At 73.4% G+C, this 57,671-nt stretch carries 44 protein-coding genes (2 of these 44 only partly in view); 16 read left to right on the top strand and 28 right to left on the bottom strand.

The genetic code is table 11. The annotated features are described in order from the left end of the window. From ACZ60J_RS02815 to ACZ60J_RS02840, 6 genes are all read left to right on the top strand, one after another. Positions 1-883, top strand: partial view of a DUF1996 domain-containing protein gene (locus ACZ60J_RS02815; RefSeq protein WP_469678432.1) — the 3' portion only. Its footprint begins 482 nt before the window's first position; only the last 883 of its 1,365 coding nucleotides appear in the window; its start codon lies beyond the left edge, outside the window; it ends in the stop codon at positions 881-883. Further along, positions 859-1,428, top strand: coding sequence for a DUF305 domain-containing protein (locus ACZ60J_RS02820; protein ID WP_469678434.1), 570 nt, complete (start codon positions 859-861; stop codon positions 1,426-1,428). Before ACZ60J_RS02815 ends, ACZ60J_RS02820 begins: the two co-directional genes overlap by 25 nt. 81 nt (positions 1,429-1,509) lie before the next feature. Then, entirely contained in the window at positions 1,510-2,895 is a 1,386-nt protein-coding gene (locus ACZ60J_RS02825) for a GH1 family beta-glucosidase (RefSeq protein WP_469678436.1), read from the top strand. After that, positions 2,892-4,139: an MFS transporter gene (locus ACZ60J_RS02830; protein ID WP_469678438.1), complete on the top strand. Its 1,248-nt coding sequence runs from the start codon at positions 2,892-2,894 to the stop codon at positions 4,137-4,139. Before ACZ60J_RS02825 ends, ACZ60J_RS02830 begins: the two co-directional genes overlap by 4 nt. A 100-nt stretch (positions 4,140-4,239) precedes the next feature. Continuing rightward, a complete protein-coding gene (locus ACZ60J_RS02835; protein ID WP_469678440.1) occupies positions 4,240-5,244 on the top strand; it encodes a VanW family protein in 1,005 nt (334 codons plus the stop codon). Between the two features lie 135 nt (positions 5,245-5,379). Next, a complete protein-coding gene (locus tag ACZ60J_RS02840) occupies positions 5,380-7,017 on the top strand; it encodes a hypothetical protein (protein ID WP_469678442.1) in 1,638 nt (545 codons plus the stop codon). A 57-nt stretch (positions 7,018-7,074) separates the two neighbouring features. Here ACZ60J_RS02840 and ACZ60J_RS02845 read toward each other — a convergent pair whose 3' ends face one another. From ACZ60J_RS02845 to ACZ60J_RS02855, 3 genes are read right to left on the bottom strand one after another with little or no spacing between them, the layout of a single operon-like run. After that, positions 7,075-8,046 (bottom strand): NAD(P)-dependent alcohol dehydrogenase, encoded by a 972-nt coding sequence (locus tag ACZ60J_RS02845; RefSeq protein ID WP_469678444.1) that lies wholly within the window; start codon positions 8,044-8,046, stop codon positions 7,075-7,077. Further along, complete coding sequence (locus ACZ60J_RS02850) at positions 8,043-8,312, bottom strand: helix-turn-helix transcriptional regulator (protein ID WP_469678446.1); 270 nt, start codon at positions 8,310-8,312, stop codon at positions 8,043-8,045. Before ACZ60J_RS02850 ends, ACZ60J_RS02845 begins: the two co-directional genes overlap by 4 nt. Further along, on the bottom strand, positions 8,306-8,773 hold the full coding sequence (locus ACZ60J_RS02855; protein ID WP_469678448.1) for a hypothetical protein: 468 nt from the start codon (positions 8,771-8,773) through the stop codon (positions 8,306-8,308). Before ACZ60J_RS02855 ends, ACZ60J_RS02850 begins: the two co-directional genes overlap by 7 nt. A gap of 143 nt (positions 8,774-8,916) precedes the next feature. Between ACZ60J_RS02855 and ACZ60J_RS02860 the strand changes: the two genes are divergently transcribed. From ACZ60J_RS02860 to ACZ60J_RS02875, 4 genes are all read left to right on the top strand, one after another. Beyond that, complete coding sequence (locus ACZ60J_RS02860; RefSeq protein ID WP_469678450.1) at positions 8,917-9,561, top strand: hypothetical protein; 645 nt, start codon at positions 8,917-8,919, stop codon at positions 9,559-9,561. Between the two features lie 109 nt (positions 9,562-9,670). After that, positions 9,671-9,907 carry a ferredoxin gene (locus ACZ60J_RS02865; RefSeq protein WP_469679098.1) on the top strand — a complete coding sequence of 79 codons (237 nt, stop codon included), beginning with the start codon at positions 9,671-9,673 and terminating at the stop codon, positions 9,905-9,907. Beyond that, positions 9,900-11,294 (top strand): NAD(P)/FAD-dependent oxidoreductase, encoded by a 1,395-nt coding sequence (locus tag ACZ60J_RS02870; RefSeq protein WP_469678452.1) that lies wholly within the window; start codon positions 9,900-9,902, stop codon positions 11,292-11,294. Before ACZ60J_RS02865 ends, ACZ60J_RS02870 begins: the two co-directional genes overlap by 8 nt. Before the next feature lie 23 nt (positions 11,295-11,317). Further along, a complete protein-coding gene (locus ACZ60J_RS02875; RefSeq protein ID WP_469678453.1) occupies positions 11,318-12,556 on the top strand; it encodes a cytochrome P450 in 1,239 nt (412 codons plus the stop codon). A gap of 56 nt (positions 12,557-12,612) precedes the next feature. Here ACZ60J_RS02875 and ACZ60J_RS02880 read toward each other — a convergent pair whose 3' ends face one another. From ACZ60J_RS02880 to ACZ60J_RS02930, 11 genes are all read right to left on the bottom strand, one after another. Further along, complete coding sequence (locus tag ACZ60J_RS02880; protein WP_266875230.1) at positions 12,613-12,864, bottom strand: EF-hand domain-containing protein; 252 nt, start codon at positions 12,862-12,864, stop codon at positions 12,613-12,615. A gap of 106 nt (positions 12,865-12,970) precedes the next feature. After that, on the bottom strand, positions 12,971-14,095 hold the full coding sequence (locus tag ACZ60J_RS02885; RefSeq protein ID WP_469678455.1) for a mechanosensitive ion channel family protein: 1,125 nt from the start codon (positions 14,093-14,095) through the stop codon (positions 12,971-12,973). Positions 14,096-14,318: 223 nt separating this feature from the next. Next, positions 14,319-15,152, bottom strand: a complete 834-nt coding sequence (locus ACZ60J_RS02890) for an amino acid ABC transporter ATP-binding protein (RefSeq protein ID WP_469678457.1) — start codon at positions 15,150-15,152, stop codon at positions 14,319-14,321. A gap of 7 nt (positions 15,153-15,159) precedes the next feature. Next, complete coding sequence (locus ACZ60J_RS02895; RefSeq protein ID WP_469678459.1) at positions 15,160-15,990, bottom strand: amino acid ABC transporter permease; 831 nt, start codon at positions 15,988-15,990, stop codon at positions 15,160-15,162. Continuing rightward, positions 15,957-16,763: an ABC transporter substrate-binding protein gene (locus tag ACZ60J_RS02900; RefSeq protein WP_469679099.1), complete on the bottom strand. Its 807-nt coding sequence runs from the start codon at positions 16,761-16,763 to the stop codon at positions 15,957-15,959. Before ACZ60J_RS02900 ends, ACZ60J_RS02895 begins: the two co-directional genes overlap by 34 nt. A 207-nt stretch (positions 16,764-16,970) precedes the next feature. After that, the gene (locus ACZ60J_RS02905; RefSeq protein ID WP_469678461.1) at positions 16,971-17,837 is read right to left on the bottom strand and encodes an ATP-binding cassette domain-containing protein; all 867 of its coding nucleotides are present in this window, start codon (positions 17,835-17,837) and stop codon (positions 16,971-16,973) included. Continuing rightward, entirely contained in the window at positions 17,834-18,868 is a 1,035-nt protein-coding gene (locus ACZ60J_RS02910) for an ABC transporter ATP-binding protein (RefSeq protein ID WP_469678463.1), read from the bottom strand. The genes ACZ60J_RS02905 and ACZ60J_RS02910 overlap by 4 nt, the downstream gene beginning before the upstream one ends. Beyond that, complete coding sequence (locus tag ACZ60J_RS02915) at positions 18,865-19,755, bottom strand: ABC transporter permease (RefSeq protein ID WP_469678465.1); 891 nt, start codon at positions 19,753-19,755, stop codon at positions 18,865-18,867. Before ACZ60J_RS02915 ends, ACZ60J_RS02910 begins: the two co-directional genes overlap by 4 nt. Then, positions 19,752-20,741 (bottom strand): ABC transporter permease, encoded by a 990-nt coding sequence (locus ACZ60J_RS02920; RefSeq protein ID WP_469678467.1) that lies wholly within the window; start codon positions 20,739-20,741, stop codon positions 19,752-19,754. Before ACZ60J_RS02920 ends, ACZ60J_RS02915 begins: the two co-directional genes overlap by 4 nt. Beyond that, a complete protein-coding gene (locus ACZ60J_RS02925) occupies positions 20,738-22,429 on the bottom strand; it encodes an ABC transporter substrate-binding protein (protein ID WP_469678469.1) in 1,692 nt (563 codons plus the stop codon). The genes ACZ60J_RS02920 and ACZ60J_RS02925 overlap by 4 nt, the downstream gene beginning before the upstream one ends. A gap of 204 nt (positions 22,430-22,633) precedes the next feature. Further along, positions 22,634-24,316 (bottom strand): amidohydrolase, encoded by a 1,683-nt coding sequence (locus tag ACZ60J_RS02930; protein WP_469678471.1) that lies wholly within the window; start codon positions 24,314-24,316, stop codon positions 22,634-22,636. Between the two features lie 129 nt (positions 24,317-24,445). Here ACZ60J_RS02930 and ACZ60J_RS02935 point away from each other — a divergent pair, with 129 nt between their 5' ends. Next, on the top strand, positions 24,446-25,150 hold the full coding sequence (locus ACZ60J_RS02935; RefSeq protein WP_469678473.1) for a TetR/AcrR family transcriptional regulator: 705 nt from the start codon (positions 24,446-24,448) through the stop codon (positions 25,148-25,150). Positions 25,151-25,177: 27 nt separating this feature from the next. On the opposite strand, the gene ACZ60J_RS02940 is transcribed toward ACZ60J_RS02935, so the two are convergent. Beyond that, the gene (locus ACZ60J_RS02940) at positions 25,178-26,020 is read right to left on the bottom strand and encodes a helix-turn-helix domain-containing protein (protein ID WP_469678475.1); all 843 of its coding nucleotides are present in this window, start codon (positions 26,018-26,020) and stop codon (positions 25,178-25,180) included. After that, positions 26,017-26,823 carry a helix-turn-helix domain-containing protein gene (locus ACZ60J_RS02945; protein ID WP_469678477.1) on the bottom strand — a complete coding sequence of 269 codons (807 nt, stop codon included), beginning with the start codon at positions 26,821-26,823 and terminating at the stop codon, positions 26,017-26,019. The genes ACZ60J_RS02940 and ACZ60J_RS02945 overlap by 4 nt, the downstream gene beginning before the upstream one ends. Positions 26,824-27,085: 262 nt before the next feature. On the opposite strand from ACZ60J_RS02945, the gene ACZ60J_RS02950 reads away from it, so the two are divergent. After that, positions 27,086-27,472, top strand: a complete 387-nt coding sequence (locus tag ACZ60J_RS02950; protein WP_469678479.1) for a peptidoglycan-binding domain-containing protein — start codon at positions 27,086-27,088, stop codon at positions 27,470-27,472. Between the two features lie 102 nt (positions 27,473-27,574). Here the strand turns inward: ACZ60J_RS02950 and ACZ60J_RS02955 are convergent, their stop codons facing one another. Beyond that, complete coding sequence (locus ACZ60J_RS02955; protein WP_469678481.1) at positions 27,575-29,608, bottom strand: prolyl oligopeptidase family serine peptidase; 2,034 nt, start codon at positions 29,606-29,608, stop codon at positions 27,575-27,577. A gap of 101 nt (positions 29,609-29,709) precedes the next feature. On the opposite strand from ACZ60J_RS02955, the gene ACZ60J_RS02960 reads away from it, so the two are divergent. Then, a complete protein-coding gene (locus ACZ60J_RS02960) occupies positions 29,710-31,005 on the top strand; it encodes an MFS transporter (protein ID WP_469678483.1) in 1,296 nt (431 codons plus the stop codon). 10 nt (positions 31,006-31,015) lie between these two features. On the opposite strand, the gene ACZ60J_RS02965 is transcribed toward ACZ60J_RS02960, so the two are convergent. The 9 genes from ACZ60J_RS02965 to ACZ60J_RS03005 form a co-directional block, all read right to left on the bottom strand. Then, positions 31,016-32,293: an MFS transporter gene (locus ACZ60J_RS02965; protein ID WP_469678485.1), complete on the bottom strand. Its 1,278-nt coding sequence runs from the start codon at positions 32,291-32,293 to the stop codon at positions 31,016-31,018. A gap of 9 nt (positions 32,294-32,302) precedes the next feature. Next, positions 32,303-33,628 carry an alkaline phosphatase family protein gene (locus ACZ60J_RS02970; RefSeq protein WP_469678487.1) on the bottom strand — a complete coding sequence of 442 codons (1,326 nt, stop codon included), beginning with the start codon at positions 33,626-33,628 and terminating at the stop codon, positions 32,303-32,305. A gap of 91 nt (positions 33,629-33,719) precedes the next feature. After that, the gene (locus ACZ60J_RS02975) at positions 33,720-34,700 is read right to left on the bottom strand and encodes a galactokinase (protein ID WP_469678489.1); all 981 of its coding nucleotides are present in this window, start codon (positions 34,698-34,700) and stop codon (positions 33,720-33,722) included. Then, positions 34,697-36,757 carry a methyltransferase domain-containing protein gene (locus tag ACZ60J_RS02980; protein WP_469678491.1) on the bottom strand — a complete coding sequence of 687 codons (2,061 nt, stop codon included), beginning with the start codon at positions 36,755-36,757 and terminating at the stop codon, positions 34,697-34,699. The genes ACZ60J_RS02975 and ACZ60J_RS02980 overlap by 4 nt, the downstream gene beginning before the upstream one ends. Next, positions 36,754-37,929: a glycosyltransferase gene (locus ACZ60J_RS02985; RefSeq protein ID WP_469678493.1), complete on the bottom strand. Its 1,176-nt coding sequence runs from the start codon at positions 37,927-37,929 to the stop codon at positions 36,754-36,756. The genes ACZ60J_RS02980 and ACZ60J_RS02985 overlap by 4 nt, the downstream gene beginning before the upstream one ends. Next, positions 37,926-38,774: an alpha/beta fold hydrolase gene (locus tag ACZ60J_RS02990; RefSeq protein ID WP_469678495.1), complete on the bottom strand. Its 849-nt coding sequence runs from the start codon at positions 38,772-38,774 to the stop codon at positions 37,926-37,928. Before ACZ60J_RS02990 ends, ACZ60J_RS02985 begins: the two co-directional genes overlap by 4 nt. Positions 38,775-38,781: 7 nt before the next feature. Next, on the bottom strand, positions 38,782-39,225 hold the full coding sequence (locus tag ACZ60J_RS02995) for a hypothetical protein (protein ID WP_469678497.1): 444 nt from the start codon (positions 39,223-39,225) through the stop codon (positions 38,782-38,784). Next, positions 39,215-44,065, bottom strand: a complete 4,851-nt coding sequence (locus ACZ60J_RS03000) for a beta-ketoacyl synthase N-terminal-like domain-containing protein (protein WP_469678499.1) — start codon at positions 44,063-44,065, stop codon at positions 39,215-39,217. The genes ACZ60J_RS02995 and ACZ60J_RS03000 overlap by 11 nt, the downstream gene beginning before the upstream one ends. Then, entirely contained in the window at positions 44,058-51,944 is a 7,887-nt protein-coding gene (locus tag ACZ60J_RS03005) for an SDR family NAD(P)-dependent oxidoreductase (protein WP_469678501.1), read from the bottom strand. The genes ACZ60J_RS03000 and ACZ60J_RS03005 overlap by 8 nt, the downstream gene beginning before the upstream one ends. A 508-nt stretch (positions 51,945-52,452) precedes the next feature. Here ACZ60J_RS03005 and ACZ60J_RS03010 point away from each other — a divergent pair. Further along, positions 52,453-53,346, top strand: a complete 894-nt coding sequence (locus tag ACZ60J_RS03010) for a LysR family transcriptional regulator (RefSeq protein WP_469678503.1) — start codon at positions 52,453-52,455, stop codon at positions 53,344-53,346. 150 nt (positions 53,347-53,496) lie between these two features. After that, the gene (locus ACZ60J_RS03015; protein ID WP_469678505.1) at positions 53,497-54,762 is read left to right on the top strand and encodes a putative Ig domain-containing protein; all 1,266 of its coding nucleotides are present in this window, start codon (positions 53,497-53,499) and stop codon (positions 54,760-54,762) included. A 61-nt stretch (positions 54,763-54,823) separates the two neighbouring features. Here ACZ60J_RS03015 and ACZ60J_RS03020 read toward each other — a convergent pair whose 3' ends face one another. Together ACZ60J_RS03020 and surE are read right to left on the bottom strand one after the other, a co-directional pair. Then, entirely contained in the window at positions 54,824-55,540 is a 717-nt protein-coding gene (locus ACZ60J_RS03020; protein ID WP_469678507.1) for a 6-phosphogluconolactonase, read from the bottom strand. A gap of 67 nt (positions 55,541-55,607) precedes the next feature. Further along, positions 55,608-56,696, bottom strand: a complete 1,089-nt coding sequence (surE, locus tag ACZ60J_RS03025) for a 5'/3'-nucleotidase SurE (RefSeq protein WP_469678509.1) — start codon at positions 56,694-56,696, stop codon at positions 55,608-55,610. A gap of 356 nt (positions 56,697-57,052) precedes the next feature. On the opposite strand from surE, the gene ACZ60J_RS03030 reads away from it, so the two are divergent. Continuing rightward, positions 57,053-57,671 carry the 5' portion of a beta-glucoside-specific PTS transporter subunit IIABC gene (locus tag ACZ60J_RS03030; RefSeq protein ID WP_469678511.1) on the top strand. The gene runs 1,316 nt beyond the window's last position, so only the first 619 of its 1,935 coding nucleotides appear in the window; it begins with the start codon at positions 57,053-57,055; the stop codon falls past the right edge of the window.

Genomic DNA, 57,671 nt, shown 5'->3' on the forward strand with positions numbered 1-57,671 from the left:
CTGGTTCTCCTTCGGAACCGGTTCAGCCCCGGGATGGATCCCCGTCGACCAGGCGAAGTGGGGTGCGCAGCTGGCTCAGTTCCGGGCGATGACCCCGGCTCCGGTGCCGGCGGACTCGGTGCGCGTTCCCGAGTTCAACGCCACCTGCGTCTACAGCCACTCCAAGCCCGACGACCCGATCGTGGCCCCCGGCCTGCCCGGCGCGTCCCACATGCACAGCTTCTTCGGGAACCGCAGCACGGACGCGTTCACGACGACCGAGTCCCTGCTGTCCCACACCGCCACCAGCTGTTCGCCGGCCAAGGACCTCTCCAGCTACTGGATCCCGACGCTGTACGAGCGCGGCAAGGCGGTCGAACCGGAGGGGATGATCGTCTACTACGGCTCCCGGCTGCCCGACCCCACGGCGACGGTCCCCTTCCCCCAGGGTTTCCGGGTGATCGCGGGCAACTCCAAGTCCCAGGTGCCCACTCCGGCAGGATCGCCCAACCAGTTCTGGTGCGCGGGCGAGGGCGGTGAGATCGGCCGCAGTGCCGACGGGAACTGGCCGGTGTGCGCTCCGACCGCCAAGCTGGTGTACCAGCTGGTCTTCCCGGACTGCTGGGACGGCAAGCACCTCGACAGCCCCGACCACAAGTCGCACGTCTCCTACAACACCGTGGGCGGCAAGTGCTCCGGCGCCTACCCCGTCGCCATTCCCTCCGTCTCCTTCGTGATCGGCTACCCGACCAGCGGCAGCCCCGACGGCCTCTCGCTGTCCTCGGGCATGGCCTCCTCCATCCACGGCGACTTCTTCAACGCCTGGGACAACACCGCGCTCGGCCAGCGCGTGAAGGACTGCGTCGTGCAGAGCGCCAAGTGCAATTCCGCCGGTACGTTCTGACCCGGCGGCCCGCGTGGGCCCTGCTGCTCGCGGCGCTCCTGCTCACCGGCTGCTCCGCGCAGCCGGCGGGCGGGGCGCCGCGGGCGGCGGGCTTCAACTCCACCGACATCGCCTGGATCCAGCTGATGATCCCCATGGACGAGCGGGCCCGGCTTCTGACGGACCTGGCGCCGTCACGGGCCGGGGATCCGGAACTGGCCCGGCTGGCGCGGCGGACGGCGGACCGGCAGGAGGCCGAACTGACGCGGCTGCGCGGGCTCCTGGCCCGGTCCGGGGCGCCCGACACCCGTCCGCACGAGGGGCACGACATGCCGGGCATGGTCTCCGCCGACACCCTGCGCAGGGCCGGCGCACTGTCCGGAGCGGAGTTCGACCGGGTCTTCGCCGCGGCCCTGCGCGCTCACCTCGCCCAGTCCCTGCTGCTCTGCGCGGGGGAGCGCTCCACGGGCGGGGCCAGGGAGGCGAAGGAACTCTCCGGGGAGCTGGAGGAGTCGGCGAGGGAGGCGATCGCGCTGCTGGACGCGGCACGCTCCGGTAAAAGTTGACAATTGTTCACTTTCCATTGACAGGGCGGGTCCGGGGACCCGAAAGTGCCGTGAACGTCCCCGCGACCGAAGCGAGTCCGCATGTCAGCGTCCGTACCGCCCGTACCGCCCCTTCCGAAGTTCCCGGCCGGCTTCCGCTGGGGCGTCTCCGCCTCCGCGTTCCAGATCGAGGGCTCCCCCACCGCCGACGGCCGGGGGCCCTCGTCCTGGGACGCCTTCACCCGGGAGGCCGGGCGCGTCAAGGACGGCTCGCACGCGGAGGTGGCCACCGACCACTACCGCCGCTACCGCGAGGACGTGGCCCTGATGGGCGGACTGGGCGTGGACGCCTACCGCTTCTCCGTCTCCTGGTCCCGGGTCCTGCCCGACGGGCACGGGACGGTCAACCGGGCCGGGCTGGACTTCTACGACCGGCTCGTCGACGAGCTGTGCGCAGCGGGGATCGATCCGGTCCCCACGCTCTTCCACTGGGACACCCCGCTCGCCCTGGAGGAACGGGGCGGCTGGCTGGAGCGCGACACGGCCGAGCGGTTCGCGGCGTACGCCTCGGTGGTCGCGGAGCGGCTCGCCGACCGCGTGCCGATGTGGATCACCATCAACGAGCCCGCCGAGGTGACCCTCCTGGGATACGGCCTCGGCGAGCACGCCCCGGGCAAGCAGCTCGTCTTCGACGCCCTGCCCGCCGCCCACCACCAGCTCCTGGCCCACGGTCTGGGCGTACAGGCCCTGCGTGCGGCGGGCGCCCGCCACATCGGCATAGCCGCCTCGCACAGCCCCGTGTGGGCCGCGGGGGACGGCGAGGAGGACCGGGCCGCCGCCGCGCTGTACGACACCCTCACCAACCGCCTCTTCGCCGACCCGATCCTGACCGGCGCCTACCCGGACGGCCTGGAGTCCCTGCTGCCCGGACCGGTGGCGGAGGACCTCGAGGCGATCTCGGCGCCGCTGGACTGGTACGGGGTGAACTACTACAACCCGATGCTCGTCGGCGCCCCCACCCCGGCCCGCACGTCCGCCTTCGGCGGGATCGAGATCCCCTCCGGGCTCCCCTTCGGCATCCGGGAGATCGAGGGGTACGAGCGGACCGACTTCGACTGGCCGGTGGTTCCGGACGGACTGCGCGAACTGCTCGCCACCCTGCGCGAGCGCTACGGCGACCGGCTGCCTCCGCTGTACATCACCGAGAACGGCTGCTCGTACGGGGACGGGCCGGACCCGGGCACGGGCCGGATCGAGGACGCCCGCCGAATCGCCTACCACGAGGGTCACGTGCGCGCGCTGCACGAGGCGATGGCCGAGGGGGCCGACGTCCGCGGCTACTTCATCTGGTCGATCCTCGACAACTTCGAATGGGCGGAGGGCTACCGGCAGCGGTTCGGCCTGGTCCACGTCGACTACGAGACCCTCGCCCGGACCCCCAAGGAGTCGTACGCCTGGTACCGCGCCCTGATCAAGAGTGGCAGGTGACCGCCGGGCCGAAGGCCGCCGCGGCGGAGCAGGCCGCCACCCCGTCAGGCGGCCGGTGGGTGAGCGCGCTGTCCCTCGCCAATCTCGGGGTGTGGGTCGGCTGGTTCGGCCCGCTCCAACTGCTGCTGGCGCGCCAGGCCGAGCAGCTCGCCCCGGACCACAAGGCGTCCACCCTCGCGCTGGTGACGGGGCTGGGAGCGGCCGTCTCTATGGTCGCCAACCCCGTCTTCGGAGCCCTGTCCGACCGTACGACGGCGCGCGCGGGCCGCCGCATCCCCTGGGTGGTCGCCGGGGTGACGGGCGGGGCGGCCGGGCTGGTGGTCCTCGGGCTCGCGCAGAGCATCGCGGTGGTGATCGCGGGCTGGTGCCTGGTGCAGCTCGCGCTCAACGCCGCCTTCGCCGCGCTCACCGCGGCCGTCCCCGACCAGGTGCCGGCCCGGCAGCGCGGGCTGGTCGGCGGCTGGCTCGGCGTCTCCCAGGTCATCGGGATCCTGGTGGGCACGGCGCTGGCGACGGTCGCGGGCGGGATCACCGCCGGCTACCTGGCCTGCGCGGCCTTCTCGGTGCTCGCGGCCGTGCCCTACGTCCTGATGCGGCGGGACTCGGTGCTCGTTCCCGCCGAACGGCCGGCCTTCCGGTGGCGCGCCTTCCTGACCGGTTTCTGGATCGACCCGCGCCGCCATCCCGACTTCGGCTGGGCCTGGCTGACCCGGTTCCTGATGAACCTCTCGTACTCGATCAGCACGATGTACCTGCTCTACTACCTGACCGACGCCGTGCGCTACCGGGGCGACGCGGACACCGGCGTCCTGATCCTCACGGCGCTCAACGCCCTCACCCTGCTCTCCACGGTGGTGATCAGCGGCATCCGGTCCGACCGCAGCGGTCGCCGGAAGTCCTACGTCATCCGGTCGGGGCTGGTGATCGCCGCGGCCACGCTGCTGCTCGCCGTCTGGCAGACCTGGACGGGCGCGGTCGTCGCCTCGCTCGTCCTGGGCCTCGGCTTCGGCGTGTACACGGCGGTGGACTTCGCCCTGCTCACGGACGTGCTGCCGACCGCGGAGGACCGGGGCCGGGACCTGGGCGTCATCAACATCGCCAATGCGCTGCCGCAGGTACTGGCCCCCGTGATCGCCGCCCCGGTCGTCACCCACCTCGGCGGGTACACGGCCCTGTACGCGCTGGCGGGAGCACTGGCCCTGGCGGGATCACTGCTGGTCCGGCGGATCCGTTCGGTTCCGTAGCGCTCGGGGCACTATCGTGAGACCCGGCACATTTCTCACCCTTTTGGTCCGTTTTGGACCAAGCTTGTGTGGTTCGGATTCCGAAGCGACAGGGAGAGACATGCGACGCGCCCACGGCCGTACGGCCACCACGCGGATCGCCCTGATATCGGCCGGTACGGCCGCCGTGCTCGGCCTCGGCGGCTTCTCCGCCGGTACGGCGGCGGCCGCGGGCACACCCACCCCGGACCGGACCGCCGGGCCCGCGGCAGCCGCCCCGGCAGCCGCGGGGCAGCAGGTCCTCTCCACCTTCACCGTCGCCTTTCCCGCCGCGCCCTACCGCACGCACAACATCGCGCGCGCCGTGGAACTGATCAACGGGGCCGTCGTCGAGCAGGGCGACATCTGGAGCTTCAACCAGGCCGTGGGCGAGCGGACCCTGGAGAACGGCTTCGTCGACGGCATCATGATCAACGACGGGCGGTACGTGAAGTCCCCCGGCGGCGGGGTCTCCGCGGTCGCGACGACCATGTACAACGCCATGTTCTTCGCGGGTCTGAAGCCGGTGGAGCACGGGGCGCACTCCTTCTACATCGAGCGGTACCCGGAAGGCCGCGAGGCCACCGTCGCCTGGGGCACCCTCGACCTGCGATGGCAGAACGACTCGGGACACCCCGTGACCATCCGTGCCTCCTCCACCGCCGAGTCGGTGACGGTCACCCTGCTCGGGACGAAGCAGTACGACGAGATCCGGGCGACGAAGGGCCCGCGCACCCACGTCACGCCGCCCGTGAAGCGCACCGTCGCCGGACCCACCTGTGAGCCGCAGACCCCGCTGGAAGGGTTCGACGTCTCCGTGGACCGCGTCTTCGTCCGGGGTGGCCACGAGGTCGGCCGCGAGACGTTCCGTACGCACTACACCCCGCGCGACGAGATCGTCTGCACCCCGGAATCCCCGACGGCCACGCCCGGCGCGACCCCGTCGGGCTCCCCCGGCGCGGCGGCCCCGTCCGGCGGCGCGACCCCGGCGGCTCCCGGCTCTTCGACCGCCCCTTCCGCGTCTTCCTCCCCTGCCGCGTCCGCCTTCCCCTCCGGGTCCGGCGCCGCCTCCCCTGCCGCTTCCTGAGCGCCTGCGGGCGCTGACCGGAAAATCGGTCCGGGAATGCGTGCAACCCTCTGGGCCGGTCGCGTGTCACACCCCCTGACAAGTCCGAGGGTGTGAGGAAAAAAAGGGGGGCCGGTGCGCAATCGCCGACTCGTAGTGTCAGCCGTCGCCATCGCCGCGGCCGGCGTTGGTTTCGTACCGGGTGCGGCCCAGGCCGCCGATCCGGTGCCGCCGGGCGCCCAGGCGGCGACCGCGCCCGGGTTCGACGTGAAGAAGGCCGCTCACGCGGGACTCCAGAAGTTCACCAGCCCGGCCGGCAACGCGGTGCGGCGGACGCTGCCCGCCGCCGGGAAGAAGGCCCCGGCGTTGCGGTCCGCCGACGCGAACCCCGGCCTGTCGGTCGTCCTCGCCGCCGAGACGACGACGGCGCACGGGTTCAAGCTGGTCACCACGATCGGGAGCGCCGACGTCTCGCTCAACGTCGTCATCGACTGGGGCGACGGGACCTCCGACCGGGCCGAGGCGTTCGGTGACGAGGTGCTCACGAACGAGCACGTCTACGCGGAGGCCGGTGAACACCTGGCCAAGATCACGGTGACCGACCCCGTGAACCAGGCCGAGGTCGTCAACGAGCTGCCGCTGCTCGCCGCGGGCTCGGACTTCACCCCGTACGCGCCCACCCGGCTCCTGGACACCCGCAACGGCGTCGGCGGCAGCCAGGCCAAGGTGCCCGCGTACAAGAGCGCCCGGGTGAAGGTGGCCGGCAACGGCAAGATCCCGGCCGGGGTGACCGCGGTGGCCCTGAACGTCACCGTCACCAACGCCCGGAGCGGCGGTCACGTGATCGCCTTCGCCTCGGGCCGCGACCGGCCGGCCACGTCGAACCTCAACTTCGCGCCCGGTCAGACGGTGCCGAACCTGGTGATCGCGCCGGTCGGCAAGGACGGCTACGTGGAGCTGTACAACGGCGGCTGGGACTCGATCGACCTGATCGCGGACGTCACCGGCTACTTCAGCCGCACCCAGGCCAGCGGCTACACCCCCGAGGCGCCGGTTCGCATCGTCGACACCCGCGAGGGCATCGGCCGGGGCGGAAAGCGGGGCCAGGTCGCGGGCCAGGGATCGTTCAAGATCCAGTTCCCGCGGGGTCTCTACACGGCCGTCGCGCTGAACGTGACCGTCACCAATCCGCGGGACGCGGGCCACCTGACGGCCTACCCGAGCGACCAGCCGGCGCCCACCACCTCGAACCTGAACTTCGTGGGCGGGCAGACGGTCGCCAACTCGGTGATCGTGCCGGTCGCCGCCGACGGTTCGGTGACCATCCGCAACGGAGCCTGGCAGCCCACCGACGTCGTCATCGACCTGGTCGGCAACTACAGCACGGCCAGCGCCGGCTCCCTCATGACGCTCGACGAGCCGGGCCGGGTCCTCGACACCCGCGCCGCGAACTCGGACGGCCCGGCCAGCCCGCGGGGCTACTACTCCGTGCCCCTCTCCCCCGGCGTGCCCGGCGTCGCCGGCTACGTCCTGAACACGACGGTCACCAACACGCGCGGCACCGGCTTCCTTTCGGTGGCTCCGGACCCGAACTCGGTGGAGGACTACGAGAACGGCACGAACGTGTGGCCCGAGCGCCCCGTTTCGTCGACCTTGAACTGGACCAAGGGCGCCACCGTCCCGAATCTCGCCCAGGCGAGCTCCGGCAAGAACGGCATCGTCGACTTCTGGAACCAGGGCTGGGAGCCCACGGACCTGATCGTCGACATCTTCGGCTACTACGAGACCAACTGAGCTTGCTTCACCGGTACTCCGGGACCGGCCGTCGCGCCGGTCCCGGAGCCTTCCGGTCTAAGGCGTGATCAGCGTCTTGCCGCGCGCCTCGCCCCGGTGGAGCCTGTCGATGGCGTCCGGGGCGTCGGCGAGCCGGCAGGTGAGGTGGACGGCCGGGGACAGGGTGCCGTCCTCGACGTGCCGCCGCAGGACCTCCAGGTCGGCCCGGCGTTCGGCGGAGACGAACCCCTTGAGGCCGTGGCGCACGAAGGGGTTCAGCAGGGCGGCCCACAGGACCCGGCCCATGCCGCCCAGCCAGGGGCCGCCGCCTTCGCCGCCGACGATCACGAGCGTTCCGCGCACGGTCAGGGCGCGCCGCAGGTGCGACAGGGCGCGGTTGCCCGCGGTGTCCAGGATGAGGTCGTAGCGGCGCACGCCGTCCGCGAACTCCTCCCGGGTGTAGTCGATCACCTCGTCCGCGCCGAGCCCGCGCACCAGCTCCGCCTTGGTGGTGCTGCACACTCCGGTGACGTGCGCCCCGTACGCCTTGGCCAGCTGGACCGCGAAGGTGCCGACCCCTCCCGCGGCCCCGATGACCAGGACCCGCTGCCCGGGCCGTACACGCCCCGCATCGCGCAGCGCCTGGAGGGCGGTGAGCCCGGAGATCGGGAGGGCGGCCGCCTGCTCCGGGGGCAGCCCTGCCGGCACCGGCGCCAGCTTGTCCTGCCGGGCGGTCGCGTACTGCGCGAAGGATCCCTCGCAGATGCCGAACACCTCGTCGCCCACCGCGAAGGCGCTCACCCCCTCGCCGACCGCCTCGACCCGTCCGGAGACCTCCCGGCCGCGTACGGGAACCCTGGGCGCGCGCAGCCCGTATCCGAGCAGCCGCAACAGGTAGGGCTTGCCGCTCATGAGGTGCCAGACCCCCGCGTCCAGGCCGGCGGCGCGGACGGCCAGGAGCACCTCCCCCTTGCCCGGTCTCGGCGTTTCGACGTCCCTGAGCTCCAGCACCTCGCTGGAGCCGTACGTGTCCTGCACGATCGCCTTCACGGCGCCGTCCCTTCGTCGTCTGCGCTGCCTGCGCTGCCTGCACTGCCTGCGCCGTCCCCGTACTGGAACACCTGTTCGAGCGGCACCGCGAAGACGCGGGCGATCCTGAAGGCCGCCTCCAGGGAGGGCGAGTAGCGGCCCTTCTCGATGGCGATGACGGTCTGGCGGGTCACGCCGATGCGCTCCGCCAGCTCCGCCTGGGTCATCTCCCCGGCCTCGAAGCGCAGGATCCTGATCCGGTTCGTGATGCCGGTCGGCTTCACCACGACTGGAACCCCTTGCGGTAGGCGGCGAGCTTGACGGCCGAACCGAGCACCGCCGAGAGGACGAAGCCCAGGTAGAGGACGTTCGAGATCCAGAAGCGGTCCGCCCCGGCCATCGACAGGATCAGCGCGGCCACGCCGCCGATGGCGAGGAAGGACTGTCCGGCGTGCTCGCCGAGGAGGCCGATCTCGTTGTCCCGCTGGTCCTTGACGTCGGCCTCGCCGGGCTTGGCCACCGCCACGGCGATGTTGAGCAGGATCGCGGCGGCGATGGCGCCGCCGACCGTCCAGAGCAGCGGCATCACGTACGGGACCTCCACCAGCGGGACCCCGCCGCCGGACCGGCCCAGCACGAGGGCCAGGTACACCGCGTACCCGACGGCCGCGACCACCCCCATGATCCATGCGCGCTTCTCTTCGAAGGCCACGACCGCACCCGCTCCCGTGTAAAAGAAATTCGACATCGCCGACATCACGAAGGTAAAAGGATGCATACCTCGTGTCAATAATTTCTTACACGCGGACTTCCGGAAACGGCCCGGGCGCCCTGTCACCCGGGCGCGCGGCCCCGCTGGCACCACGGCCGCACCGCGGGCTTGCTGGACGCATGAGACTAGGAGCACCGGGGACGCGCCCGGCACAGAGCCTGAGCACCCCCAGGGCGGCGGGGCTCGCGGGGGTCCTCTTCGCCGTCCTCATGGCGGGGGCGATCGTGCTGGTTCGGATCGGCCTGCCCCAGGGGGGCGGCGGCGCCGAGATCGCGGTGACCTCGGGGCAGCGGGACGCGGTCACCACCGCACTGGAGCTCGTCCCCTTCGCGGGCATCGCCTTCCTGTGGTTCATGGGCGCACTGCGGGAGCACTCCGGCGAGGCCGAGGACCGGTTCGTCGCCAGCGTCTTCCTGGGCAGCGGGATCGTCTTCGTCGCCTGTCTCTTCGGTGCCTCCGCGGCGGCCGGGACGGTGCTGGACGCCGATCAGCCCCAGGAGTTCGGCCGCCACTTCTCCTACACGCTGCTGACCACGTACGGGATGCGGATGGCCGCCGTGTTCATGTTCGCGACCTCCACGATCGGCCGCCGGCTCGGCGCGTTCCCGCGCCCGCTGGCCCTGGCCGGATACCTCGCCGGCCTGGTGCTGCTGGTGGTGGGCTCCTCCCTGCCGTGGTCCGAGCTGGCCTTCCCGGCGTGGGCCCTGCTCGTGAGCCTGTACATCCTGCGGTCGGGCCGGGGCCGCCCCGGCCCGGCCGCCTGAGGGGCGGCCCCGCGCACCACTCAGATGGCGGAACCTGACGCGCTCCTTAGCACCGGCGAGCGCACGCTGGTTCGGAAAGCCCAGGGGGGCACCGAAAGGACTCACCTTGCTGAGGCTCGTCGTCGATCTCAACCGGTGCCAGGGATACGCGCAGTGCGCCTTCCTCGCCCCCGACGTCTTCGCGATGCACGGGGACGAAGGGCTGCTCTACGATCCGCAGGCCGAGGACGCCCAGCGCGAGCGCGTGGCCCAGGCCGTGGCGGCCTGCCCCGTGCAGGCGATCCTCGTGGACGAACTGGACCTGGCGGCCACCGCCCGCTCCGGAGGGGAGGCCTCCGATGGCTGACACCGCCCTGGAGCACCTCAAGCGCTCCGGCCGCATCGTGGTCGTCGGTGCCTCGCTGGCCGGCCTGCGCGCCGCCGAGGTCATGCGGGAGAAGGGCTTCGCCGGCACGCTGACCATGATCGGCGACGAGCCCCACCAACCGTACGACCGGCCCCCGCTGTCCAAGGGGGTGCTGCTGGGCAAGGCCGAAGCCGAGCAGACCCTGCTCCCCCGACGGCGCGACATCGACGCCGAATGGCGCCTCGGCGTCGCGGCGAACGGGCTCGACATGGCGGCCCGTACGGTGAAGCTCGCCGACGGCGAGGAGGTCCCGTACGACCGCCTCCTGATCGCCACCGGTGTCCGGGCCCGGCCCTGGCCGAACGAGGCCGAGGGCGAGCTCGACGGGGTGTTCACCCTGCGCACCCGCGAGGACGGGGCGGGTCTGGCCCGCGCCCTGGCCGCCGGACCGCGCCGGGTCCTGGTCATCGGCGCCGGCTTCACCGGCTCCGAGATCGCCTCGGCGTGCCGCGAACGCGGACTGGAGGTCACCGTCGCCGAACGCGGAAACGGCCCCCTGGTCGGCGCCCTGGGCGGGGTGATCGGGGCCGTGGCCGCCGAACTCCACCGGGAGAACGGCGTGGACCTGCGCACCGGGATCTCGGTGACCGCGCTGGAGGGCGACTCCACCGGGCGCGTGCGCGCCGCGCACCTCTCCGACGGCACCACGCTCGAATGCGACGTGGTGGTCGTCTCCCTCGGCGCCATGCGCAACACCGAGTGGCTGGCCGGCTCCGGGCTCGGCGCGGGCCCGCGCGGGATCGCCTGCGACGCCGGCTGCCGGGCCTTCGACCTCCGCGGGATCGTCACCGACGACATCTACGTGGCGGGCGACGTGGCCCGCTCCCCGCACGCGCTGTTCGGCTACCAGTTCCTCTCCCTGGAACACTGGGGCAACGCCGTGGCGCAGGCCGAGACCGCCGCCCACAACATGCTGAGCGAGAGCACCGACCGCCGGCCGCACCTGTGGGTGCCTGCGTTCTGGTCCTCCCAGTTCGGCGTGAACATCAAGTCCGTCGGCGTTCCCTCCATGGGCACCGAGATCATGATCACCCAGGGGTCCCGGGCCGAGCGCCGGTTCACCGGGGTCTACGGCTACCAGGGCCGGGTCATCGGGGCCGTCACCTTCGACAACGCGCGCTGGCTGCAGTTCTACGAGAAGCAGATCGAGTGCACGGCGCCGTTCCCGCCCCCGTACACCACGGTGGACCGGCGTCCCGACGGGCAGCGGCCGATCCCGGCCGACTTCCCCGACCCCTCGGTGCCCACGCACGGCCCGACCATCACCCTCAGCGGGTACTCGCCGGCAGACCGCCGGATCGCCACCTTCACTCCCGCCGGGCACTGACCCGCACGTTCCCGGAGGACCCCATGGCCCACGGCATCCTGAGCCAGATCCTGGACTATTCCAGCCGCGCGAACCCGTACCCGCTGTACGAGGAGCTGCGCAAGACCCCCGTCTTCCACGACGGGTCCGGCCCCTACGTCATCAGCACCTACTACGACATCCAGAGCCTGCTGCACGATCCGCGGCTCAGCTCCGACGCCCGCAACCTGGCCGCCACGGCCGGGGACCCGCTGGCCGAGGACGGGGACGCGGAGGAGACCGCACTGCCCCCGAGCTTCCTGAAGCTGGACCCGCCGGAACACGACCGGATGCGCCGGATCACCAACCGTCCCTTCGGGCCGCCGCACTCCCCGCACCGCGTCGACGGGATGCGCGGCGGGCTGAAGGACATCGTCACCGGTCTCATCGACAACCTCGGGGACACCGAGAACATCGACCTGGTCGACCAGTTCGCGTACCCGTTCCCGGTGACGATGATCTGCCAGCTGCTCGGCGTACCGCGCGAGGACGAGCCCAAGTTCCACGTCTGGGCCGACACCCTCGCCGCCAGCCTGGACCCCGACCCGGACTCCGACCCCGCCGAACGGCAGCGCAAGACCCACGACTCCCGCATGGAGCTGGGCATGTACCTGGCCGGGCTGATCGAGAAGCGCCGCAAGGACCCGGGCGAGGACATGCTCTCCCAACTGGCCGTGGGACACGGCCCGGACGAGTCGCTGTCCACGATGGAGCTGCTGAGCACGGCGGCCCTGCTGCTGATCGCCGGCCACGAGACCACGGTCAACCTGATCACCAACGGGATGCTCACGCTGCTCCGCAACCCGGACGTGCTGGCGCAGCTGCGCAAGGAGCCCGGCCTGGCCGTACCGCTGGTGGAGGAGCTGCTGCGGTTCGAGCCTCCGGTGCAACTGCTGCCGCAGCGCACGCCGTTGGTGGACATCGAGGTCGGCGGGGTGACCATCCCCAAGGGCTCCTCGATGTGGCTGATCCTGGCCTCCGGCAACCGGGACCCGAACCGCTTCGAGAACCCGGACCGCTTCGACCCGTACCGCAAGGACATCCAGCACCTGGGCCTGGGCAGCGGCATCCACAGCTGCTTCGGTGCCCCGCTGGCCCGGATGGAGGCGCAGCTCGCACTGAGCGAGCTGGCCCGGCGGCTGGAGAACCCGAGGCTGCTGGAGGACCCGCCGCCCTACCGGCAGAACGCGGTGCTGCGCGGGCCGCGGCACCTGCGGATCGCCTGCGACGGGATCCGCGCCTGATCAGGCCCTGATCCGAACGGGCCCCGGACCGGCCTTGGTCCGGGGCCCGTTCGCGGCTACCAGCCGAAGCGGCGGTCGACCTCGCGCTCGAACTCCTCGAAGGTCAGCACGTCGTCGCCGTCCGCGTTCGCCCGGTCGAAGAGGGCCGAGGAGGTGTCCACGTCGCCCACGGCCCAGAAGGGCAGATCCCCTTGGGCGGCGAGGGTGGGGCCCTTGCTGCGCAGGGCCGTGATCACCTCGACCCTGGTCAGCACCCCGTCGCTGTTCAGGTCGAGCGCGTCGAACAGCTTGCGGGCCTTCTCACTCATGACAGGGTCCTTTCGATGGGCGGCGCGGTGCGGGTGGCGGCGGGGCACGGGCCCCGGGCGCCAGCTTATGACCCGCCTCCCCGCCGCCCTCCTCCGGTGTCCCCCGCTACCGCGCACCGTCCGCCAGGACCGGGACGGACGCCTCGCGCTGATGGGGGACGGGCGACACCGGCGGGGCCGCGGAGAGCGGCTCGGACCGGGAGGCCTCCTGCCGGACCGCGACCGTCCGCGTGGGGGCGGGGATCGAGATGCCCTCCGCCCGGAACCGGCCGTGCAGCCGCTTGATGAACTCGTGCTTGATCCGGTACTGGTCGCTGAACTCGCCCACGCCCAGGATCACGTTGAAGTCGATCCTGGAGTCCGCGAAGGTGTGGAAGCGTACGAGTGCCTCGTGGTCGGGGACCGCGCCCTTGACGTCCGCCATCACGGCGTCGACCACCTCGATGGTCACCCGCTCGACGTGCTCCAGGTCGCTCTCGTAGCCCACTCCCACCTGGACCAGCATCGTCAACTGCTGCTCGGGCTGGGTGAAGTTGGTCATGTTCGTGCGCGCGAGGCGCCCGTTGGGGATGATCACCAGGTTGTTCGACAGGTTGCGGACCACGGTGTTGCGCCAGTTGATGTCGACGACGTAGCCCTCTTCACCGCTCGTCAGGCGGATGTAGTCGCCGGGCTGCACCGTCTTCGAGGCGAGGATGTGCACGCCCGCGAAGAGGTTGGCGAGGGTGTCCTGCAGGGCCAGGGCGACCGCGAGACCGCCCACGCCGAGGGCCGTGACGAGCGGCGCGATGGACACGCCCACGCTCTCCAGGGCGACGAGCACACCCATCGCGATCACCAGGACCCTGGTGATGTTGACGAAAATGGTGGCCGACGCGGCCACTCCCGTCCGCGCCTGGGCCACGGACTGCACGAGGCCGGCCACGACGCGGGCCGCGCCGATCGTGGCGACGAGGATCAGCAGCGCGGTCAGCGAGTGGCTCACCCAGCCCGAGGCGCGCGGGCCGAGGGGCAGCGTCGAGGCGGCAACGGCGGCGCCCGCGATGACGGCCGCCGCCGGTGCCAGGGTGCGCAGCGCGTCGACGATGATGTCGTCGCCGCTCCAGCGGGTCCTGAGGGCGTGCTTGGCGAGCCACCGCACGAGGGCGCGCAGGAGGAGCCCGGCGAACCCGCCCGCGGCCAGCGCGATGCCGGCGACCAGCCAGTCGTGCAGGACGAGGTCCCGGCTCATCGGACGCCCTCCGCCCCGCGTCGGACCGGGGAAGTGGGAGCTGCCCCTGCGGGCCGCCGTATGAGGGGTGTGGTCACCTTGTCACCTGTCAGTTCGTCGTGCGTGGGGCCTCGTTCGCGCATGCGTGCGCATCCGGAACGGGGTGCCATCCTGCCCCATGATCAACGCGACGGTGCAGGTGGGCCCGTGCGGGTGCCCGGCGCGATCGGGCGCTCGGCCGTGATCAGGCGTCCCCGCCGCGGGGCGGTGCTTCGCCCCGGGCTCCGGGCGCCTCGGCCGCCGCCGGGTCCAGGATCCGGTTGAGGAAGCCCCTGGTCCGCTCCTCCAGGGGGTCCCCGACCACCTGGGCCGCCGGGCCCTGCTCGACGACGACTCCCCCGTCCATGAACACGACCCGGTCCGCGACCTCGCGGGCGAAGCTCATCTCGTGGGTGACGACCATCATCGTCATGCCCTCGCCCGCCAGCACCCGCATCACCGCCAGGACCTCGCCGACGAGTTCGGGGTCCAGCGCGGAGGTCGGCTCGTCGAAGAGCATCACTTCCGGGCCCATCGACAGGGCCCGGGCGATGGCGACCCGCTGCTGCTGACCGCCGGACAGCTGGGCGGGGTACGCCTCGGCCTTGTCGGCGAGGCCGACGCGTGCGAGGTTCCTCGCGGCCACCGCCTCGGCCTCGGTCCTGTTCCTGCCCAGGACGCGGCGCTGGGGCAGGACGAGGTTCTCGCGCACGCTCACGTGCGGGAAGAGGTTGAACTGCTGGAAGACCATCCCGATGCGGCGGCGTACGGCGTCGATGTCGACGTCCGGGTCGGTGAGTTCGGTGCCGCCGACGAACACCCGTCCCTCGCTGGGCTCTTCGAGCAGGTTCACGCAGCGCAGCAGCGTCGACTTGCCGGATCCGGAGGGCCCGATGACGCACACCACCTCGCCCCGGGCGATGTCCAGATCGATGCCGCGCAGCACGTGGTTGGCGCCGAAGGACTTGTGCAGTCCCCGGATCTCGATCTCCGGACCGTCCGTGGCCGTCGTGTCCACCGCTGGAGCCTCCTGTCGCATGTCTTCCTCACACGGCCTTGTCCGCGCGAGCCTCCAGGCGGCGCACCACGAAGCTCAGCGGCACGGTCACCAGGAGGTAGCACAGGCCCGCGACCAGGATCGGGGTGGAGTTGGCGGTCTGGCTGGCGAGGTCCCGTCCGAACTTCGTCAGTTCCCGCTCCGACAGGGTCACCCCGAGGAAGAGCACGAGCGAGGAGTCCTTGAACAGCAGGACGAGTTCGTTGGTGAGGGGCGGGATGACGATGCGGAAGGCCTGCGGGATGACGATCGAGACCATGGCGCGGCCGTGCGAGAAGCCCAGCGAGCGGGCGGCTTCCATCTGCCCCTTGGGCACCGCCTGGATGCCGGCCCGAATCGTTTCCGCCATATAGGCGGCGGCCACCAGTCCCAGCCCGATCGCGACCTTGCCGTACGTGCCGCCCGGGATCTCCGTACCGGGGAACGCCAGGGGCACGGCCACGCCCACGAAGATGAAGATCAGCAGGGCCGGGAGCCCGCGGAACAGCTCGATGTAGACGCTCGCGACCCACCGGTACGGGGCCACGGAGGACAGCCGCATCATGGCGATGACCAGGCCGAGGACCAGACCGAGCAGGAACCCGGACGTCGTGTAGATCACCGTGTTGCGCAGGGCCGTGGTGATGATCTCCGGGAAGAGCCGCAGCGCCAGGTCCTTCTGGGCGAACTGGTTCTGCAGCCTCCCCCAGTCCGCGGAGACGGCGATCAGCACCAGGACCGCGACGAAGAGCGCGTACTGGAGTCCCTGCGAGACCCGGCGGCGCTGGCGCCGGGTCAGCCGGGAGGTCACGGGGTGGTCTGGGGCAGCGGGCCGATCCACTGCTCGTAGAGCTTCTTGTAGGTGCCGTCGGCCTTGGCCTCGGTGATGGCCTTGTCGATCGCGGCCACGAGGGCGGTGTTGCCCTTCTTCACCGAGAACCCGTACTGCTCGCCGGTCTCGATGTTCTGTCCGAGGGTGAACTCGGCTGCGTTCTTGGGGTCCTTGAGCCAGCCCTGGACCACGGGGTAGTCGATGACGACCGCGTCCACCTGGCCGGTGCGCAGTCCGTTGATCACCGCGTCCGAGCTCTCGAAGGCGACGGGGTCGAAGCCCTGGGACTTGGCGTAGCTCTCGCCGGTGGTCTCGGCCTGCGCGCCCAGCTTCTTCGACTTCGCCTTGAGGTCGGCGAGCGAGGTGACGCCGCTCTTCTTGGTGGCGAGGAGCGCCTGCGTGGCGTCGAAGTAGGGGACGGAGAAGTCGACGTTCTTCTTGCGCTCGTCGGTGATCGTCATGCCGGCGGCCGCGAGGTCGCATTCCCCGGAGTTGAGGAAGGCACCGGTCTTGAAGTTCTCGAAGGGGGTGTCGAGGATCTTCTGCTCGACCTGGAGCCGGCTCGCCACCAGGTCGACCAGGGCCACGTCGAAACCGACGACCTTGCCGTCCTTCTCGAACTGGAACGGCGGATAGGGCAGGTGGGTGCAGGTCGTCAGTTTGCCCTTCTCCACGACGGGCACCCCGCCGGCCGCCTCGCTCGGACCGTCACCGCCCGAGGAGCATCCCGCGACCAGGAACGCGCCCGCCGCCGCGGCCGCGGCCGCGGCGGTGGCGCGGATGCGGAGGCTGCCGGGACGCTTGCGGTTTCCTCTGGCCGTCCGGAACACGGTGGACCTCCACGAGTGCGGGTCGATCGGCGATCACGGGCGGGACCGTCCGCGGCGATCGTAAGCCACGGGCGGCGCCCGCTGAGGGATCTTCCGCCATGCGTTCCGGGGGCACCAGGGAGGAACCGGCCAAGATCCCCCGACTGCCCGAAAGGGGCGTCACTCCCCCGCAGCGGCCGTCGTCGTGAGGGGGTCCAGCTCCCGGCGGCGCCGGCTGATCGAGTCGGGGTCCCAGCCCGGACGGGGTACGGAGGCCAGCAGCAGCCGGGTGTAGGGGTGGTGGGGGTCGGTGAGGAGCTCGTCGACCGGGCGGTGTTCCATCGTGCGGCCGCGGTACATGACGAGTGCCTCGTCGCAGACGTAGCGGACGACGGCCAGGTCGTGACTGACGAAGACCAGGCCGATCCCGGTGTCGCGCCGGATGTCGGAGAGCAGGTTGAGCACCTGCGCCTGTACGGACACGTCCAGGGCGGACACCGCTTCGTCGAGCACCAGGACGGCAGGCTCCACGGCCAGCGCCCTGGCGATCGCGGCGCGCTGGCGCTGCCCGCCGGAGAGCCTGCGGGGCAGGGCGGCCGCCTCGCGGTCGCCGAGGCCGACCTGGGCCAGCAGTTCCCGTACCCGTGCGGCCCGGGCCGTCCGGTCGGACGTCCCGTGCAGCCTGAGGACGCCGTCGATCGTGTCGCCGATGGTCAGTCGCGCGTCCAGCGAGAGGTAGGGGTCCTGGAAGACGATCTGGACCGCCTTGGCGCGGGCCAGCCGGGCCGGCCTCCCCCGTACGGAGGCCGCCAGGGGCCGGCCCTGGACCAGGATCTCACCCGCGTCGGGGCGTTCCAGGCCGATCAGCATCCGGGCCGTGGTGGTCTTGCCCGAGCCGGATTCGCCCACGATGCCCAGTGCCCCGCCGGCCCGCACGGAGAACGACAGATCGTCCACGGCGACGACGTCCGTCCCGCCGGTCCGGTAGGTCTTGCGCAGTCCGGTCACCCGGAGGAGTTCCGGGGCGGTGTTCGGCTCGGTGTTCAACGGTCCTCCTTGAGCGCGAGTTCGGGCGCGGGTTCGGGCGTGCGCTCGGGTGCGTGCCCGTGCGCGGGTTCGCGCACGATTTCGGCGGCGCGGTGGCAGGCGACCTCGGCCGGGCCGTGTCGCACGAGTCCCGGCGGGGACTGGTCGCAGCGCCCCGGTTCGGCGAACCGGCAGCGGGGTGCGAAGGCGCAGCCGGGGGCCGACTCCAGCAGGCCCATGGGTGCACCGGGTACGGGGGTGAGACGGGCCCGGGGGCCTTCGAGCGGCGGGGAGGAACCGAGCAGGCCCGCGGTGTAGGGGTGCCGCGGGGAGGCGAAGAGATCCGCCACGGGCGCCGTTTCGACGATCCGGCCCGCGTACATGACGTAGATCCGGTCGCTGACGGAGGCGGCGAGCTCGATGTCGTGGGTGATGAGGAGGAGTCCGAGGCCGCGTTCGCGCTGGAGCCGGCCCAGGACGGCCAGGATCTCGGCCTGGGTGCTGACGTCGAGCGCGGTGGTCGGCTCGTCGCAGAGCAGGAGCCCCGGCTCGGTGGTGAGGGCCGCGGCGATCACGACGCGCTGGAGCATGCCGCCGGAGAGCTCGTGCGGGAACTGCTGCAGGTGGCGGACGGGGTCGGGCAGGCCGACCGCGTCGAGCAGTTCGGCGGCCCTGGCCTCGGCCCGGGACTTGGACCAGCCGTGCACCAGGCGCAGCGGTTCGGTCAGGAAGTCCCCCACCCGGCGCACCGGGTTGATGGCGGACCGGGGGTCCTGGTAGATCATCGCGGCCTTGTTCGTGCGCACCTCGCGCAGGCTCGCGGGGGCGGCGCCGATCAGGTCCGTTCCGTCCACCCGGACCCGGCCGCCGATCTCGGCGCCCTGCGGGAACAGGCCGAGGGCGGCGCGGGCGGTGACGGACTTGCCCGAGCCGGACTCGCCGACCAGGGCGACGACCTCGCCGGCCCCGACGGTGAGGCTGACGCCGTCGAGGAGGGGCCGGGCCATCGCGGGGAGGGTCACGCGCAGGGCTTCGTAGGCGAGCAGTGTCATCGGGAGTCCCTCCCCGCGAGGCGGTCGCCGAGGTCTTCCCCGACGACGTTGAAGGCGACCACGACCAGGACGACCACCACGGCCGGCGCGATCGCGGAGAGCGGCTGCCCCTGGAGGACGGCCGCCTGCCCCTGGTTGATCATGGCTCCCCAGTCGGGGGTGGGCGGCTGCACGCCGAGTCCCAGGAAGGAGAGGGCGGCGAGGTCGAGCAGCGCGTAGCCGAAGTTCACCGTCGACTGGGCGAGCAGCGTCGGGGCGATGTTGGGCAGCAGTCTGCGGACGGTGACGTACAGGGGCGAGTGGCCCTGCACCTGGTAGGCGGCGATGTAGGGCCGGGACTTCTCCCGGACGGCCAGGCCCCGTACGAGGCGTGCGGTGTACGGCATGTAGGCGAGGGCCATGGCGATCACCGGAGCCGTCATCCCCTTGCCGAACAGGGCCACCGCGAGGATCGCGAGGAGCAGGGCGGGGAAGGCGAACAGGACGTCGAGGACCCGGCCGGCGGCCGTGTCGATCCAGCCTCCGCGCCAGGCGGTGAACAGGCCGACGGCGACGCCGAGGACCGTGGAGAACACGACGACGGCGAGCGGGCCGGCCAGGCTGGTGCGGGCACCGACCAGCAGCGCCGAGAGGGTGTCGTGGCCGCCCTGGTCGGTGCCCAGCCAGTGCTGGGCGCCCGGCCCCAGGAGGGTGTCGCCGAGCTGTCCGAAGGTGGGGTCGTACGGGGCGATCCAGGGTCCGAGCAGGGCGATGAGCACGAACAGGACGAGGAGCGCCAGGCAGGTCCGCTGGAGCCGGTTGCCGCCGAGGCGGCGCAGCCGGGCGAGCGGGTCGCGCCGGGTGCGGGGGGCGAGGGGCGTGGTGCCCGTGTCGGGAAGGGTGGTCATCGGGCGCTCCCGGCCGCGGCCGTGCGCGGATCGATCAGTGGCTGGACCAGGTCCACGAGCGCGTTGACCACGACGAACGCGGCGACCACGAGCAGCACGATGGCCTGGACGACCTGGAAGTCGAGCTGGTCGACGGACTGCACCAGCAGGGAGCCCACCCCGGACATTCCGAAGGCGGTCTCGACGATCGCCGTGCTGACCAGCATGCCGGAGACCAGGAGGGCGGAGACGGTGACGATCGGTCCGAGCGCGTTGCGCAGGACGTGCCGCCGGATGACGGTGCGCCGTGGCGCTCCGCGGCTCAGTGCGACCTCCACGTGGTCGCGGCTCAGCTCGTCGAGCATGGCCGAGCGGGTCACCCGGGTGACCAGGGCCGTGAAGGTGACGGACAGGGCCGCCGCCGGGAGGATCACGTGGTGCAGCCGGTCCAGGAGGCCTTCGCCGTTGCCGATGGTGGGGAACCAGCCCAACTGCACTCCGAACACCGACCTGAGCAGCAGGGCGGCGACGAAGGCCGGTGCGGCCGCGCCCACCGTGACGAACAGCATCAGGGAGCGGTCGGTGCGCGAACCCCGGCGCAGCGCGCCGACGATGCCGGAGCCGATGCCGAACACGGCGATCATCAGGCCGGATACGGCGATCAGCAGCAGGGAGGAGGGCAGGCGCGACCAGATGACCGAGGAGACGTCCTGGTGGAAGAGGTAGGAGCGGCCGAAGTCGCCCTGCAGCACCCCTTCGAGCCAGTTCCAGTACCGGACGAGGAAGGGTTCGTCGAAGCCGTACTGGCTGCGGAGCGCGGCGAGGTCCTCCGGGCTGGGGCTGCGTCCCTTGACGAGGAAGCTCGCCGGGTCCCCGGGAGCGAGGAAGAGGGAGGAGAAGACCAGGAAGGAGGTGACGAGCAGGGTCGCCGCCATGCCGGCCAGGCGGCGCAGCACCCGTACGGCGCGGGCGGTCGCGGCGGTGGCGGCCTTCGCCGCGGCCGTCATCCCTTGGCTCCGATCTCGGCCGCCCACGGGTAGTAGAGGTAGGCGATGGAGGGCTGGACGCCGGTGATCTTCTTCCCCATGAAGACGCTGACGGGCAGGGTGTAGAGGGGAAGCCAGGGCAGTTCGCGCGAGGCGATCTTCTGCGCCTCGGCGTTGGCGGCCGCGTGGGCTGCGGGGTCGTAGGACCCGACGGCCTTCTCGACGGCGGCGTCGAAGGCCGGGTCGGACCAGTTGCCGTAGTTGCTGAAGGCTCCGGTCTCCAGCGAGGCGAACATGTCCAGCGGGTCGGTGATGGACGTGTACCAGAAGGTGAGGAAGAGGTCGATGCCCTCGCGGGCCGCGGGGTCGGTGAAGAGCGTCGTGTACTTCTCCGCGGAGAGGGAGTCGATCCGCGGCTTCAGTCCGATGGCGGTGGCCGCCTGGGCGATGGCCTGGGTGATGATCGTGGTCTGCGAGTCCAGCGGGCTGGTCGCGATCACGATCTCCTGGCCGTTCACTCCGGCCTCGGCGGCGAGCGCCTTGGCCTTGGCCGGGTCGTACGGGTACTTCGGCAGCTCCTTCAGGAGCGCTTCGCGGGTCGCCGGGGGCGCGTCGGCCCACAGGTTGTCGGTGACGAGGGAGTCGGAGACCTCGCCGACCCCGGCGGCGCCGGCTTTGACGATGCCCTTGCGGTCGGTGGCCATGAGGAGTGCCTGGCGGACCTTCGGGTTGCCGAGGGGGCCCTTGAGGTTGGCGACCACCTCGTCGGCGACGGTGGTGTTGCGGCCGAAGTAGAGCTTTCCGGCCTCCGTGGAGCCCAGTTGGGCGTACGCGGTCGGCGGGACCATCCAGCCGCCGTCGACCTCCCCGCTCTGGAAGGCGTTGACGCGGGTGGTGGCATCGGCGAGGAAGACGAACTTCACCTCGCCGGACTTCGCCTTCAGCTCCTGGTTCCAGTACCCGTCGAACCGCTTGAGGGTGAGGGACTGGCCGGAGGTCCAGGATCCGAAGGAGAAGGGACCGGTGCAGTTCACCCCGGTCTGCGGATTGCCGTAGTCCTTGCCGGACCTGGCCAGGGTGGCCGCGGATTCCACGGTGCCGGGGCCGGCGGCCAGGTACTGGTTGAAGGTGGAGTCCGGCTTGGCCAGGGTGACGGTGACTTCCATCGGGCCGGTCTTGTCGATGGACTTGACGTTCTTGTACTGGTTCGCCCAGACGCTGGCGGTCTCGGGGTCCAGGTTGCGGCTCAGCGAGGCGACGACGTCGTCCGCGGTGAGCACCGTCCCGTCGTGGAAGTGGACGCCGGGGCGGATCTGGTAGACCCAGGTGGTGGGCGTGGGGTTGGTGTACGAGGCGGCGAGCCCGGGGGACGTCGTCAGGTCCGGGTTCCAGCGCAGCAGGCTCTCGCAGACGTTGGAGAGGATCTGGTTGGGCGGGAAGTCGAAGGAGTACGCGTAGTCGATGGTGGTCGGCTCCGCGTAGACGGACCAGGTGAAGGAGTCCACGTTCCCGGCGGCGGCGGGCGTCTTGTCCGTGATCTTGTACGCGGTGGCGCGGTCCGCGTCCTTGTCGGCGGCGGTGCCGCTGCAGGCGCTGGTGACGAGCAGGGCCGCCGAAGCGAGGACGGCGGCCGCGGCGCGATGCGCGCGGCTGCGGCCGTGGGTGCGGCGGCCGGCCTGCAGCGGGGATCCCGATCGGGTGGATGACATCGGCTGACTCCCTGAGGGATGAGCTCGGTGGGGTGGGTGACGCACGGCCGGTGGCGGCCCGGCCGGTGGTGGCGGTGGTGGTGGTGGTGCGGAGGCTGAGGCGGGGAGTGGCCGGGGCCGGGGCTGGGCAGGGGGCTGACCGGGGGCCTGGCATGGGCCGGGCGGGGACTGGGCCGGGACCGGGGCCGGCCGGGTGGCGGTCGCTCAGTCGGTCGCGGCGAAGACCAGTTCGCCGTCGATGTACGTGCGCAGCACGCGGGTGTCGGCGATCTCCATCGGGGGGTGCGCGAAGGGGTCCCGGTCGAGGACGACGAGGTCGGCGTACTTGCCCTCCTCGACGGTGCCGGTGACCTCGTCGAGGTGGTTCACCCACGCGCTGCCGGCGGTGTAGGCGGTGAGTGCCTGGGAGAGGGTGAGCGCCTGCTCGGGGAAGAACGGCGGCGCCGGTTCGAAGGTCCCGGTCGTGTCCGGGGCCTCCTCGGGTACGGAGCGGTTGACGGCGACGTGGATGCCCCACAGGGGGTTGGGGCTGCTGACCGACCAGTCGCTGCCCGCGACCAGGCGGGCTCCGGCGCGCTGGAGGTCGCCGAACGGGTACTGGAGGCGGGCCCGTTCCGGTCCGAGGAAGGGGATCGTGAGCTCGTCCATCTGCGGTTCGTGGGCGGCCCACAGCGCCTGGATGTTGGCGGCCGCGTCCAGGCTCGCGAAGCGGGCGATGTCGTCCGGGTGGACGACCTGGAGGTGGGCCAGGTGGTGGCGGTTGTCGTTGGTCCCGTTGGCCTCGCGGGCCTCGGCGAGGGCGTCGAGGACCTCGCGCACGGCCCGGTCGCCGAGTGCGTGGAAGTGGATCTGGAAGCCTGCGCGGTCGAGCCGGGACACGGCCGCGGTGAGCACCTTCGGGTCGATGAAGCTGAGCCCGGAGTTGTCGGTGGCGCAGCCGCAGCCGTCGAGGTAGGGCTCCAGCATGCCGGCGGTGAAGTTCTCGGCGATGCCGTCCTGCATCATCTTCACGCTGGTGGCGTTGAAGCGGCCGACCTGTCCGGTGCGGCGGCGCTCCTCCAGGTCGGGTATCTGTTCCAGGCCGCGTTCGCGGTCCCACCACAGGGCGCCGACGACACGGGCGCGCAGGGAGCCCTCGCGGGCGGCGCGCAGGTAGACGCCGTAGTTGTCGGGGTTGCCGGGGAAGGCGCCGATCATGGCGTCCTGCCAGCTGGTGACGCCGAGGGAGAAGAGGTGCTCCTGTGCGGCGAGCAGTCCGGCGAGCGCCTCGTCGGGGCTCACGAGGGGAACGTGCCGGGCCACCAGCTCGACGGCGCCCTCCTGGAGGGTGCCGGCCGGGCTTCCGTCCTCCTCCCGCTCGATCCGGCCGTCGGCCGGGTCGGCGGTGGTGCGGTCCACGCCGGCGACGGCGAGCGCCCTGGTGTTGACCCAGGCGCCGTGGCCGTCGCGGTTGGTGAGCAGGACGGGCCGGTCGGGGACCACGGCGTCGAGCATGGCGCGGGTCGGTGTGCCTCCGGGGAAGACGTCCATCGACCAGCCGCCGCCGCGGATCCAGAGCGCGTCGGGGTGGGCCGCGGCGTATTCCGCGACGACCGCGAGGTAGCCCTCGATGGTGTGTTCCCCGCTCAGGTCGCAGCCGAGCATCTGGACTCCGGCCACCGCGGGGTGCACGTGGGCGTCCTGGAATCCGGGGACGAGCAGTCCTCCGGCGAGGTCGACGACCTCGGTGCCGGCGTCCGCGAGCGAGCGGACGGTGGCCGCGTCGGCCACGGCGATGATCCGGCCGCCGCCGACGGCGACGGCGGCGTCGATCGGGGTGTGTGAGGTGCCGGTGAAGACCCGTCCCCCTACGAAGACGATGTCGGCACGCTGCCTGGTCCTGCCCATCGACGCATCCTTCGGCTCGGCGGGCGAGGCCCGCACGGCTGGTTCGTTGAGGAGGAGTGAACGGGAGCGCAACAGTGTTGTCAACGGTGTTGCGCTCACTCTGTTCCACATCGTTACACTGGCCCCACCATGCCGAAGTCATCCGACACACCCGCCCGGTCCAAGCGCGCGGGCAGCCAGCTCACACCCGACGCGATCATCGAAGCGAGCCTGCGCATCGCGGCCCGCGGCAGCGAGGACGCCTTCACCGTGCGGCGCCTCGGCGAGGAGCTCGGCGCCGACCCGACCGCGATCTACCGGCACTTCCGCGACAAGGACGAGCTTCTGCTGTCCGTCGCCGACCGCACGCTCGGCGAGGTGCTCGACAGCATCCCCGAGGGGCTCGGCTGGAAGGACCGGCTGCGGGCGCTCGCCGACGGCTCCCTCGAAGTCGCGCTCAGGTACCCGGTGGTCGGCTCGACCATGGCCAGCCGGACCACCCGCAGGCCCAACGAGTTCCGCGTCGTGGAGCTGATCCTCGGCGCGGTGACCGAAGCCGGCCTCGAAGGGGCGGAGGCGGCCGTCCACTACCGGATGGTCGGCGACTCCCTCCTGGCCTACGTCGGCCAGCGCGCCGCCTACCTGCTCTTCGACCCGGACGTCCGGGCCGCCGACGAGTCCTCGTGGAACCGCGAGTACCGCCTGGTCGATCCCGCGGGCTTCCCCAACATCAGCCGCCTCGGCACCCAGCTGGCCGAGGTCACGGACGAGCAGATCTTCGAGGCCAGGGTCGAGGCACTGATCACCGCGATCGAGACCCGGGTGGAGGCGCTCCGGGGAGCAAGGGCCCTCTGAGGGGCGGCCGGGCCTGAGGCGGACGGCTCAGCCGAAGCAGACCCGGGCTTCGGCGGCCGGCTGCCCCGGGGTCACGCACGTGCGGATGCCGGTGGTCCCCAGGGGCACCGGAACCATCGGCGTCGCCAGGTACATGCCGACGTCCAGGTCGCCCGCCCGCACTTCCTGGGGGTCGGCGACCCCGGGGACGATCACCTCGACGCGGTCCCCGGGCCGGAGTCCCGAGGCCCGCACCCATACGGCTTCGCACAACGCCCCGTACCGGAGCTCCAGTTGGCGGGCGCCGGGTCCCGTGTCGGTACGCAGGGCGGTGACCATGCCCGCTCCCCCGCAGCCCATGCGGACCGGGTCCTTGCCGGCGCAGCCCACCCCCGCGCACCCGGGGTTGCGGATCATCTTCTCCGCCGGCCCGGCGTCGCCGGCCTGCCGCGGTCCGGACTCCCTCGACAGCAGCAGACCCGCGGTCAGTACGAGGAGGACGCCGCCCAGGACGGAGCCCGTCAGGGCCAGCCGCCTGCGCCGTCCGCCCGGCGCAGGAGCACGCCCGTCGGCGGGAAGGACCTCAGGGGAGGCGGGGGCGGCCACCGGACCCGCGGGGACGGCCCCCGCAGGCGCGGGGACGGCCCGGCCGCTCCAGACGAGGTCCGCGAGCTCCCAGAGGGCGAGCAGCCTGCCCGGATGCTCCCGGGCCACGGCGCACAGCACCTCGACCGCCTGCCGGGGCGGCTGCTGCTTGCCGTTGAGGTAGCGCTCCCAGGAGGACTTGCTGTACGGCGTGCGCCGGCCGAGGTCCACCAGGCTGAGGCCCGTCCGGCGGCGCAGTCGCCGGAGTTCGGCGGCGAGGTGCCCGCACTCCGCGGGCAGGGTCACTTGCGCAGCTCCGCCCAGGTCTTGGGGCCGACGATGCCGTCCGCGACCAGCCCGCGCGCGGACTGGAACCGGGTCGCGGCCGCCTTGGTGTCCGGGCCGTACAGTCCGTCGGTGCTCTTCGGGTCGAAGCCGTGCTCGCGCAGCAGGCACTGGACCTCGACGACGTCGAAGCCCGTGCTGTTGGTGTCGAGCAGGATCTCGCGGCTGGTGCTGTGCCCGGCCCGCAGCTCGCCGTCCTTCCGTCCGGTCTCGCATTCGTACGCCTTTCCGCGGCGGTAGCCGGACGTACCGGCGTCCGCACCGTGGCCCGCGTCATCGGCCCATGCGCCGCCGGTCAGCAGTCCGGCGCCGAAGGCCACGACCACGGCTGCCCCGATCCCGGCGAGGAAGGTGCGCAGCCGGACGCTGCGCGGGGCCGGTACGGCTGCGGGTTCCGGCCCCGGCGTCACCGCGCCCGCCGGGCCGCTCGCCGTACCGCCCGTCGCCTCGGCGGCTCCCGCGACCGGGGCGGCCGGGCCGGCCGATGAGGCCGGTGCCTGCCGGCGCGCCTGTCCGGCGACCTCGTGCAGGACCACCAGCCGGGTCTCATCCGCCCCGCAGAGCCGGGCCAGTTGTTCCACGGCGCCGCGGGGCACGGGCTGCTTGCCGTTGAGGTACCGCTCCCACGAGGAGCGGCTGTAGCCGGTCTTCGCCGCGAGGGCGGCCAGACTCAAACCGCTGCGGTCCTTCAGGCGCCGCAACTCGGCGACGAGCCGGCCCTCCCGGCTGTCGAGCCCTGAAGGCAGTTCTTTCCAACGCGCCACGCCGGCTCCCCCTCGATTCCGGGCTCAGCATCGGGCCAACGAGCGGGTCAGACCAGTGGCGCAGGCGCTTTGGCGGCATCCCTCCCCCGTCCCGCCGTCCCACGAAAGCGTCCCAGCGCGGGACGTCCCAGCAGGTCGGAGCGTGGGACGTCCCGCGCTGACCCCGGTCTCCGGGCTTCCTGGACACCGTCGATGTTGGCGCAGGAGAGTCGCTGCCAGCACCGGGCCGGATGCCCGGTCCTCGACAACGGAGGACAGCAGAATGAACCTTCGCAAGCAGATCATCGTGACCGTGGCCGCGACCGTCCTCGGCAGCGGACTCGCCTTCGGAGGCGCCGCCAACGCCGCCGGACCGGCGTCCGGGACCCTCTCGGGACAGGGCGTCGCCGCTCCCTGCAACTACTACCCGACCGGGACCACGCTCACCAAGACGGGGCAGACCGGCGACGCGGCGGTCAAGCGCATCAAGCAGGTGCAGTGCCTGATCAACTACAACACGAGCTACCCGACCTGGCTGGACGAGGACGGCAAGTTCGGTCAGAAGACCTACGACGCCGTGATCAAGGTGCAGCAGAAGGCCAAGATCTCGGACGACGGCGAGGTCGGCGTCAACACCTGGGGCAAGCTGCGCGCCGGCGTCTGGTGGTAGACCGCGGCCTGACGACGCGCGCCTGACGCGCGCCACCGCGCCCCGGCCGCGTTCTCCGAACGGTCCACGCATCCGTTCGGCGAGCGCGGCCGGTCCCCGGGTTCATCGCTTCGGGGTCAGCCGGTCCCACAGGAAGCTGTGGACCAGCGCCTCGTTGAAGGCGGTCTGCCCGTGGTCGGTGGCGCCGGCGTGGCCGCCGCCGAGGTGCTCGTGGAAGAGCACCGGATGCCCGAACTCCCGCAGCCGGGCCGCCATCTTGCGGGCGTGCCCGGGGTGGACGCGGTCGTCGCGGGTCGAGGTCAGCAGGAGGAGCGGGGGGTACGGGGGTCCCTCCGTCCGGACCTGGTGATACGGGGAGATCTCCGCCAGGTGGGGCCGGTCCGCCGGGTTGTCGGGATCTCCGTACTCGGCGATCCAGCTCGCTCCGGCGAGCAGCTTGTGGAAGCGCAGCATGTCCAGCAGCGGCACGTGGGCGACGACCGCTCCGAACAGTTCGGGGTCGCGGGTGAGCATCGCGCCCATGAGCAGTCCGCCGTTGCTGCCGCCTTCGATGCCGAGCCGGGCGGGGGTCGTGATGTCCCGGGCGATGAGGTCCCGGGCCACGGCGGCGAAGTCCTCGTAGGCCCGGACCCGGTTCGCGCCGAGCGCGGCCTTGTGCCAGTCCGGCCCGTACTCGTGGCCGCCCCGGATGCCCGCGACGACGTACGTTCCGCCGCGCTCCAGCCAGGCGCGGCCGGTCACGGCGCTGTAGCCCGGGACCATGGAGACCTCGAAGCCGCCGTAGCCGTAGAGCAGGGTGGGGCCGGGGCCGGTGCGGTCCTCGGGGCCGACGACGAAGTACGGGACCTGTGTGCCGTCCGCGGACGTCGCGAAGCACTGGCGGACGGCGAGCCCCTCGGTGTCGAAGAGCGCCGGGCCCTGCTTGACGGTCTCTTCGGCGCCGGCCGGGGCCGTACCCCGGTACAGGGTGGACGGCTGCAGGTGGCCCGAGACGTTCAGGAAGAACTCGTCGCTCACGTCCGGGTCGGTGCCGGTGACGGAGGCCGTGGACAGCGGCGGGAGCCCGGCCAGCGGGGCGCGGCTCCAGCCGTCGGGGCCCGGGCCGGGGGTCAGGATCTCCATCCGGGAGGAGACGTCGGCGCTGGTCGTGAGGATCAGGTGGTGGCGGGTCCAGCTCCAGCCGGCGAGGGCGGTGTGCCCGTCCGGGGCGAAGAGCACCGCCGGCTCCCGCTCCCCCGCCCGGAAGGCAGCGAAGTCGAAGGCGAGCAGGCTGCCCGCGTCGTGGCCGAGCCACGGGGACTTCGGGGCGACGATCAGCCACTCGCGGTGGACCGAGGCGCCCGCGTCGTCCGGTACGTCGATCTTCAGGGGTGCGCCGCCGGTCCCCTCCTCGGGCAGGAGGAACAGCTCCTGCTTCCAGAAGTCGATCTGCCGGTGGACGAAGTCCCGTTCGAAGCCGGGCGTGTCGTCGTGCCATCCGGAGGCGGACAGGTCCGAGGGCCGGCCCTCGTAGACTGTTTCCGCCTCTGCCAGGGGTGTGCCGCGCCGCCAGCGGCGCACCTGGAGGGGGTACCCGGACCCGGACATCGAGCCGGGGCCGAAGTCCGTCCCGATCCAAACCCGATCCCGGTCGATCCATCCGATCCGGGTCTTGGCCTCGGCGACCTCGAACCCGCCCTCGACGAACTCCAGCGTCTCCAGGTCGAACTCGCGCACCACGCAGGCGTCCGCGCCGTCCCTCGACAGCATGACCAGGGCGTGGCGGTGCTCGGGCGCCAGGACGGCGCTGCCCGCCCAGGCCCACTTCTCCCCCTCGGCCTCGGCCAGGGCGTCCAGGTCCAGGACGGGCTCCCAGTCGGGCCGTTCCTTGCGGTACTCCTCCAGCGTGGTGCGGCGCCACAGGCCGCGCACGTGGTCGGCGTCCTGCCAGAAGTTGTAGAGGTGCCGCCCCCGGCGGCGGGTGTAGGGGATCCTGCCGTCGTCGTCGAGGACCTCGCGGACCGACGACTCCAGCACCTTGAAGGCGGGGTCCTGCGCCAGCGCGGCCACGGTCTCGGCGTTGCGCTCGCGGACCCAGTCGAGGGCGGCCTCGCCGGATACGTCTTCGAGCCAGAGGTAGGGGTCTGCATCACTCATCCGCCGATTGTGCAGGATCGGCCCGCGTGCTTCCGACCACGCGGGCCCGGGGCGGAAAATCCGTTGCCCCCGGGCGGGCCGGGCACCGACGATGGGCCCTCGTGAGCACCTCCCGTTTCGCCTCCGTACTGCCCGACCTGTCCCCGCTGCGGTCCAGCCCCGATTTCCGGCTGCTGTTCTACCAGGGCACGGTCACCTTCTTCGGCTCGTTCATGGCGATGATCGCCCTCCCGCTGCAGATCAAGCACCTGACGGACTCGCCGCTCGCGGTCGGCGCGATGGGCGCGGTGGAGCTTCTCCCGCTGGTGGTGTTCGGCCTCTACGGGGGCGCCCTCGCGGACGCCGTGGACCGGCGGCGGCTGATCCTGCTGACCGAGGCCGGACTCGGGGTGCTCGCCCTGGTGCTCCTGGTGAACTCTGCCCTGCCGGACCCGATGCTGTGGCCGCTGTACGTGGTCGCGGCGTGCGTATCGGCGCTGACCGGTCTGCAGCGGCCGGCCATGGACTCGCTGATGGCACGGATCGTGCCGCACGACCAGCTGACCGCCGCGGCCGCGCTGAACGGGCTGCGCTACCAGTTCGGCGCCATCGCCGGTCCCGCGGTGGCCGGCCTGGTCGTCGCGTACGCCGGGTACGCGTCCGCGTACGCGGTCACCGTCACGGGATTCCTCGTATCGGTGCTGCTGTGCCTGCGGCTGCGCCCGGCTCCGCCCGCACGGGACGCCGAGCGGCCCTCCCTGCGGGGGATCGCCGAGGGGGCCCGGTACGCCTGGAGCCGGCCCGTGCTGCTCGGCACGTACGCCGTGGACCTGGCGGCGATGCTCTTCGCCTTCCCTAACGCCATCTTCCCGTTCCTCGCGGACGAGCTCGACGCGGTGTGGGCGCTGGGTCTGATGTACGCGGCGGGCGCGGTGGGGTCCCTGCTGCTGGGGCTGACCAGCGGCTGGGCCTCCCGGGTACGCCGGCACGGGCTGCTCGTGGTCTGCGGGGCGGGGGTGTGGGGACTGGCCATCGCGGCCGCGGGCTGGTCGGGGAACATCTGGCTGGTGCTGCTGTGCCTCGCGGTGGCCGGCGCGGGCGACATGCTCAGCGGGCTGGGGCGCGCCACCATCTGGAACCAGACGATCCCCGAGGAACTGCGGGGCCGGCTCGCGGGCATCGAGGTGCTCTCGTACACCGTCGGCCCGCAGCTGGGCCAGGTCCGCGCGGGCACGATGGCCGGCTGGACCGGCACCCGTTCGGCCTTCTGGAGCGGCGGACTCGCCTGCGTGGCCTCGGTGGCGCTCCTGGCCGCCCTGCTGCCGAAGCTGATCTCCTACGACGCGGACACCGACGAGGACGCCCTGCGGCAGCGGGCCGCGAAGGAGCTGCCGCAGCCGAGCGGAGCGACCGCCTGACCCTGCGGCCTCACCCTTCGGGTGGTTGCTCCGCCTGAGCGGAGGCGGCCGGGCTCCTGGTGGCCGGGCTCTTCGTGGCCAGGGCCGTGGCGGTCAGGGCCAGCAGCAGTCCGCCGCCGGCCGCGGCCAGTGCCGGGCCCGGTCCCCACAGGGTCCAGGCGGCGCCGAAGAGCAGGGAACCCGCGAACCGCGCCAGGGCCTGCGCCGTCTGGAGCACCGCCAGCCCGGTGGTGCGCAGCCCGGGCGGCAGCAGCGGCCCGGCGGCGGCCATCAGCACCCCGTCGGTGGCCGCGTAGAACAGGCCGAGCAGGCCCAGGACCCCGAGCGCGAGCGCGGGGCCGGGCGGTACCGGGGCCAAGAGCACGAGACAGGCGCCGAGCAGCAGCCCGTGGCCGCCGAGGAAGACCCGGTGGCGGCCCAGCCGGTCGGCGAGCCGCCCCACGGGCACGGCGGCCAGCAGGAACACGGCCGCGGTGCCGACCGGCAGCAGCGGGAACCAGGCCGTGGGCAGGTCCAGGCGGCGCTGGAGCAGGAGGTAGAGGAAGGCGTCGCCGACGGTGAACAGGCCGAGCACGGCGGCGGTCACGCAGGGCCGCCGCAGGCCCGGGATCCGCAGGAGGCTCCGGACCGGAGGTGTACCGGCCGCCGGTGCGGGCGCGGGGCTCTCCCGTACGAACAGGGCCAGGACCAGTACTCCCAAGACCGCGAGGCAGCAGCTCACGGTGAAGACGGCCTCGTACCCGTCCACCGCCACCCACAGCACGCCGAAGGCGGCCAGCGGTCCCAGCAGGGCTCCGGCCGTGTCCAGCGCGCGGTGCACCCCGAAGGCCCGGCCCTGCTCCCCCGGCGGGCAGGACAGCGAGATCAGCGCATCGCGCGGGGCGGTGCGCAGTCCCTTGCCGGTCCGGTCTGCGGCGAGCACCGCCGCCACCGACCAGGGGGTGGTGACCGCGAGCAGGGCCGCCTTGCAGGCGGCGGAGATCGCGTAGCCGGTGCCGGCGACGAGCTTGCGGCGCTGCGTGCGGTCCGAGACCCGTCCGCCCAGGAGGCGCAGCAGCGCGGTGGCGCCCTGGCCCAGCCCGTCCAGGGCGCCGAAGGCGAGCGGGGACATCCCCAGTCCGGCCACCAGGTACAGCGGCAGGACGGCGGTGACCATCTCGGCGGAGACGTCCGTGACCAGGCTGACCATGCCGAGGGCGAGCACCGTGCCGGGGACGGCCCGCAGGGGGCCCTTCGGAGCCGGAGGGCCTGCGGCGATGTCCGCCGCACGGCTGGTCGACAGGTACACGGGTGTCTCCTAGAACCAGGTGAGGGTGAGGGGGAAGGTGGTGGTGGCGGTGGTCGGGGTGGTGTCGGTGGCGGTGGCGGTGATCTGGAGGGTTCCGGTGGCCCAGGGTTTGCCGGTGATGCGGCCGGTGTTGGCGTCGAGGGTCAGGCCCCAGGGGAGTCCGGTGGCGGTGTAGCGGACGGGGGGTTTCGCGCCGGTGGTGGTGAGCTGGATGGTGCAGTTCTGGTTGAACTTGCAGCTCTGCGGGCCCGGGTTGACCAGCTTCAGCGCGGACGAGGTCGGAGTGGGCGTGGGAGTCGGAGTGGGAGACGTGGTGGACGTCGGGGTCGGGGTGGGTGTCGGGGTGGGTGTCGGGGTCGGGGTGGGTGTCGGGGTGGGTGTCGGGGTCGTCGAGCCGAACACCTCGGTGATCGGCTGGACGTTGGCGGCGTTCCCGGCGTGCGTCGCCGTGCCGAACAGGTCCTCGAAGGTGCGCAACAAGTGGTGGTGGTTGAAGGGGGTGGCGTAGGTGCCCGTCTTGACGTTCGCGCCGTAGAAGACGGTGGCGATCTGGTTGGAGCCGAGGTAGTTGTCCTCGTCCCAGGTCAGCACCAGCAGGCTGTTGTTGGCCTTCGCCCACTGCGCGTAGGCGTCGATGTTGTTCTTCGTCCAGGTGTCACCCGTACCGACCGGGCAGGAGTGCATGTCGTTGCACTGGTCGGGGACGACGAACGACAGGTTCGGCAGCGCCGCGAAGTTGTTCTGCGGGAACTGCGCCCAGGTCTTGCCGGTGTTGAGCGGCACGTTCTTGAAGGCGAACCACGGATTGTGCTTCTGGGCGTACTGGCCGTTGGCGCAGGCCGTGGAACCCTCGCTCGGCAGCCCCTCGTTGTACGTCGCGAAGGTCTTGCCGGCCGCGATGACCTCCTGGCCGAGGTTGGCCGCGGTCATCGACTGCGGGGTGTAGCAGCCGTCCCCGGTGATGCCCTGGGTGGCGCCGGAGAAGAGGTTGAAGTAGTTCGGCTGGCTGGGGTGGGTCAGCGCCTTCATGCCGGTCAGGCTCGCGCCGCCGGCCGCGAGCTGGTTGATGTACGGGGCGTTGGCGCTGCCCATGATCTCGCCGTACTGCTTGTTCTCGTACACGACGACGACCACGTGGTCGTAGGAGGGCAGGGCGGCCGCGGTGGAAGATGACGCGGAACGACTCTCTGCCGCTTGGGAGTTGGCGATGGTGAAGGCGCCCAGCAGGCCCAGCGCGCCGAGGCCTGCGACCAGGGCGGACCGGTGGATGCGGTGTCTCGCGCGGGCGGTCGCGCTCGCGGTCGCCGTCGTCGGCGACGGGGGACGGAGGGGCATGGGTGGTTCCTCCTCGTGGTGAGTGGTGTGGAGCTCGGTGTGAGGGGCCTGTGCGGGGCCGGGTGTCGGGGGCCCGGCTCGGGGCCTGGGGTCACGCCTCGCGGCGGGCCGCGCCGGCGACGGTGATGTTCAGGAAGCGGGGTACGGGCAGCGCCCGGTCGCGGAACTCCCCCGCGACCGCCGCCCTCACCTCCGTCAGCCGGGCCTCGGGCAGCAGGACCAGGACGCTCCGCCCCGGCCGCCGGCCGGGCGGCCAGGCGCTCAGGGCCCCGGCCCGGCGGGCGCACCCTACGGCCCGGGCCAGTTCGGCCGTACGGTCCTGCGTGCCGCCGGGGTCCGGCCGGAGGGCCAGGAGCACCAGGCGGGACCCCGACCCGGCCGGGTCGAAGAGCACGTGCCGCTGCCGGTGCCGCCGGGGCTCCGGCCCGGCCGGGCGGTGGCCGAGCAGCAGGGCTCTGCCCGGCCGGGCGAAGAGCGCGCCCCGGCGCAGGGCGTCGTCGCCGTCCGGTAGTGCCTCCGCCATCAGCCGGGCCAGCAGGACCCGGTCCGGGTCCTCGCCCGCCGGTGTGTGGACGTCGGCCACCGCGAGCGCCACCGCGCAGTAGGCGGCCTCCTCCGTGGCCAGCCCGGCGGCCTGCGTGAGGGAGCCCTGCACGTGGAGGTCGGTCCCGCCCCGGCCGTAGCCGGCCCGGGCCAGCGCGCGCAGCAGCGCGTACGGCCGGGCGGCCCAGGCCGGGGTCGCGGGCGGCGGTCCGGACAGGGTCAGCGGCAGGTCGCAGCCGTCCGCCGGGTGGGCCAGGGAGCTGAGCCGGACCAGGCCGTCGGTGCGGGGTGCCGCCGCGGCCGCCACCGGCCAGCCGGCTGCCGCGACGAGGCCCGGGGAGCCGAGGTGGAAGGTGTACGGGGCGCTCCACACGGCGGCCGGGGGCCGGCCGTGCGCGGCCTCCAGGGCGTAGGCGACCAGGCGGAACAGCGGATCGGCGGTGGTCCGCCGGGCGAGGTCGCCTCCGGAAGGTGCCGCGGTTCCGGTCCCGGCGGTGCCGACGGGGCCGGCGGGGCCGGGGGCGGTCATCGGGCGTCCTTGCGGGCCAGCATCCGGTAGGCGTTGCCGCCGTCCGTGCGGCGGGCCGTGGCGGTGCGCAGCCCGTCGAGGACGGCCGCGGCGGCGAAGCAGGGCAGCGAGGCCAGCCGTACGGCGCCGGTGAGGGCGCGTCGGCCGGCGGCGGCCGGGGGTCCCCAGGGGCGGTCCGGGTCGGGGGCCAGCCGGGTCGCGGTCAGGGCCACCGCGCCGAAGAAGTCGTTGCCCTGGTGGGCGGCCCCGTGTTCCTCGGCGAGGACGGTGAAGCCCCGGTCGGCGAGCGCTTCGCGCAGGTTCGCGGAGGGGATCAGGTGCTGGTGCTGCGGCTGGAACCAGGGCAGCCAGGCCGGGCCGAGCAGTCGGGCCATCCGGGACTCGGGGTCGGGGAGTTCGATGGTGAGGTAGCCGCCGGGGGCGAGGACGGCGGCCGCCGTGTCCAGTTCCGCGAGCGGATCCCGGGTGTGCTCCAGGTAGTGGTACATGCTGACGACCTCGTACTGGCCCGCCAGTTTCACCGCGAACTCCGGGAACTGGCCCTGGTATCCGGTCTCCACCCAGCCGCGCCGCTCGGCCTCGCGGACCCCGTCGCCCATGTCCAGCCCGTCGAAGCGGGTGTCGGGCCAGACGGCGCGGGCCGCGTTGCAGAAGTGGCCGTGGCCGGTACCGACGTCGAGCCAGGACACCGGATCGGTGTGGGGGCGGAGCATCTCGGCGCGGCCCCGGTAGGCGGCGCCGAGCCGGCCGAAGACGGTGGCGGCGCCCTCGCCGCCGCGGCCGTCGTAGAAGTCGCGGTAGTAGAACTCCAGCCCCTCCGGGGACAGTCGGGGGTTCTGGAAGACGTGCCCGCAGGCTCCGCACTGCTCCAGGGTGAAGCGGCCGGGCTTGCCCTGGAGCAGGTCGGGCACCCGGACCCGCACGGTCAGGTTTCCGGAGCCGCACCACGGGCAGTCCGGTCGGCGCGGTTCGAAGAACCGGTCGGTCCCGGCGGCCAGGTCGGACCGGTACGCGCGGACGGCCTCGGCGCGGGCCGACTCGGCCCGGTGCGCCGCGGCCAGCAGCGACTCGGCCCGGACCGCTTCCGCCCGGACCACCTCCGCCCGCACCCCGTCGGCCCTGATCCCCTCGGCCGGGATCCCGGTCCGGTCCGCGTCCTGCGCGGCGGCCGGGTCGTTCATCGGGGCGGCGACCCCGGGGCGCGGCGTACGGGTCGTGGCGGCGGCCGTGCGCACGGCCGAGCCGAAGGAGCGTACGGGCCGGGCCACCGTGGCCCGGGCGAGGTCACCGGGGCGCAGGGGCGCGCCGGACCGGCCGAGGGCCAGGTAGGGCTGGATCCAGTACAGCCCCGCCGCTGCGGCCCCCCACCGGCCCTGGCGTACGGCGGCGCCGCCCAGCAGGGCCAGGCCGGCGAGCTGGGCGGCGGCGAGCGCCCCGGGCGGCAGGCCTTGGGCGCGCAGTTCGGCCGCCCGCGCCGGTCCGCCCGTGTCGGCGACCGGTCCGCAGCTCAGCGCGGGCGCGATGGCCAGTCCCGTGGCATCGGCGGCGTACTCCTTCACGTGCCGGATGACGGCCATGAGTTCCGCCGGAGTGGCCTCCGGTCCCGGCAGCTCCACCCCGGCCCGGGCGAGCACCTCCTCGGCGACGAGCACGGCGAAACCGGCCCCGCGCCCCTCGCCGAGCCGGTCCTGCCGGTAGCCGGCCGGGTCGACCAGGCGCAGCAGGCCGAGCACCCGCTCGGTGGGCAGGTCCCCGGGCAGCAGGTCCAGGACCCTCAGCCCCTCCCGGTCGGCGTGCGCGCAGGCGGCGAGGAAGGTGGCCGCGTCGGGCTCGACGCCGCCGGCGGTGAGCAGCCGCCAGCCGGCGGCGCGGGGCACCCCGGCGTCCGCGGAGGCGGTCATGGGCAGCACCGGCACCGCCCGCAGGCGGCGGGCCGTCCGTACCGTGCCCGCGCCGAGGGCGGCGAGCAGGAGGACGGAGGTCCACCGGACGCCGGACAGCAGCGGGGGCCCGGTGCGGCGGATCCGGGCGGGGGACGGGAGCGGGGAGCGCGTCACAGGAGTTCCTCCAACCGGTCGGCCGCGGCGGCGGCCCCGCCGGCCGCGGCGAATGAGGCCTGGATCCGCCGGGCACCCCGGCGGTGGCCGGGGTCGTCCAGGACGGCCGTCAGGGCGTCGCGCAGTTCCTCGGCCCCGGTCCGGCCGAACCGCACCCGCACCCCGGCCCCGGCCGCCACGACCTGCCGGGCGACGATCGGCTGGTCGTCCCGGATCGGGGCGACCACCAGCGGCAGGCCGTGCGCGAGCGCCTCGCAGACGGTGTTGTGGCCCCCGTGGCAGACGACGGCGTCCAGGTGGCGCAGGAGCTCCAGCTGCGGGACGCTGTCGCGCAGCAGTACGTTCCCGGGGACCGCACCGACCAGAGAGGCGGGGGCCGCCAGCACCAACTGGACGTCCTTGCCCAGTCGTTCGGCTGCGCCCAGTACGGCACCGTAGAAGCGGCCCCCGGCTTCCTGGTTGAGGGTGCCGAGCGAGACCAGTACGCGTCGCCGTTCCGGGTCCAGCCGCTCCCAGGGGAAGCGGGGGGCGGGCGGGCGGGCCCCGAAGGCCGGGCCGACGAAGGCGTAGTGCGGTGGGAAGTCCTGCTCCTCTCCGACCAGTTCGCGGCTGGAGAAGACCAGGACCAGTCGCTCCGAGAACCGTGGATCCCACGGCTCCGCGGCCGGCTCGGGACCTCCCCCGCAGTCCGCCAGCAGTCCGGCGATCTGCGCGGCGACCCACTCCCCGACCTTGGGGAAGTCCGCGAAGGGCTGGGTGAGTTCCGCCGAGGTGCTGGCGGAGGTCACCCAGGGCACCCCGAGCCGCCGTGCGGCCACCGGTCCGGCCAGGGCCTGCTGGTCGGCGACCAGCACGTCCGGGCGGAAGGCCCCGATCGCCCGGACCACGCCCGGGAGCATGGCCCTGGCCAGCGGGACGAGCGCCTCCTCCCAGAGGAACCGCAGCGCCCCGACCCCGCGCAGGTCGCGCCAGCGGGCGTGCAGCAGGGCGTAGTCGCCGCCCGCTTCTGCGCCCGCAGAGAAGATCCGGGCGTGCTCGGGCAGCAGCCGGGACAGCTCTCCCGGCGGACCGGTCCAGGCGACCTCGTGCCCGCGGGCGGCCAGTTCGGCGCCGACCGCGACGGTCGGGTTGATGTGGCCCGCGAGCGGCGGCACCGTGAAGAGCACCTTCATCGGACCAGTGCTCCCGCCGTGGCCGAAGCCGCCGCCGTGGCCGCGGCCGTGGCGTCGAGGTGGGCGAGTACGGCCGCGCGCAGCGCTCCGCTGCTCTCCTTCAGCACGTCGTGCCCGAGGCCCGGCAGGATCTCGACGGCGGTGACGTGCGGGGCGTACCGGGCCAGTTCCCGGGCGCCCGGGACGAGTTCGGAGTGCTCGCCGCAGACGATCAGGACGGGGCAGCGCAGTCCGGCGTAGTCGGCCGGGGTGAAGGTGCGGCTCTCCGCGATGTCGTCGATGAGGGTGGTGCGGTTGAGCAGGTCGTCGGCGATGGCCGTGAGGTTGGCCGCCTTGCGCAGGCGCAGCGTGAGCAGTTCGGCGGGTACCGCGCTGTCCTCCAGGCCGAGCGCCGCTGCCGACAGGGTGTCGACCATGTTGTCCACCCAGGCCCCGCTGAGCGGGGGTTCGAGCAGGGTGAGACCGGCGACCAGGTCGGGTCGGGCCAGGGCTGCGTGCAGCGCCAGGGTTCCGCCGTAGCTGTTGCCGACGAGGTGGACCGGGCGGTGCCCGAGGCCGAGGGCGCCGAGCAGGGCGAAGAGGTCCCGTACGGCGGTGCGGCTGTCGTAGCCGGTGGCCGGCCGCTCGGTGCGGCCGTGGCCGCGCAGATCGTAGAGGACCACCTCGTGCCCGGCCCGGGCCACCGGCACGGCGAGGGGGCAGTAGAAGGAGGAGAGGTTGTCGACGACCAGCCCGTGCAGGAACACCACCACGGGGCGGTCCAAGGCGTCGGGGGCGTCCGCGTGCGCGGCGGCCGGCAGCTGCTGGACGTGGAAGCGGACGGTGCCCGCGGGTACGAAGGCCATGGCGCGGTCAGCCGTCCGATCCGGTCGCGGCGGCTCCCGCCGAGGCACGGCTGAGGGGGGTGTGGGCGGGGCTCGTGTGGGTGGGGCTCGTGTGGGTGGGGCTCGTGTGGGTGGGGCTCGTGTGGGTGGGGCTCGTGTGGGTGGGGCTCGTGTGGGTGCGGGAGGTATGAGTGAGGGAGGCGTGGGTGATCCGGCCGATGTGGGTGACGAGTTCGCCCACGGACATGGCGAGGATGCCGTCCATGTCCTTCTCGGACAGGAAGCCCATCAGGTCGACGCCGGCGCCGTAGCGGTGGTGGAGGAGTTCGGCGAGGGCGACGAACTCGATGCTCTCCAGGGCGAGGTCCTCGTTGAACGTCGTCTTCATCGTGACCTCGTCCGCGAGGAGGTGCTCGTCACCGACGATCTCCACGAGCATGCCGGTGATCTCGGCGAGGATGTCAGCTGCCATGACTGGTCTCCGTGAGGTGGAAGGGGACGGGGGACGGGGTCGCCGGCCGGTCGGTCCAGGCGACGACGTGGCCGGGGTGGTCCGGGTGGTCTGGATGGTCTGGGCGGCCAGGGGGGTCGGGGTGGTCTGGGCGGCCAGGGGGGTCGGGGTGGGTGAGTGGCGGGTCCGCGAGCAGGGTGGTACGGACCGGGTACGGGTGCCCGTCCGGGGCGAGCACGAGCAGGGCGCCGGAGTCCGGGTCGCCGGTGGTCCGCCATTCCCGCGGGCGGCCTCCGAGTCCGGTCCCGGCGGCCTTGGCGGCCGCCTCCTTGGCGCACCACAGGGCGGTGAGCGCGGCCGGCAGTCCGGTGCCCTCCCGGGCCGCCAGCCGCTCGGCGAGGGCGAGTTCGCCCGGTGCCAGGGCGATGCGGATGAGCGCGTCCGGGTCGGTGGTCACCGGCTCCACGTCGATGCCGACCGGGAGGCCCGGGTGGGCGAGGGCTACGGCGATCCGGTCCTTGTGGGCGATCGACAGCCGGACTCCCCCGGCCAGGGGTCCCCCGGCGAGGGGCCGCCCGGCGAGGTCGTTGCCGATCGGCACCTCGGCCGGGAAGACCGGTCCGGCTCCGCCGTCCCAGAGCAGGTGGCGCAGCGCGTCCTTGGCGGCGATCCGGCCGAGCAGCCAGGGCGCCCGGGCGCGCGGCGCGAGCCGCTCGTAGGCCGCGCGCTCGGCGGCGCCGAGGTAGCGGCGCATGACCAGCTCCTGCGAGGCGGGGTCGGTCCAGCGGCGCCGGGCCAGGCACCAGCCTTCGGGGCGGGGTTCTCCGATGCCGCAGACCTCCGGGGTGAACTTCATCGGCCAGACGCGCTCGTCGGCGCCGAAGCGGCGGTACGTCCAGCCGTCGATCCGGGCCCAGACCCGGCCGTCTGCCCGCTGGAGCTCGATGTCGCCGCGCACGGTGACATCGCGGACCTCGCGGATCCGGGCCGTGGCCCCGACGAGCTCGTACGGGGCGGGCGGCGGCCCCGAGAAGCGGATCCCGTCCACGGTGGCCGGGAACACCAGCCGGTCCACGGGGAGCTTCAGCTGCATCCAGTGCCCGAAGAGCTGCCCGGCGGCGTCGAGCAGTGCCCCCGGGTCGGGAAGTGCCCGCAGCACGCCGTGGATGCCGTCCGCGGCGACGGCCCGCACCTCGTGCACCCCGGCGAAGCGGGGGCCGTGGAACATCCACCGGTCCCGGTAGAGGGCCTCGGCGCTGACCGGGGCCAGCCTGGGTTCGCGCAGCGGGGTGGTGTCGGGGCCGGGCAGGGCCCCGTACCCCTCGCCGAGCAGCACGGACACGTCGGCGTACTCCCCGAGGGTGACGCGCACGCGGCCCGGACCGGCGGGCCGTACGGTGACCTCCACGTCGAGGGCCGGCTCCACGGGGAGCCAGCGCAGGGCGCGTACGCGTTCGTAGCCGATGACGGCCAGCCCCGGCGGCGCGTACCGCAGTGCGGCTTCGGCCGCCAGCTCCAGCGTGGTCGTCATGGGGACGACGGGGAACCGGTCGGAGTCCTCCGGCCAGTCCTCGGGCTGCAGGTAGACGCAGTGGTCCCGTACGTAGGGCAGTGCGGCGAGGGAGAGGCGCAGGGTGTGGCTCCCGGCCGGGGCGCCGGGGCGGGGGGCGCGCTGGGGTGTGCCCTGCGGCGCGGTGTGCGTCTCGGCCGGCGCTTCGGCGGGGGCCGCGTCCAGGGCGGACAGCAGGACCGGCCGGGGGCCCGCACCCACCGAGGGGCGCGGGGCCGGGGCGGGCGGGGCGACAGGGGCCGAGGGGCCGGAGGCCGCCGGGGCCGGTGGGGTGGCGGGGGTAGGTGGTTGGGGGGTGGCCTGGGAGAGGAGCGGGGTGAGGGTGGTGCGGGCGGAGTCGCCGAGGTGGACCAGTGGGGAGCCCAGGTCCAGGAGGATGCTGCGCCCGGCCGCCGGCGCTGTCCGGTCGGGGCCTCCCGACGCGTCCGGCGCACGGGCTGTCCGGTTGAGGTCTCCCGACGCGTCCGCCGCATGCGCGGTCCGGTCGGATCCGCCTGGCGCGTCCGGGGTCAGCCGGTCCCAGCGGGGCGTGTGCCCTTCGGTCCACAGGGCGGCGCAGGTGCGCCGGAGGGCGGCGAGCCCGGTGAGCCGGGGCGATGAGGCCGCCACCGCGAGGTGGGGGCGGTCGCGCAGGGTGTCCTCGACGAAGCCCGGGAGGCTTCCCGGGCCCAGCGTGACGAAGCCGCGGACGCCCGCGTCCTCGTACAGCCGGAGCGTCAGCTCGCGGAACCGGACCGGCTCCAGCAGGTGGCGGACCACGAGCTCGCGCACCGCCTCGGGCTCCGGAGGGAACGGCGCGCAGGTGGTGGCCGACCACACGGGCAACGTGCCGGGCTGGAGCGGCAGTCGGGCGAAGGCGGCACGGACCTGCCCGAGGTAGGGCTCCCACATGGGGGTGTGGAAGCCGGAGCGGAAGGGGAGTTCCTGGCCGAGCACGCCGTCGGCCTTCAACCGTTCCAGGACCGTGGCCACTTCGGCGCGATCTCCGCAGACCACCGACTGGTGGGGGCAGTTGTCGTGGCTGACCACCACCCCGTCCAGTCCGTGCAGCGCGGCCTCCGCCCGGCGGATCCCGCATCCCAGCGCCGCGTAGACCAGGTCCGGCACCTTCACGGATCCGGGTCGCAGCGAGTCCAGGAAGGTGTCGGCCGCGTCCTGCCGGTACATCCCGGAGGTCACCATCGCCGCCCACTCCCCCAGGCTGTGACCCGCCAGGACCTCGGCCCGGATGCCGACTTCGGGCAGGGCCCGGGCGAGGAAGCGGCCCGTCGCGATGGCGTCCAGGGCCCGCTCCGTCAGCTCCTCGCCCTTGGTCAGCCGGGGCCGCTCCAGCCCGAGCCGGTCCGCCACGTCGTCCAGCGCCGGGGCGAACTCCGGCTCCAGGCCCGGGAACAGGAACGCCAGCCGGCCGCCCATCGGCTCGGGCGTGAACCACACCTCGCCGCGCCCCCGCCAGGCCCGGCCGCGCGCCACGACCTTCGCGGCCAGCGCGAGCCGCTGGGGCGTGGGGCCGACGACCGCGAGCCGGCAGGGCCCGTCGCCGCCGGACACCGGGGAACCGGACGCCAGCCGGTCCGCCAGCTCCGCGGTGCCGGAGGCCGCCAGCAACAGCACCTCCTCCCGCGCGGGCGCCCCCACCGGCGCGGGCTGGTCGCCCAGGGGCAGGAACCTGCGTACGGGCACGGGCGCCGGCCGGGCGGCAGCCGGCCGCGCGGGCGCCGTCCGCTTCGGGGACGCTGTGCGGGCCGCGGCGCCGGGAGCCTCCTCCAGCACCACGTGGGCGTTGATGCCGCCGAAGCCGAACGCGTTCACCCCGGCGCGGCGCGGCGCCGGCCCACGTTCCCACGGAACGGCCGCCGTCACCGGCCGCATCCGGGTCCGGGCCAGGCCGGGGTGCGGGTCCTCCAGGTGCAGGGTGGGCGGCAGTACTCCTTCGTACACCGCGAGTGCGGCCTTGATCAGCCCGGCCATGCCGGAGGCCTGCATGGTGTGGCCGAGCATGGACTTCACCGAGCCGAAGCCGATCGCGCTCCCGGCGGCCAGGCCGGCGCCCAGATCGACGGCCCCGGCCCCGCCGTCCAGGGGCTTGCCGAACACCTGGGCCAGGGTGTCCAGTTCGGCGGCATCACCCACCGGGGTCCCGGTCCCGTGCGCCTCCAGCAGTCCCAGCGCGCCGGGCGCCCGCGGATCGAGACCGGCCTCTCGCCAGGCCCGTTCCAGTGCCCGCACCTGGCCCGCGACGAGCGGGCTCATCAGGCTCGCCGCCTTGCCGTCCCCGGCCACTCCGGTGCCGCGGATCACGGCGTAGATCCGGTCGCCGTCGCGCTCCGCGTCGGCCAGCCGCTTCAGCAGCACCACTCCGGTGCCCTCGGACAGCAGGGTTCCGTCGGCGCGCCGGTCGAAGGGCCGGATCCGCTCGCTGGGGCTCAGGGCGCGCAGCTGCGTGAAGACGCTCCACAGGGTGGCGATGTGGCAGTGGTGCACGGCCCCGGCGACCACCACGTCGCAGCGCCCGCCGGCGAGCAGCCCCACGGCCTGGTCGACCGCCAGCAGGGAGGACGCACAGGCCGCGTCCAGGGTGTAGGCCGGTCCGTGGAAGTCGAGCCGGTTGGCGGTCCGGGCGGCCGTGAAGCTCGGTACGAGTCCGATCGACGCGTCGGGCCGTTCGGGACCCAGGGCCTCCTGGAAGGCGGAGCGCACCTCGGCGATCCGCCGCTCGTCGAGCTCGGGCGCGAGTTCGCGCAGGGTGTGCGCCAACTGGTGTGCGGTGCGTACACGTTGGTCCAGCCGGGCGGTGGCCACCCCCATGAACCCGCCGCGCCCCAGCACGATGCCGATCCGCGAGCGGTCGACCGGGAGGCGGCTTTCACCCCCCGCGTCGGCGATGGCCTCGGCCGTGGCCTGCAGGGCGAGCATCTGGTCCGGTTCGGCTCCTTCCACGGTGGCCGGCATGATGCCGAACCGGGTCGGATCGAAGGCGGCGAGCCCGTCAACGAAGCCCCCGCGCCGGCAGTAGAACCGGTCGCCGGAGACGGGTCCGGTGGCGCCGTCCGGGTCGTAGTACACCTCGGGATCCCACCGCCCGGGCGGGACCTCGCCTATGCAGTCCGTGCCGGCCAGGAGGTTGCGGCGGTACGCGGAGAGGTCGGCGGCTCCCGGGAACACGGCGCCCATCCCGACGATGGCCGCATCGGTGGGCCGCGGGCCGCGGTGATGGCGTCGCCGGTTCTGGCCCTGCGGCCGGCCCTGGCTCTGGCCCTGCGCCTGGTCCCGTCGACGGCGGTCAGTCACGCCACTCACTCCCCTCGCACCCCTCGCGCCCCTCGGCCGCCATCAGGACCACCTGTACGTCGGTCCCGTGCGCGAGTTCGGCGAGGAACGCCGCGCCGCCCTCGTCCGGGGCGATGAGCGGAATGCCGCGGCGGGTGTACGCGCGGGCCAGTTCGGGGCTGACCATCCCGCCCGCCTCTGCGGCCCAGGGACCCCAGTCGACGGACAGCACCCGGCCCGGGAAGTTCTCCGCCCAGAGGTGCGCGAGGCCGTCGAGGGCGTCGTTGGCGGCGGCGTAGTCGGTCTGACCCCGGTTTCCGTACACTCCCGCCACGCTCCCGAACAGGGCGAGGAACCGGGGTGCGGGCACCGAGCCGTGCTCGGCCGCCGCGGCGGCCAGGTGGCGGGCGCCGGCCACCTTCGTGGTGAACACCTCGGCGAAGGAGGCCGGTTGCTTGTCGCGGAGCAGTCCGTCGCTCAGCGTCCCGGCTCCGTGGACGATCCCGTCGAGCCGGCCGTGGCGGGCTCGCACGGCGGCCACGACCGCCCGTACCGCCTGTTCGTCCGTGACGTCCGCGCAGTGGTAGCCGACGGACGCGGCCACGGTCGCGAGGGCGGCCAGGGTGGCCCGTACCTCGCGCTCGGCGAGGATCCGCGAGGCCGCGGCCTCGATCTCCGCGGGGGTGCGCAGGCCGGTGGCGATCAATGCGGCGCGCAGGGCGACCCGGTCGGTGGCGTGCCCGAACTCATCCGCCTCGGCGGCCGGTTGCGGGGTACGGCCCATGAGTTCTACGTGGCATCCGGTGGCGGCGGCCAGGGCCAGGGCGGTCCGTGCGGTGATTCCGCGGGCCCCGCCGCTGAGCAGGACCACCGAGCCCGCGTCGAGGGGCGGTGTCCCGTCTCCGGGGAGGAGCGGTGCGGGGACCGGCCGGGGGGTGACCCGTAGGCCGTCGGCCGTGTAGACGACGGAGGCGAGCACCTCCACGGGCGGGGTGCCGGCGGCGGGATCAACGGGATCAGCGGGATCGGCGGGCTCGCAGCTCAGCTCGGCGAGGAGCTGCGCCGCGATCCGCTCGGGGTCCTCCTTGGCATGGACCTCCACGGCGCGGATCAGCCGGCCGGGGTATTCGAGGGAGGCGCTGCGGGCGAAGCCGTGCACGCCCGCTCCGGCGGACTCGCCCCGGGCGGTGACCAGGAGGAGCCGCCGCACACCGCCGTTGAGAGCGCGTTGCAGCCCGGGAAAGGCCTCGGGCAGGACGGGCACCGCGCCAGGCCGCAGGGCGGACAGGTCGAGGACGGCATCGAACCCGGCGTCGGCTTCTGCAAGGTGGCGTACGTCCGCGCCCCGGGCACGGAGGGCGCCTGCGACCGCGGTCCCGACCCCCTGGCCGTCTCCGGGGTCGCCGACGACCCCGATCCGCAGACCCCGCAGGACCTCCGGGTCCCCCGGGGCCGGCGGCAGCGCCTGCAGGTCCACCCGGAGGCGGTCGAGCGCGGGCGGGGCCGTTTCCGTGGCCACCGCTTCGCCGGCGGGGGCCTCGGGGCGGGCGGTGTGGCCGGAGAGCCAGTCCACGATGCCGCGCAGGGTCTTGATCCGGGACAGCTCCTCGATCGCGGACTCGGCGGAGCCGCCAGGGTCCTGGGGCAGACCGATCCGGTCGGCCAGGGCGCCGATGATCTCGACCCGCTTGATTGAGTCGATGGACAGGTCCGCCTCCAGGTCCAGCTCGGGATCGAGCATGTCCCGCGGGTACCCGGTCCGGGTATGGACGATCTCCACGATCACGTCCATCACCTCCTCGGAGGAACGCGGCCCCTCAGGCCCCGCGTCCCCGGTCCGAACGCCGTCCGGCACCGCTTCGCTGCCCGCCCCAACCCCCTGGGCAGCTCCCCCGGGGTACCCGGAGCCCGGGAACGCTTCACCGGGCACCCCGCCGCCCGGGGCCGCTCCCCCGCCGTGGGCGGCGGAGCGGGAGGTGTTGGCGCCTCCGGTCAGGACGCCTTCGGCAGCCGTCGGCCACGGGTGGGCAGCCCCGGCGCCGGCGCCGGGATCCGCACCCGCCGTGGCCCCGGGCCAGGCGCCGTCGACGCCCCTCGGCAGGCCTTGACCGTCCGGCCGGGGCTCGGTCCAGAAGGCAGCCGGAGCTGTGCTTCGGGGCAGCCCCGTGGCGTCACCCGCGCTCTGCGGTCCCTCATGGCCCTGGGTGGCACCGTAGGCGGAGGGTTGGATCGCAAGGGGCGGGCCGGTGGCGGCGCGGTACTCCGGCAGGGCCGGGTCGGATCCGGGCCAGGGCGGTGCCGCCGAGGCCAGGTAGCCGATCATCACGTCCCGCTGCGCCTGTACGAGTTCGCGCGAGCCCCGGAGGTACTCCAGGACCGCCTCCTCACGGCGGTCGGCCGGAGCGGGGGCGGCGTGCGCGGCCTCGTGACCGGCGCGGGCTCCCGCCCACGCGGGCGGGCCCGGCAGCGGCTCAAGTCCCGTGCCGGGGAGGCCGTTCGCAGTGCGGAGTGGTCGGGCGTCCCCACCGCGCCCGACCGAACCGGCCAGCGGCCCACCGCTCCCGGGGAAGGCCGCCGCCCCCTCGGCCGGCGCGGCCCCGGCCCGGCCGTTGAGCGCGCCCACAGGGCCGCCCGTCGAGTCCCGCACCGGACCGGAACCCACGCCGGGCCCCCCGCCCGGCCACCGGTGCCCACCCCAGGAAGGACCGACGCCGCCCGGCTCCGCGAGCCCGTCGCCCGCACCCGGCTGCCAAGGCCCGCCCGCGCCCGGGGCGGCGCCGTGGCCGTTGCTCGCGAAGCGGCCGTTCTCGTATCCGGCGGCCAGGGCCCCCTCCCGGCCGGGACTCCCCGCCGGATTCCCTTCGCCGGATCCCCCCGCCACCCACGGCGCCACGGGCACCCCGTGCACGGCGGCCCCCGGGCCGGCAAGCCCCTGGGCCGGTTCGGTGCCGTTCATCGACTGTGTCATCTGGTGGGCTCCCTTTCCTTCGGATACCGCGAGGTGGACCCGGCGGGCCGGGCGGAGGCCGCCGGGGACGGGGTGGCCGTCCCGGGTGCGGACCAGGTGGCCGTCGACCAGCCAGCCCGGGCGGCGCGGAGCACGCTCGGGGAGCCGGCGGGTGCGGCCGCGGAACAGGGCGTCCGGCGCCACCGGCACGCCCGCCGCGGCCAGTTCCGCCAGCGCCGTGACCAGGCGTAACAGCCCGTGCTCGCCCGGTACGTCCAGCGGCACCACGGTGTGCGGCCGGTCGTGCAGGATGCGGCCGACCAGGCCGGACAGCACGCGGCCCGGCCCGGCTTCCACGAAGGTCCGTACTCCGGCCGCGTACATGTGCTCCACCTGCTCCACGAACCGGACCGGCTCGGCAACCTGACGGGCCACCAGGTCCCGTACCGCATCGACGGGGGCCGGGTACGGGCCGGCCGTCGTGTTCGACCAGACCGGGACGGCCGCGTCGGCCAGCTCCGTCGCGGCGAGTTCCTCGGCCAGGGCCGTGGCCGCCCCCGCCACGACCTCGCTGTGGAAGGCGCAGGCGACGGGGAGCGGGGACGCCGACAGTCCCGCGTCCCGCAGGGCGGCCATCGCCTCGGCCACGGCGCCGTCCGGCCCCGAAATCACGCACTGGAGGGGTGCGTTGTGGTTCGCGATCACGCATCCGGCCCGCGCGGCGATCTCCCGCACTTCTTCCGGCGCGGCCGCCACCGCCGCCATAGAGCCCGGATCCGTCCCGGCGGCCGCGAGGATGGCTTCGGCGCGGCGCGCGCTCAGCCGGAGCAGGCTCTCCTGGTCCCACACCCCCGCCGCCCACAGTGCGGTGAGCTCTCCGTACGAGTGCCCGGCCACGCAGTCCGGACGTACGCCCAGCTCCCCCAGCAGGAGGTGCGCTGCCGAGCCGGCCAGCCCGAGGGCCGGCTGGGCGATCCGGGTGTCGGTGACCGCGGCCCGCTGGGCGGTCCGCCCCTGCGCGGTGAAGGCCGCCGGGGGGAACATCGCGGAGACCACGGCGCTCGGTGCCGCGTCGAGAAGTTCCCGCAACCAGGGGAAGCCGGTGAACAACTCACCCAGCATTGAGGGGCGTTGACTTCCCTGGCCCGGGAAGAGGAAGGCCACCTGCCCGGGCTCCGCCGATTCCTCCCGTACGTGGACGCCCTCGCCCGGGGTGAAGGCCCGCGCCCGCTCCAGCCGGGCGGCGAGCCCGTCCAGGTCGGCGGCGACGACCGCGACCCGTACCGTGCCGGTTCCGGCCGCCGCCTCGGCCGCGAGGTCCCGCAGCGCCCACGGGCGCCCGGCCGCGTCGTTCTCCTCCAGCCGTGCCGCCAGCCGGGCCATCGCCCGACCCGCGGCACGCCGGTCCTCGCCGCGGAAGCAGAACAGTTCGGCCGGCCATTCCTCCTGTCCGTGGCGGGACTCCTCGGCCCCCGCGTAACCGGTCAGCACGGCGTGGTAGTTGGTGCCGCCGAAGCCGAAGGCGCTCACGCCGGCGATCCGCCGCTCGGCGGGCACCGCCCACGGCCGGGCCCCGGTGGCGAAGGTGAAGGGGCTACTCTCCGCGTTCCAGACGGGGACCGGGGTGTCGAGGTGCAGTGTGGGCGGCCGTACGCCCGAGTGGACCGCCCGGGCCGCCTTGATCAGTCCGGCCAGCCCGGCCGCACATTTGGTGTGCCCGATCTGCGATTTCACCGACCCCAGCGCGCAGGCCCCGGGAGCGGCGCCCGCCTCGGTGAACAGGGCGGTCAGCACGGACAGTTCGGTGGTGTCGCCGACCACGGTGCCGGTGCCGTGCGCCTCGATCAGGCCGACCTCGGCGGGGCTGATCCCGGCCCGGGCGTAGGCCCGGTCCAGGGCCCTGCGCTGCCCTTCGGGCCTGGGTGCGGTCAGGCCGAGGGAGCGTCCGTCGCTGGCGGCTCCGACCGCCTTGATGACGGCGTACACCCGGTCTCCGTCCCGCTCCGCGTCCGCGAGCCGCTTCAGCACCAGCGCGCCCACCCCCTCCCCGAGGGCGATTCCGTCGGCGGCCGCGTCGAAGGGACGGCAGCGGCCCGCCGGGGACAGCGCGCGGACGGAGGAGAACAGCAGGTAGTCGTTGATGCCGTTGTGCACGTCGGCGCCGCCGCACAGCACCATGTCGCTGTCCTTGTCGCGCAGTTGGCGACAGGCGAGGTCGAGTGCGGCCAGCGAGGAGGCGCATGCGGCGTCGACGGTGCAGTTCGCGCCGCCGAGGTCCAGCCGGTTGGCGACCCGGCCCGCGATGACGTTGGCGAGCACCCCGGGGAAGGAGTCCTCGGTGAGCCGCGGGAGCTGTTCGTCCAGTTCGGGAGGGAGCTCGCCCAGGTATCCGGGGTACAGGGCGCGGAGCCCGTAGGCGCCCGCCAGCTCGGTGCCGGCCTCCGCCCCGAACACGACCGAGGTCCGGGACCGGTCGAACTCCCGGTCCTTGCCGTACCCGGCGTCCGCCAGGGCCCGCGCCGAGATCTCCAGCGCGAGCAGTTGTACGGGCTCGATCCCGGCCAGCGAGGCCGGCGGGATGCCGTGCGCGAGGGCGTCGAAGGGCATCGGGCCGAGGAAGCCGCCCCAGCGGGACGGGGTGCGTTCCCCGGCCCGTGCGGGGTCGGGATCGAAGTGGAGTCCGGGGTCCCAGCGTTCGGCGGGGACCTCGGTCACGGCGTCGCTGCCGTCCAGGATCCGCGCCCAGTAGGCGGCGAGGTCCGGTGCGCCGGGGTAGGCGCAGGCCATGCCGACGACGGCGACGTCCAGCGGATCGGCCCGCGGGAGGCCCCAGGCTCCGTCCGTCGCGGCGGCCCGATCGTCCTCGGGCTGCCGGCCGGCGAGTTCCCGGGCCCGCCGGTCGAGCAACTCCGATGCACCTTCGGTGACTTCGGTGTGCAGGGTGGTGACCGTGGTGGTTCCGGAGCGCAGGGTGGCGGCCTGCCCGAGCATGAACAGCCCCTCGGAGCCCTGCTGCTCCTCGTCCACGGACTCCAGTCCGTCGCCCTCGGCCCCGCGGCGCAGTCCCTTGCTGGCGATCCGGAGCCTTCCCAGGTTGAGCCGCTCCAGCTCCTCCCACACCTCGCGCGGCTCGGCGCCGCCCTCCGCGAGCCGCTGCCGGGTGGCCTCGAAGGTGTCCGCGTAGGGGGTGACCGCGCAGCGGGTGGCGTGTCCGGGTGCGGTGTGCAGCAGCACGGTGTCCGCGCACTCCAGCGCCGCCCGCTGGAAGCGGGGAAGGACCGCGCCCGCCGCCACCGCCTCCTCGGTGAACAGGTAGGCGGTGCCCATGAGCACCCCGACGCGCGCACCCCGTTCGGCCAGCGGGGCCGCCGCGGTGGCGGCCATCGCCGCGGAGCGGGCGTCGTGGATCCCGCCGGCGAACAGCACGTCCAGCGCTGCCGGTTCGGGGCAGCCGAGCAGCAGCTCGATCTGTTCCTCCCACAGCGGGAAGGAGGTGCGCGGCCCGACATGACCCCCGCATTCCAGCCCCTCGAACACGAACCGCCGTGCCCCGTCGGCGAGATAGCGCTCCAGCAGGCCCGGCGAGGGCACGTGCAGATGGGTCCGGGTCCCGGCGGCCTCCAGCGGGGCCGCCTGTCCCGGGGTGCCGCCCGCGATGATCGCGTACGGCGGACGCACTTCGGCCACTGCTTCGAGCTGCTCGGCCCGCAGCTCTGCCGGGGCGAAGCCGAGCAGGCCCACGCCCCAGGGCCGCTCGCCGAGCCGTTCGGCGGTCTCGGCGAGGAGCCGGCGCACCTGCGGCCCTTCCATGACCGCGAGTGCCAGGTAGGGGACCCCGCCCCCGGCGGCCACCGCTTCGGCGAAGGCCGCCTGGTCGCTGACCCGGGTCATCGGCCCCTGCGCCACCGGGAGCGGTCGCCCCGGGCCGTGGCTGCCCCCCAGCGGCCGGACCCGTACGACGGCCGCCAGGTGCCCCGCGACGGCCGACCGGATGGCCTGCAGGATGCCTCCGGTGGTCCGGTGGCGGGCGGCGAGCCGCGCTGCCGAGGCCCCGTCCTGCCCGACCGGGAGCAGCTGCGTGCGCAGGTCCCGGGCCCCGAGCAGGGTGGCGACCGGTCCCTGCGGCGGGGTCAGGCCGGGGCGGGCGTACACCCGGTGGCCCCCGAGCAGCCTGGTCTCGGAGCCGTCCATGGCCCTTACGGCCGCGGCCACTTCGGCGGGCAGCCCGGCTTCCCCCTCGGGCGTGAGGGCCAGTTGTACGTCGACCAGCACTCCGGCGGCTCCGCCCGCGACGGCCGCGGCCGCGGTGTGCGGGCCGATCCCGCCGAAGGCCCGTACGGGCAGCCCCGACGGGGGCTCTGCGAGCAGCTGCTGCAGGAGCACGAAGGTGGTGGTCCCGCCCACCCGGCCGCCCGCCTCGTGCCCCTTGGCCACGAGAGCCTCCACCCCGGCGGCCGCCGCGGCCCTGCCCTCGCCCGGATCGGTGATCTCGGCCCACACCCGGGGCCGTCCGGCGGCGGCCGCCCAGCCGGCCACCCCGTCCGGGGTGTGCTGTGCGGGGTCGGCGAGCAGCACGGTGTCCACCTCGGCCGGCAGCTCCCCGGGCGCGACGGGGCAGCCCGCGGGCACCCGTACCCCGTAGCGGCCGGCTCCGAGGCGTCGGGCGATCTCGGCCATGGCGTGCCGCGCGGACCCGGCGTCCCGGCCGAGGTCGAGCAGGCCCAAGGCGCCGGCGCGCTCGGCGGCGGTGACGATCCGCGGGTTGGGCTCCTCGAACGGGCTGACCGCGACGACCAGGTCACGGTCGCCGACGCGGAGCCGCGCGGGCTGCCGGGCCGAAGCCTGCGGCTCGGGCGGCTCCGCGCACGACGGCTCGCTCCGTTCCACCGGCCGGGACGGCCGGGGCGGAAGGGCGGACGAGGGCTGGGGGGACGGCTCGGGCTGGGGGGACACGGACGCTCCTCTTCCAGTGCTGTGTGACATGGCGCAGTGCGGGGCGGAAGACGGGGGGAGGCGACAGCAGGTGTGCGGGAAGGACGGCGGACGAGGCGTCCTCCCGCCGGGGATCCGAGGCGGGCGATCCGCGAAACGGCCGGGCGATCCGACGGGGACAGGGTTGAGCAGTGGTCAAATTCCCTGTTGCCGGGATGCATCGTGCGGGGACGGTCCTGCACTGTCAACGGTGTTGCGGAGCCGTTCACTTCGCCCCCCGGGCGGCCCCCACCCGCTCCGACGGCCCTCCGGCCACCCTGTCGGCACACTCCCGCAGAAGCCGTGGCCTGCGGTGTTGCGCCCGGGGCCATCCACCGTCGGAACACCGGCCGGGGTTCCGCACCGGCACGGGCTCATGCCGCATGGGTATGAGATGCCGCCGGTCCGGCATGAACACCTTTGCGAAGTCTGACGGTTGTTCACCCTACGCGGTCTTACAGGTACACCCTTGCCCGGTTACCGTCCGGTCATGACCCCCACCCTCGCCCAGCTTCGCTACCTCGTCGCCGTCGCCGACTGCCGTTCGATCACCGGCGCGGCCGCCTCCGTCTTCGTCGCCCAGTCCGCCCTGTCCCGAGCCGTCCAGGCCATGGAACGCGACCTCGGGGTCGATCTCCTCGCCCGCCGGGGAAGGGGGGTGGACCTCACGCCGGAAGGGGCCCGGGTCGTCCGGCTGGCCCGCACCGTGCTCGACGCGGTGGAGGCCATCGACGACATCGGCACCCCCCACGGACTGGGCGCCAGGGCCGCCCTCTCCCTGGTCACCACCCCCACCCTGGCCCTCGACCTGGCCTCCGAGCTCATACGCACCTTCACGGACCGGCACCCCGGCCTCGACGTCAGACTCCACCAGCACGACAGCCGCGAGGCAGTGGTCCAGGAACTCACCCAGGGTCGGGCGGAGTTGGCCCTCGTCGACCTCCCCCTCGACCAGGACCTCTCCACGCACTTCATCCAGGAGCGCGAGGTGGTGCTCATCTCCCCCGTCGGGTCCGCACTGCCCGACCCGCTGCCGCTCCGCTCGCTCGACGGGCTCCCGATGGTGCTGCCCACACCCGGTACCGGCCGGCGTACCGAGATGGAGGCCATGTTCAGCTGTCTGGGCGTACGGCCGGTGCCCTGCATGGAGGTGGACGAACGCCTCGGCTGGGTGACCGGGGTGACCGACGGCCGGGGCTCCCTGATCTGGTACCGCGACGTGGTCGCCCGGGCCTTCGGCAGCCGTGCGGAGGTACGTTCCTTCACCCCGCCCCTGCTGCGCCCTGTGGGCATCGCGCACGCCCGCCGGCCGCTGAGCCGCGCGGCCCGCGCCTTCATCGCGCACTCCCGGCACAAGGCCCCCGTACGCGAGCCCTCCCGATGACCGCGCGGGCCGGTCCGCTCCCACCGGTCCGGGCGGGCCGGCCAGCGGCCCCTCCGGACGGCCGGGCATGCCCGGCCGGCATTGACCGATGCTCAAACGGACGCCGATCGCCCCTGGCGGCGAAACCTGACTCCCCCTCACATGGTGGGCATGTTACGACTACTCCTCACACCCCCGCGCGCAGCCGCCCTCGCCACCGCGGTCCTCGCCACGGCACTGCCGGCTGCGGCCTGGCTGACCGGACCCGCCGCCGGGTCCGCCGACGCAGCCGTCCTGACGCCCCTGTCCGCACCCCTGTCCGGCGCGGTCACCGCCGCTGCTCCCGAGCGCACGTGCACCCTGCCCGGCGGACTGGCCGAGCTCAGCGGGCTCGCCATGAGCCGCAAACACCCCGGCGTCTTCTACGCCGTCAACGACAGCGGCAACACCAACCAGGTCTTCGCCATCGACTGCAACGGCGCCACCGGCCAGCTCAAGGCCACGTACACCGTCTCGGGGGTCGGCAACACCGACTGGGAGGGGCTGGCCATCGGCAAGGACTCCTCGGGCCGTCCCGCGATCCTGGTCGGCGACATCGGAGACAACTTCGGCAGCCGCGCCGAGATCACCGTGTACTCCTTCACCGAGCCCGACCAGCTCGCCAACGCCTCGGTGACACCCGTGACGTACCGCTTCGCCTACCCCGACGGGAAGCACGACGCCGAATCCCTGCTCGCCGACCCGATCACCGGCCGGATCCACATCGCGAGCAAACTCATCGGAGCGGCAGGCCAGTTGTACCAGGCGCCGCTGTCGCCGATCCCCGGACAGCTGAACACCCTGACCGCCGTCCGGCCGGGACCGGTCTTCGCCACCGACGGCGCGTTCTCCCCCTCGGGAGCCTCGTACACCCTGCGCAGCGGCGGTCCGATCGGGGCCAACACGGCCTCGGTGTACGACACAGCGGGCACCAAGCTCGCCGACGTGGCGCTGCCCGCCCAGTCGCAGGGCGAGACGGTGACGTACCTCGACTGCACCAGCCTGCTCGTCGGTTCGGAGAACGACACCCAGATCTGGCGCGTTCCGCTGCCCCCGGAGGCCACACCGGGCTGCGGCGGCACACCGACGCCGACACCCACCCCGACCCCTACGCCGACGCCCACTCCGACCTCGGCCGCGCTGAAGCTGGTCAACCCGGGCCCGCAGAGCTGCAAGTTCAACCAGAACTGCACCATCCAGCTCACCACCACCGGCGCGAAACCCCCCGTCCGCTACACCGCCACCGGACTCCCCTGGGGCCTGACCCTCGACGCCAACACCGGCCGCATCACCGGCAAACCCTGGGCCACCGGAACCCTCCAGATCACCGCCACCGCCACCGACACCACCCCGACCACCGCCACCACCACCTTCCCCCTCACCCTCACCTGGTTCTGAAAGGGGCACGAGGGGCGGACCCCGGACCGCCCGGGATCCGCCCCTCGCCACCGCACCCGGGTCAGCCCAGCCTCGACGCCGCCTCCCGGTCCGCGACGACGAGGAGGTTGGGGTGCGTGCGCAGGATCGAGGCCGGGAAGTCGGTGGAGATCTCCCGCTCCAGCATGCCGGCGAGGGCATCCGCCTTGGCGGCTCCGCTCACGATCAGCACCAGCCGCCGTACCTTGGCGAGCAGGGCCGCCCCCATCGTCACCACGTGCGAGGGGACCTCCGTGGGATCGGGCAGCAGCCGCAGGGCGTCCTCGTACCAGGGATAGGAGTCCTTGAACTCGTAGGTGTAGGTCTCCTGGTCGAAGCGCGTCGCGTACGGCATGTTGCCGCAGAAGTGGCCGTCCGCGCCGAGCCCGATGAGCATGAGGTCCAGCCCGCCGTTCCCGTGCAGTTCCCGGGCCACGGACGCGTGGTCGGCGACCGTGATCGGGTGGATGTTGGCCTCCGGCACTCCACCGGGCCCGTAGAGGTGCTCGTACAGCGCCGAGAGGGTCACTCCCCGTTCCCTCCCGGCGAGCGGCATCTCGTCGAAGGTGTAGAAGTGCACGTCGGAGATGACCTCGGGGTTCGCGCGCAGCCGCTCTGTGACGATCTCGTACGTGCCCACGGGGCTCGCGCCCGCGGTGAGGGCCATGTTGACCCGCCGGTCGTGCAGCATCTCGCCGAGGACGATGTCGGCGGCGGTGCGGCTGAGGTCCGCGTAGTCCCGCGCGATGACGATCTTCATGGGGCGTTCCGTTCTCGTGACTCGTAACTGCGCATTGCAGCTTCCGACTTGCTGCTCGCGGTGGGGCTCAGGATCGGGGAGCGGACTTCTTCACGTACTGCTCGGTCTTCTTCAGCTGCTTCTTCGCGTCGACGGCGGTGCCGTACGTACGGTCGGAGGTGACGGCGGTGACCGAGACGGCCCCGCCGAGGGCTGCCGTGGAGTCGGCGTCCGGGCGGCCTTCCACGCATTCCGCGCTGCCGGGGTTCGCCGACGCGCAGTCGCCGAGGGCGATGTCGAAGCCGTCCCCGCCGGCCTTCCGCACGTAGCCGTGGTAGGCGTACGCGCCGGATCCGACCCGGGTCCAGACGGGCGGCCGGGCCTGCGCGCCGGTGCTGATGTCGGGGTAGTCCACCTTGAGGGCGAACGCGTCGGTGAGCAGCCGGTGTTCCTTCAGTCCGGCGAGGAACTTCGCGCCGAACCGGGCGGTGGCCCGGTAGTTCTCCACGGGGTGCGCGCTCATGTCCGCGTTCGCGGAGGCGCTGAAGGCCACGGCCGGGACGCCGATGTCGATGGCGGCGATGGCGGCTCCGACGGTGCCGGAGTCGTTGACCGAAGAACTCACGTTGAGCCCGGAGTTGATGCCGGTGACCACCAGGTCGGGGGCACCGCTCCAGCCCGCCTTGGCGGCGAGTCCGCCGCGCAGGGCCAGTTTGACGGTGTCGGCCGGGGTCGCGCTCGGCGTGTCGGGGCCGCAGGGGCCGTCCGCCAGGCAGACGCCGAAGACCGGGGCGCCCGAGGGGGCGCCCGCGCAGTCGTTCTCGTAGCCGGCGGGCATCCGCTCCCGCTGCTGGACGGTCAGTACTCCGTGGTTGGTGACGGCGGTTCCGCGCCCGCTCTGCACCTGCCACGGTGCCATGACCACGACGTCGGCTCCGGCGGCACAGAGCGCGCGGCGCATCTCGTAGGCGCCGAGTCCGTCGGAGTGGCTGGGCTTGGCGGCCTGGATGCCGTCGTCGTTGGAGATGAGGATCCGCATCCCGTCCAGCGGACCGGCCCCGGACGCCCGCGAGGGCGGAGCCGTTGACGTGGAGTCGGCCGATGCGGCCGCCCCGGTGGTGGCGGCGAGCGCGCACGCGGCGGCCACGGCGAGGAGTTTGCGCTGAACGGAGCCCATGAGGGGCCTCCCCTTCGGTGAATCGGCCCTGCGAGGGACCGCGATGTCCCGGGCCCGGGAGGCAGCGCCTCGGGACCGGACCCTCGCCGTGCACTCTTCCGTCGGTGCCCCGCCCGGGGACAGGGACTGAAAGTCCCCTGCCGGAAGACCGAAGGGCCCGATCCGGGCGATGTCACCACACCTCGAACTGGCATGAGAAGAGAGCCCGTTGAGGAGTCGGAACACGAAGGGCACAAAGGTCGGCCCATTCGGGACCTTCGGCATCCTTTACCTTCCGTTGACCTGATCAAGACTGAGGGGACCTCGGACCGAAGACGTTCCGGGTTCGGTACCACGCGATGCAGGGAGAACTCATCGTGGATTACGGAAAGACGGCTCCGGCCGTCCTCGAAGGCGTCGGCGGCATCTCGAACGTCGAGTCCCTCGGGCATTGCGCCACGCGGCTGCGTTTCGTCCTCAAGGATCCGTCGAAGGCCGACAGAGCCGCGGTCGAAGCGGCCCCGGGCGTCATCACGGTCGTCGAGAGCGGCGGTCAGTTCCAAGTGGTCATCGGCAACGACGTGGCCCAGGCCTACGCCGAGATCACCAGGATCTCCGGGCTCGGCGCCGACACGGCCCGACCGAAGGGCGGTTCGGGCTCGGGCTCGGGCTCGGGATCCGGCTCCACCGCCTCGGCCCCGCGCGGCAACCCGCTGACGCGGCTGGTCGACGTCATCTCCAGCATCTTCACTCCGTTCCTGTGGACGCTGGCCGGCGCGGGCCTGCTCAAGGCCACGATCGTGCTGGTCACCAAGGTCGGCCTGGTCGCCGAGACCTCACAGGAGTTCACCGTCCTGAACGCGGCCGGTGACGGCGTGTTCTTCTTCCTGCCGGTGCTGCTGGCCGTGACCGCCGCCAAGCGGTTCGGGGCCAACCAGTGGACCGCCATGGCCATCGCGGGGTCGCTGGTCTACCCCTCGATCGGCGCCCTGAACG

This window comes from Streptomyces sp. NPDC104226 (assembly GCF_055584085.1).

Bases quoted from the DNA above. Each gene is read 5' to 3' on its own strand.
- ACZ60J_RS02825 (WP_469678436.1), top strand. From the start codon at position 1,510: ATGTCAGCGTCCGTACCGCCCGTACCGCCCCTTCCGAAGTTCCCGGCC.
- ACZ60J_RS02835 (WP_469678440.1), top strand. From the start codon at position 4,240: ATGCGACGCGCCCACGGCCGTACGGCCACCACGCGGATCGCCCTGATA.
- ACZ60J_RS02855 (WP_469678448.1), bottom strand. From the start codon at position 8,773: ATGTCGAATTTCTTTTACACGGGAGCGGGTGCGGTCGTGGCCTTCGAA.
- ACZ60J_RS02860 (WP_469678450.1), top strand. From the start codon at position 8,917: ATGAGACTAGGAGCACCGGGGACGCGCCCGGCACAGAGCCTGAGCACC.
- ACZ60J_RS02870 (WP_469678452.1), top strand. From the start codon at position 9,900: ATGGCTGACACCGCCCTGGAGCACCTCAAGCGCTCCGGCCGCATCGTG.
- ACZ60J_RS02875 (WP_469678453.1), top strand. From the start codon at position 11,318: ATGGCCCACGGCATCCTGAGCCAGATCCTGGACTATTCCAGCCGCGCG.
- ACZ60J_RS02880 (WP_266875230.1), bottom strand. From the start codon at position 12,864: ATGAGTGAGAAGGCCCGCAAGCTGTTCGACGCGCTCGACCTGAACAGC.
- ACZ60J_RS02885 (WP_469678455.1), bottom strand. From the start codon at position 14,095: ATGAGCCGGGACCTCGTCCTGCACGACTGGCTGGTCGCCGGCATCGCG.
- ACZ60J_RS02890 (WP_469678457.1), bottom strand. From the start codon at position 15,152: ATGCGACAGGAGGCTCCAGCGGTGGACACGACGGCCACGGACGGTCCG.
- ACZ60J_RS02910 (WP_469678463.1), bottom strand. From the start codon at position 18,868: ATGACACTGCTCGCCTACGAAGCCCTGCGCGTGACCCTCCCCGCGATG.
- ACZ60J_RS02915 (WP_469678465.1), bottom strand. From the start codon at position 19,755: ATGACCACCCTTCCCGACACGGGCACCACGCCCCTCGCCCCCCGCACC.
- ACZ60J_RS02920 (WP_469678467.1), bottom strand. From the start codon at position 20,741: ATGACGGCCGCGGCGAAGGCCGCCACCGCCGCGACCGCCCGCGCCGTA.
- ACZ60J_RS02925 (WP_469678469.1), bottom strand. From the start codon at position 22,429: ATGTCATCCACCCGATCGGGATCCCCGCTGCAGGCCGGCCGCCGCACC.
- ACZ60J_RS02930 (WP_469678471.1), bottom strand. From the start codon at position 24,316: ATGGGCAGGACCAGGCAGCGTGCCGACATCGTCTTCGTAGGGGGACGG.
- ACZ60J_RS02935 (WP_469678473.1), top strand. From the start codon at position 24,446: ATGCCGAAGTCATCCGACACACCCGCCCGGTCCAAGCGCGCGGGCAGC.
- ACZ60J_RS02950 (WP_469678479.1), top strand. From the start codon at position 27,086: ATGAACCTTCGCAAGCAGATCATCGTGACCGTGGCCGCGACCGTCCTC.
- ACZ60J_RS02955 (WP_469678481.1), bottom strand. From the start codon at position 29,608: ATGAGTGATGCAGACCCCTACCTCTGGCTCGAAGACGTATCCGGCGAG.
- ACZ60J_RS02970 (WP_469678487.1), bottom strand. From the start codon at position 33,628: ATGCCCCTCCGTCCCCCGTCGCCGACGACGGCGACCGCGAGCGCGACC.
- ACZ60J_RS02975 (WP_469678489.1), bottom strand. From the start codon at position 34,700: ATGACCGCCCCCGGCCCCGCCGGCCCCGTCGGCACCGCCGGGACCGGA.
- ACZ60J_RS02985 (WP_469678493.1), bottom strand. From the start codon at position 37,929: ATGAAGGTGCTCTTCACGGTGCCGCCGCTCGCGGGCCACATCAACCCG.
- ACZ60J_RS02990 (WP_469678495.1), bottom strand. From the start codon at position 38,774: ATGGCCTTCGTACCCGCGGGCACCGTCCGCTTCCACGTCCAGCAGCTG.
- ACZ60J_RS02995 (WP_469678497.1), bottom strand. From the start codon at position 39,225: ATGGCAGCTGACATCCTCGCCGAGATCACCGGCATGCTCGTGGAGATC.
- ACZ60J_RS03010 (WP_469678503.1), top strand. From the start codon at position 52,453: ATGACCCCCACCCTCGCCCAGCTTCGCTACCTCGTCGCCGTCGCCGAC.
- ACZ60J_RS03015 (WP_469678505.1), top strand. From the start codon at position 53,497: ATGTTACGACTACTCCTCACACCCCCGCGCGCAGCCGCCCTCGCCACC.
- ACZ60J_RS03020 (WP_469678507.1), bottom strand. From the start codon at position 55,540: ATGAAGATCGTCATCGCGCGGGACTACGCGGACCTCAGCCGCACCGCC.
- surE (WP_469678509.1), bottom strand. From the start codon at position 56,696: ATGGGCTCCGTTCAGCGCAAACTCCTCGCCGTGGCCGCCGCGTGCGCG.